This window comes from Ruegeria jejuensis (assembly GCF_041537905.1).
GTDB lineage: Bacteria > Pseudomonadota > Alphaproteobacteria > Rhodobacterales > Rhodobacteraceae > Ruegeria_C.
On record NZ_JBGRUO010000003.1, the window covers coordinates 112879 to 168999 of the forward strand.

The 56121-nt window shown below is 60.2% G+C and carries 59 protein-coding genes (2 of these 59 cut by a window edge); 32 read left to right on the forward strand and 27 right to left on the reverse strand.

Going from position 1 to position 56121, the window contains the following annotated elements:
- The 3 genes in view from AB1E34_RS04870 to AB1E34_RS04880 are tightly spaced (at most 46 nt apart) and all read left to right on the forward strand, a layout consistent with a single transcriptional unit that may run on beyond the window.
- A protein-coding gene (locus AB1E34_RS04870) for an acyl-CoA dehydrogenase family protein (protein ID WP_372571210.1) crosses the window boundary here: on the forward strand, positions 1-208 show its 3' portion. The gene continues 1028 nt to the left of window position 1, outside the view; only the last 208 of its 1236 coding nucleotides appear in the window; its start codon lies off the left edge, out of view; it ends in the stop codon at positions 206-208.
- A gap of 46 nt (positions 209-254) precedes the next feature.
- On the forward strand, positions 255-905 hold the full coding sequence (locus tag AB1E34_RS04875; protein WP_372571211.1) for a DUF1007 family protein: 651 nt from the start codon (positions 255-257) through the stop codon (positions 903-905).
- Complete coding sequence (locus tag AB1E34_RS04880; protein ID WP_372571212.1) at positions 890-1777, forward strand: nickel/cobalt transporter; 888 nt, start codon at positions 890-892, stop codon at positions 1775-1777. Before AB1E34_RS04875 ends, AB1E34_RS04880 begins: the two co-directional genes overlap by 16 nt.
- Before the next feature lie 6 nt (positions 1778-1783).
- Here AB1E34_RS04880 and truA read toward each other — a convergent pair whose 3' ends face one another.
- On the reverse strand, positions 1784-2551 hold the full coding sequence (gene truA / locus AB1E34_RS04885; RefSeq protein WP_372571213.1) for a tRNA pseudouridine(38-40) synthase TruA: 768 nt from the start codon (positions 2549-2551) through the stop codon (positions 1784-1786).
- A gap of 1051 nt (positions 2552-3602) precedes the next feature.
- On the reverse strand, positions 3603-4505 hold the full coding sequence (locus tag AB1E34_RS04890) for a LysR family transcriptional regulator (protein WP_372571214.1): 903 nt from the start codon (positions 4503-4505) through the stop codon (positions 3603-3605).
- Positions 4506-4604: 99 nt separating this feature from the next.
- Between AB1E34_RS04890 and AB1E34_RS04895 the strand changes: the two genes are divergently transcribed.
- From AB1E34_RS04895 to AB1E34_RS04915, 5 genes are all read left to right on the forward strand, one after another.
- On the forward strand, positions 4605-4991 hold the full coding sequence (locus AB1E34_RS04895) for a YybH family protein (RefSeq protein WP_372571215.1): 387 nt from the start codon (positions 4605-4607) through the stop codon (positions 4989-4991).
- 63 nt (positions 4992-5054) lie between these two features.
- Entirely contained in the window at positions 5055-5486 is a 432-nt protein-coding gene (locus tag AB1E34_RS04900) for a DUF4440 domain-containing protein (RefSeq protein WP_372571216.1), read from the forward strand.
- Between the two features lie 25 nt (positions 5487-5511).
- Entirely contained in the window at positions 5512-5898 is a 387-nt protein-coding gene (locus AB1E34_RS04905) for a YybH family protein (protein WP_372571217.1), read from the forward strand.
- Positions 5899-6220: 322 nt separating this feature from the next.
- Entirely contained in the window at positions 6221-7111 is an 891-nt protein-coding gene (gene dapA, locus AB1E34_RS04910) for a 4-hydroxy-tetrahydrodipicolinate synthase (RefSeq protein ID WP_372571218.1), read from the forward strand.
- A 206-nt stretch (positions 7112-7317) separates the two neighbouring features.
- Positions 7318-8700, forward strand: coding sequence for a transposase (locus AB1E34_RS04915; protein WP_372571219.1), 1383 nt, complete (start codon positions 7318-7320; stop codon positions 8698-8700).
- 159 nt (positions 8701-8859) lie between these two features.
- Here the strand turns inward: AB1E34_RS04915 and AB1E34_RS04920 are convergent, their stop codons facing one another.
- Complete coding sequence (locus tag AB1E34_RS04920; RefSeq protein WP_372571220.1) at positions 8860-9564, reverse strand: helix-turn-helix transcriptional regulator; 705 nt, start codon at positions 9562-9564, stop codon at positions 8860-8862.
- A gap of 65 nt (positions 9565-9629) precedes the next feature.
- Between AB1E34_RS04920 and AB1E34_RS04925 the strand changes: the two genes are divergently transcribed.
- A complete protein-coding gene (locus AB1E34_RS04925; protein WP_372571221.1) occupies positions 9630-10238 on the forward strand; it encodes a glutathione S-transferase family protein in 609 nt (202 codons plus the stop codon).
- Between the two features lie 405 nt (positions 10239-10643).
- On the opposite strand, the gene kce is transcribed toward AB1E34_RS04925, so the two are convergent.
- From kce to AB1E34_RS04975, 10 genes are all read right to left on the reverse strand, one after another.
- On the reverse strand, positions 10644-11582 hold the full coding sequence (gene kce / locus AB1E34_RS04930) for a 3,5-dioxohexanoate:acetyl-CoA acetone transferase (protein WP_372571222.1): 939 nt from the start codon (positions 11580-11582) through the stop codon (positions 10644-10646).
- Positions 11583-11586: 4 nt separating this feature from the next.
- Entirely contained in the window at positions 11587-12615 is a 1029-nt protein-coding gene (locus tag AB1E34_RS04935; protein ID WP_372571223.1) for a branched-chain amino acid ABC transporter permease, read from the reverse strand.
- Positions 12612-13475 (reverse strand): branched-chain amino acid ABC transporter permease, encoded by an 864-nt coding sequence (locus AB1E34_RS04940; RefSeq protein WP_372571224.1) that lies wholly within the window; start codon positions 13473-13475, stop codon positions 12612-12614. Before AB1E34_RS04940 ends, AB1E34_RS04935 begins: the two co-directional genes overlap by 4 nt.
- Before the next feature lies 1 nt (position 13476).
- Positions 13477-14184 carry an ABC transporter ATP-binding protein gene (locus AB1E34_RS04945; RefSeq protein ID WP_372571225.1) on the reverse strand — a complete coding sequence of 236 codons (708 nt, stop codon included), beginning with the start codon at positions 14182-14184 and terminating at the stop codon, positions 13477-13479.
- Positions 14177-14905 (reverse strand): ABC transporter ATP-binding protein, encoded by a 729-nt coding sequence (locus AB1E34_RS04950; RefSeq protein WP_372571436.1) that lies wholly within the window; start codon positions 14903-14905, stop codon positions 14177-14179. The genes AB1E34_RS04945 and AB1E34_RS04950 overlap by 8 nt, the downstream gene beginning before the upstream one ends.
- A gap of 37 nt (positions 14906-14942) precedes the next feature.
- On the reverse strand, positions 14943-16223 hold the full coding sequence (locus AB1E34_RS04955; RefSeq protein WP_372571226.1) for an ABC transporter substrate-binding protein: 1281 nt from the start codon (positions 16221-16223) through the stop codon (positions 14943-14945).
- 44 nt (positions 16224-16267) lie between these two features.
- A complete protein-coding gene (locus AB1E34_RS04960) occupies positions 16268-17191 on the reverse strand; it encodes a 3-hydroxyacyl-CoA dehydrogenase family protein (protein ID WP_372571227.1) in 924 nt (307 codons plus the stop codon).
- A gap of 3 nt (positions 17192-17194) precedes the next feature.
- Positions 17195-17989, reverse strand: a complete 795-nt coding sequence (locus AB1E34_RS04965; protein WP_372571228.1) for an SDR family NAD(P)-dependent oxidoreductase — start codon at positions 17987-17989, stop codon at positions 17195-17197.
- 2 nt (positions 17990-17991) lie between these two features.
- Positions 17992-18336: a cupin domain-containing protein gene (locus tag AB1E34_RS04970; protein WP_372571229.1), complete on the reverse strand. Its 345-nt coding sequence runs from the start codon at positions 18334-18336 to the stop codon at positions 17992-17994.
- 62 nt (positions 18337-18398) lie between these two features.
- Complete coding sequence (locus AB1E34_RS04975) at positions 18399-19235, reverse strand: cyclase family protein (RefSeq protein ID WP_372571230.1); 837 nt, start codon at positions 19233-19235, stop codon at positions 18399-18401.
- Positions 19236-19451: 216 nt separating this feature from the next.
- Between AB1E34_RS04975 and AB1E34_RS04980 the strand changes: the two genes are divergently transcribed.
- Positions 19452-20198 carry an IclR family transcriptional regulator gene (locus AB1E34_RS04980; protein WP_372571231.1) on the forward strand — a complete coding sequence of 249 codons (747 nt, stop codon included), beginning with the start codon at positions 19452-19454 and terminating at the stop codon, positions 20196-20198.
- Positions 20199-20473: 275 nt separating this feature from the next.
- On the opposite strand, the gene AB1E34_RS04985 is transcribed toward AB1E34_RS04980, so the two are convergent.
- The 3 genes from AB1E34_RS04985 to AB1E34_RS04995 all read right to left on the reverse strand — a co-directional run bounded on the left by AB1E34_RS04985 (position 20474) and on the right by AB1E34_RS04995 (position 23214).
- Entirely contained in the window at positions 20474-22087 is a 1614-nt protein-coding gene (locus AB1E34_RS04985; protein WP_372571232.1) for a long-chain fatty acid--CoA ligase, read from the reverse strand.
- 240 nt (positions 22088-22327) lie between these two features.
- Entirely contained in the window at positions 22328-22783 is a 456-nt protein-coding gene (locus AB1E34_RS04990) for a hypothetical protein (RefSeq protein WP_372571233.1), read from the reverse strand.
- Positions 22783-23214: a hypothetical protein gene (locus AB1E34_RS04995; protein ID WP_372571234.1), complete on the reverse strand. Its 432-nt coding sequence runs from the start codon at positions 23212-23214 to the stop codon at positions 22783-22785. Before AB1E34_RS04995 ends, AB1E34_RS04990 begins: the two co-directional genes overlap by 1 nt.
- A 587-nt stretch (positions 23215-23801) precedes the next feature.
- Here AB1E34_RS04995 and AB1E34_RS05000 point away from each other — a divergent pair.
- Positions 23802-24365, forward strand: coding sequence for a winged helix-turn-helix transcriptional regulator (locus AB1E34_RS05000; RefSeq protein WP_372571235.1), 564 nt, complete (start codon positions 23802-23804; stop codon positions 24363-24365).
- Between the two features lie 35 nt (positions 24366-24400).
- On the opposite strand, the gene AB1E34_RS05005 is transcribed toward AB1E34_RS05000, so the two are convergent.
- The 5 genes from AB1E34_RS05005 to AB1E34_RS05025 all read right to left on the reverse strand — a co-directional run bounded on the left by AB1E34_RS05005 (position 24401) and on the right by AB1E34_RS05025 (position 30681).
- Positions 24401-24922, reverse strand: a complete 522-nt coding sequence (locus tag AB1E34_RS05005; RefSeq protein ID WP_372571236.1) for a hypothetical protein — start codon at positions 24920-24922, stop codon at positions 24401-24403.
- Positions 24922-25860, reverse strand: coding sequence for an alpha/beta hydrolase (locus AB1E34_RS05010; RefSeq protein WP_372571237.1), 939 nt, complete (start codon positions 25858-25860; stop codon positions 24922-24924). The genes AB1E34_RS05005 and AB1E34_RS05010 overlap by 1 nt, the downstream gene beginning before the upstream one ends.
- A gap of 85 nt (positions 25861-25945) precedes the next feature.
- Complete coding sequence (locus tag AB1E34_RS05015) at positions 25946-27958, reverse strand: oxidoreductase (protein ID WP_372571238.1); 2013 nt, start codon at positions 27956-27958, stop codon at positions 25946-25948.
- A gap of 114 nt (positions 27959-28072) precedes the next feature.
- The gene (locus tag AB1E34_RS05020) at positions 28073-29851 is read right to left on the reverse strand and encodes an acyl-CoA dehydrogenase C-terminal domain-containing protein (protein WP_372571239.1); all 1779 of its coding nucleotides are present in this window, start codon (positions 29849-29851) and stop codon (positions 28073-28075) included.
- Between the two features lie 152 nt (positions 29852-30003).
- Positions 30004-30681 carry an IclR family transcriptional regulator gene (locus AB1E34_RS05025; RefSeq protein WP_372571240.1) on the reverse strand — a complete coding sequence of 226 codons (678 nt, stop codon included), beginning with the start codon at positions 30679-30681 and terminating at the stop codon, positions 30004-30006.
- 94 nt (positions 30682-30775) lie between these two features.
- Here AB1E34_RS05025 and AB1E34_RS05030 point away from each other — a divergent pair, with 94 nt between their 5' ends.
- The 11 genes from AB1E34_RS05030 (at position 30776) to AB1E34_RS05080 (ending at position 42443) form a co-directional block, all read left to right on the forward strand.
- Positions 30776-31966: a CaiB/BaiF CoA transferase family protein gene (locus AB1E34_RS05030; protein WP_372571241.1), complete on the forward strand. Its 1191-nt coding sequence runs from the start codon at positions 30776-30778 to the stop codon at positions 31964-31966.
- Complete coding sequence (locus tag AB1E34_RS05035) at positions 31963-32787, forward strand: citryl-CoA lyase (protein WP_372571242.1); 825 nt, start codon at positions 31963-31965, stop codon at positions 32785-32787. Before AB1E34_RS05030 ends, AB1E34_RS05035 begins: the two co-directional genes overlap by 4 nt.
- Before the next feature lie 134 nt (positions 32788-32921).
- Positions 32922-34337 carry a YcjX family GTP-binding protein gene (locus tag AB1E34_RS05040; RefSeq protein ID WP_372571243.1) on the forward strand — a complete coding sequence of 472 codons (1416 nt, stop codon included), beginning with the start codon at positions 32922-32924 and terminating at the stop codon, positions 34335-34337.
- A complete protein-coding gene (locus tag AB1E34_RS05045; protein ID WP_372571244.1) occupies positions 34334-34786 on the forward strand; it encodes a GNAT family N-acetyltransferase in 453 nt (150 codons plus the stop codon). The genes AB1E34_RS05040 and AB1E34_RS05045 overlap by 4 nt, the downstream gene beginning before the upstream one ends.
- Positions 34783-35769, forward strand: coding sequence for a YcjF family protein (locus AB1E34_RS05050; protein WP_372571245.1), 987 nt, complete (start codon positions 34783-34785; stop codon positions 35767-35769). Before AB1E34_RS05045 ends, AB1E34_RS05050 begins: the two co-directional genes overlap by 4 nt.
- A 99-nt stretch (positions 35770-35868) precedes the next feature.
- Entirely contained in the window at positions 35869-37164 is a 1296-nt protein-coding gene (locus AB1E34_RS05055; protein WP_372571246.1) for an SDR family oxidoreductase, read from the forward strand.
- Positions 37161-37646 carry a DUF2269 family protein gene (locus AB1E34_RS05060; RefSeq protein WP_372571247.1) on the forward strand — a complete coding sequence of 162 codons (486 nt, stop codon included), beginning with the start codon at positions 37161-37163 and terminating at the stop codon, positions 37644-37646. The genes AB1E34_RS05055 and AB1E34_RS05060 overlap by 4 nt, the downstream gene beginning before the upstream one ends.
- A 180-nt stretch (positions 37647-37826) precedes the next feature.
- Complete coding sequence (ileS, locus tag AB1E34_RS05065; RefSeq protein ID WP_372571248.1) at positions 37827-40742, forward strand: isoleucine--tRNA ligase; 2916 nt, start codon at positions 37827-37829, stop codon at positions 40740-40742.
- Positions 40743-40833: 91 nt separating this feature from the next.
- Complete coding sequence (locus AB1E34_RS05070; RefSeq protein WP_372571249.1) at positions 40834-41289, forward strand: methylated-DNA--[protein]-cysteine S-methyltransferase; 456 nt, start codon at positions 40834-40836, stop codon at positions 41287-41289.
- A gap of 69 nt (positions 41290-41358) precedes the next feature.
- Positions 41359-41817 (forward strand): hypothetical protein, encoded by a 459-nt coding sequence (locus tag AB1E34_RS05075; protein ID WP_372571250.1) that lies wholly within the window; start codon positions 41359-41361, stop codon positions 41815-41817.
- Positions 41814-42443, forward strand: coding sequence for a class I SAM-dependent methyltransferase (locus AB1E34_RS05080; protein ID WP_372571251.1), 630 nt, complete (start codon positions 41814-41816; stop codon positions 42441-42443). The genes AB1E34_RS05075 and AB1E34_RS05080 overlap by 4 nt, the downstream gene beginning before the upstream one ends.
- On the opposite strand, the gene AB1E34_RS05085 is transcribed toward AB1E34_RS05080, so the two are convergent.
- The 4 genes from AB1E34_RS05085 to fsa form a co-directional block, all read right to left on the reverse strand.
- Positions 42415-43116: a CDP-alcohol phosphatidyltransferase family protein gene (locus tag AB1E34_RS05085; protein ID WP_372571252.1), complete on the reverse strand. Its 702-nt coding sequence runs from the start codon at positions 43114-43116 to the stop codon at positions 42415-42417. The genes AB1E34_RS05080 and AB1E34_RS05085 overlap by 29 nt on opposite strands.
- Before the next feature lie 69 nt (positions 43117-43185).
- Positions 43186-44106 carry a tyrosine recombinase XerC gene (locus tag AB1E34_RS05090; RefSeq protein ID WP_372571253.1) on the reverse strand — a complete coding sequence of 307 codons (921 nt, stop codon included), beginning with the start codon at positions 44104-44106 and terminating at the stop codon, positions 43186-43188.
- On the reverse strand, positions 44103-44846 hold the full coding sequence (locus AB1E34_RS05095; protein WP_372571254.1) for a DUF484 family protein: 744 nt from the start codon (positions 44844-44846) through the stop codon (positions 44103-44105). The genes AB1E34_RS05090 and AB1E34_RS05095 overlap by 4 nt, the downstream gene beginning before the upstream one ends.
- 190 nt (positions 44847-45036) lie before the next feature.
- On the reverse strand, positions 45037-45690 hold the full coding sequence (gene fsa, locus AB1E34_RS05100) for a fructose-6-phosphate aldolase (RefSeq protein WP_372571255.1): 654 nt from the start codon (positions 45688-45690) through the stop codon (positions 45037-45039).
- Between the two features lie 128 nt (positions 45691-45818).
- On the opposite strand from fsa, the gene AB1E34_RS05105 reads away from it, so the two are divergent.
- Positions 45819-48014: a primosomal protein N' gene (locus AB1E34_RS05105; protein WP_372571256.1), complete on the forward strand. Its 2196-nt coding sequence runs from the start codon at positions 45819-45821 to the stop codon at positions 48012-48014.
- A gap of 36 nt (positions 48015-48050) precedes the next feature.
- On the opposite strand, the gene AB1E34_RS05110 is transcribed toward AB1E34_RS05105, so the two are convergent.
- Entirely contained in the window at positions 48051-48743 is a 693-nt protein-coding gene (locus AB1E34_RS05110; RefSeq protein ID WP_372571257.1) for a class I SAM-dependent methyltransferase, read from the reverse strand.
- A gap of 226 nt (positions 48744-48969) precedes the next feature.
- Between AB1E34_RS05110 and AB1E34_RS05115 the strand changes: the two genes are divergently transcribed.
- The 3 genes from AB1E34_RS05115 to AB1E34_RS05125 all read left to right on the forward strand — a co-directional run bounded on the left by AB1E34_RS05115 (position 48970) and on the right by AB1E34_RS05125 (position 51594).
- Positions 48970-50202 carry an MFS transporter gene (locus AB1E34_RS05115; protein ID WP_372571258.1) on the forward strand — a complete coding sequence of 411 codons (1233 nt, stop codon included), beginning with the start codon at positions 48970-48972 and terminating at the stop codon, positions 50200-50202.
- A gap of 70 nt (positions 50203-50272) precedes the next feature.
- Complete coding sequence (locus tag AB1E34_RS05120; protein ID WP_372571259.1) at positions 50273-51145, forward strand: 50S ribosomal protein L11 methyltransferase; 873 nt, start codon at positions 50273-50275, stop codon at positions 51143-51145.
- 119 nt (positions 51146-51264) lie between these two features.
- A complete protein-coding gene (locus tag AB1E34_RS05125; RefSeq protein WP_372571260.1) occupies positions 51265-51594 on the forward strand; it encodes a hypothetical protein in 330 nt (109 codons plus the stop codon).
- Positions 51595-51688: 94 nt separating this feature from the next.
- On the opposite strand, the gene AB1E34_RS05130 is transcribed toward AB1E34_RS05125, so the two are convergent.
- Positions 51689-51907 carry a DUF1127 domain-containing protein gene (locus AB1E34_RS05130; RefSeq protein WP_372571261.1) on the reverse strand — a complete coding sequence of 73 codons (219 nt, stop codon included), beginning with the start codon at positions 51905-51907 and terminating at the stop codon, positions 51689-51691.
- Between the two features lie 324 nt (positions 51908-52231).
- On the opposite strand from AB1E34_RS05130, the gene ruvC reads away from it, so the two are divergent.
- From ruvC to tolQ, 6 genes are all read left to right on the forward strand, one after another.
- A complete protein-coding gene (gene ruvC / locus AB1E34_RS05135) occupies positions 52232-52729 on the forward strand; it encodes a crossover junction endodeoxyribonuclease RuvC (protein WP_372571262.1) in 498 nt (165 codons plus the stop codon).
- Positions 52726-53400: a Holliday junction branch migration protein RuvA gene (gene ruvA, locus AB1E34_RS05140; protein ID WP_372571263.1), complete on the forward strand. Its 675-nt coding sequence runs from the start codon at positions 52726-52728 to the stop codon at positions 53398-53400. Before ruvC ends, ruvA begins: the two co-directional genes overlap by 4 nt.
- Positions 53401-53403: 3 nt before the next feature.
- On the forward strand, positions 53404-54423 hold the full coding sequence (gene ruvB / locus AB1E34_RS05145; RefSeq protein WP_372571264.1) for a Holliday junction branch migration DNA helicase RuvB: 1020 nt from the start codon (positions 53404-53406) through the stop codon (positions 54421-54423).
- Positions 54424-54486: 63 nt separating this feature from the next.
- The gene (locus AB1E34_RS05150) at positions 54487-55110 is read left to right on the forward strand and encodes a hypothetical protein (RefSeq protein WP_372571265.1); all 624 of its coding nucleotides are present in this window, start codon (positions 54487-54489) and stop codon (positions 55108-55110) included.
- A complete protein-coding gene (gene ybgC / locus AB1E34_RS05155) occupies positions 55107-55490 on the forward strand; it encodes a tol-pal system-associated acyl-CoA thioesterase (protein ID WP_372571266.1) in 384 nt (127 codons plus the stop codon). The genes AB1E34_RS05150 and ybgC overlap by 4 nt, the downstream gene beginning before the upstream one ends.
- Before the next feature lie 107 nt (positions 55491-55597).
- On the forward strand, positions 55598-56121 hold the 5' portion of the coding sequence (gene tolQ, locus AB1E34_RS05160; RefSeq protein ID WP_306199192.1) for a protein TolQ. The gene runs 172 nt beyond the window's last position; only the first 524 of its 696 coding nucleotides appear in the window; its start codon is at positions 55598-55600; its stop codon lies off the right edge, out of view.

The window sequence follows — 56121 nt, forward strand, 5'->3', positions numbered from 1 at the left end:
GATCAAGGTGATCGCGCCGCGCGTGGCGCTCAAGGTGATCGACGAGGCCGCCCAGATGTTCGGCGCGCAAGGTGTCAGTCAGGACACGCCGCTGGCCACCGCCTGGACCCATGTGCGAACGCTGCGACTGGCCGACGGTCCGGATGCGGTGCATCGGCGGCAAGTCGCCCGGACGGAGCTGCGGAAATACACGCAGGAGAAAGTCTGAACCACATTGCGTTGCGCCGCCGCACCCAGCGCCCTATCTTCTGCGCATGAAACGCGTTTTGCCTCTTGCCCTGTGCCTGATGCCGGTCGATCTGACCGCGCATCCCCATGTGTTTGTGGATACCGGGCTGGAGGTGATCTTTGACGACCAGAACCGGCTGACCCATGTGCGGGTCACCTGGTCTTATGACGATTTCTACTCGCTGCTGATCCTTGAGGATCTGGGTCTGGATTCGGACGCTGACAATGTTCTGGCACCGTGGGAACAGACGCGGCTGCAAGGCTTTGACATGAACTGGGTCGAGGGGTTCAACGGTGATCTTGAGGCGACGCTGGGCGGTAAACCGCTTCAATTGTCCAGGCCGGTGGACCCGACCGCAGAGCTGCGTGACGGGCGCATTGTCACCACCCATCTGCGAGAGGTGACGGGACAGCCTCCGATCAGCGGGGAAACCCTGTCCCTGAAACCCTATGACGAGACGTTTTACGTGAGCTATGATCTCACCCTGCCGGTGCGATTGACCGGCAAGCATACCTGCCTGACCGAACGGATCGACCCCGATATTGATCAGAAACTGGCAGAGATGCGGACGTTTTTGCTGACCCTGGATGCCAATGCCGACCTCGAAGAGAACGACATTCCCATGATCGGCGCGGAATTCGCAACTGAGATTCGGATCACATGTCCAAACTCCTGATCCTGCCAGTTGGCGCCGCCGCCGCTCTGCTGTTGTGGTTCTGGCTCGGGGGTGGCTTCGATCAACTCGCGTTTTGGGCGGCTGGCGAGCAACGCACGTTCCAGAACCAGATCGCGGGCGCGTTGCGGGGCTTGCGGGCCGGGCATGATGGCGCGCTGTGGCTGTTGATGGGCCTTTGTTTTGCCTACGGGTTCTTCCATGCGGTGGGGCCGGGTCATGGCAAGGTGCTGATCGGAGGCTACGGGCTGGGTCGCCGTGTGCCCTGGCTGCGGTTGAGCGTGATCTCGTTGCTGGCCAGTCTGGGGCAGGCGGTGACAGCGGTGGCTATCGTCTATGCCGGGGTTTTCCTGTTCGACATGACCCGCGAGCGGCTGATCAGCGTGACCGAGGATGTCATGGCGCCGGTAAGCTACGGCGCGATTGCGCTGGTCGGGCTCTGGCTGGTCTGGCGCGGAGTGCGGCGGCTGACGCACCGACCCCACACGCATGCGCATGATCATGGCACGTGCGAAAGCTGCGGCCACAAACACGGTCCCGACCTGAGTGAGGTCGATCAGGTCTCGACCCCGCGCGAGGCGCTTGCGCTGATTGCCAGCATCGCGATCCGGCCCTGCACCGGCGCGCTCTTTGTGTTGTTGATCACCTGGCAGATGGGGATCGCGGGCGCGGGCATCGCCGGGGCGTTTGCCATGGCGCTGGGTACTGCGACCGTCACGATCACCGTCGGCCTTGCCGCCGCCGGAATGCGCGGCGGGATCACCGGGTCCGCCGGTGCGTTCCAACAGGCGGCGCGGGTGTTGCCCGTGGTCGAACTGATGGCGGGGCTTCTTGTTGCGTTCGTGGCAGGCGGGCTGATGCTGCGCGCGCTCTGAGCCGATCTACCCGAAGACCGGATCGGGATAGCGGACCTGCGCAAGATACAGGCCCTGCGGCGGACAGACCGGACCGCAGGCGGCGCGATCGCGCGCCTTCAGCGCGTCTTGCACATCGTTGGGCGTCCAGGCACCGGCCCCCACACGCTCCAGCGTGCCAACAAAACTGCGCACCTGATTGTGCAGGAAACTGCGGGCGCGCACATGAATATGTATCTCGGGTCCGGAGAAGCCCGCGACCTCCTCGACACGCAACTCATCCAGCGTCTTAACCGGGCTCGCCGCCTGACAGATCGACGAACGGAAGGTGGTGAAATCATGCCGCCCCAGCAACCTGTCCGCGCCCTGCTGCATCGCCGCCACTTCGAGTTGGTGATTGACCCGCCAGACCTGGCCCGCCTCGTGGGTGGCAGGTGCACGGCGCATCAGGATACGAAACAGATATTGCCGCTCAACGGCGGAGAAACGCGCGTGCCAGTCGCCCTCTACCCGCGCCGCGGCAACAATCGCGACAGGTTGCGGTTTCAGGTGATGGTTCAATGCCTCCGACAGCCGAAACGGCTCCCAGTCCTTGTCCAGATCGCAATGCGCCACCTGGCCCAGCGCATGCACGCCGGCATCCGTCCGGCCCGCAGCGGCAATCGTATGCGCCCCCGGCTGCAACCGGGCCAAAGCCGTCTCGATCGCGCCCTGCACCGAGGGTTGGTCCTTCTGGCGCTGCCACCCGGCAAAGGGCGCACCCTGATATTCGACTTTCAAAGCATAACGTGGCATGGCCGCGCAGGTATCCAACCGGCACTCCGATGTCCAGCGGGCAGGGGGCGCTGCCCCCTCGTCAAAGGCGACTCCCGCGATATTTTTAGCCAGATGAAGTAACGGACCTTTAGGTGATGTGATTCATCTTTGCCTTCGCGGTACAGGCGTGGACGCCGATGCCCGCGCCGGGTGAAACACTCAGGTTTGGAGGGCGTCAGACAGCTCTGACCTTTGGGTCTGAAGCCGAATACGTTACGTGCCAAATCACTGGCCAGGTGATTATCCACCGACGGCGCACTGGTCAGGTCAGACAGCGCGCGCCACTGTCAGCTTACCCACCGCCGGTGCGCCATGTGACAGGATCAATCGCATGGTGCCCTCTTGCTTGAAATGGTTTTGCCGTCTTCGAAATATGCAGCATATCCGGCATGCAGGCCACCCGCAGGCCTGGGTCCGGGTCAAAAAGGGAGCCGATGGTGAAGAGGCGGCGGGCGTTCAACCTCTGGCGGGAGGCCAACGTCTTTCCTCAAGTAATCCGGCAACTCCGCGCGCTTGGGCGAAACCGGCGGCTCTTCGCTGGGGCGCCGGGCCAAAACGGCCACAAGCCGCAACAAGAGGCCGCGCGACCGGCCAAAGGGGATGTAAAGGGATAAGCTTGGCATTGTTCTCTCCATTGATGATGGAAAGCCGCCACATGAGGAAAACATGAAAAAGGCCGCTCATGGGGCGGCCTTCAGATCGGAAACCTGTCAGACCGCTTTAACGGGCTACTGCGCCTGCCGCGCGAAGCATTAGGGTCTGACAATTCAACATATCTGATCTCTCCTGAATCAGGGTCTCCAGTGTCATAAACTACCAGTCGGAAGGGCCAGGCTCAACAACTTAGAGGAGTATCGGTCGATTTCTGCCGGATCGCGAACTCAACATAGAACAGCCGCTGATGCTGCGCTCGCTCCGAGGTCAGCAACGAGCCTATATTGCTTGATATTGCGCATTCTACGAACGACAGCTTTGGAGGTTTGTCACTACGCCTCGTCAAATCAATCAGCGGTCGAAGGTTTCTAGACAGCTACCGCAAACGGTTTTGGGCTTTTGCCAGATCGATGAACGCACGCAAGCGGCGCGTCATATGCCTCTTGCTTTGATAGTTGATCGAGTAGCGTGGCAGCGACGCGAGATGCTCCCCTAGCACTTCGACCAATTCATGGTTTGCGATATAGGGCGCGGCAATCTCACGGTAGATATAGGCAAGCCCAAGACCATGAGAGGCATAGTGCAGAAGCGAGCGCATATCGTTCGCCACCAGCCTCGGTTGAGGCTCTATGACGAACGCCCCATCAGGCCCTTTGAACCCCCAAGGAGCAAGCCTGTTGCCATGGCCAAACGCGTAACAGATCGCATCATGGTCCAGCACATCGCGCGGATGCTTTGGCATGCCCCGGTTTTTGACATAACTGCGCGCCGCAATTATGGTCATGTTGAGTTCCGGCCCAACGGGAACAGCATGTGTGTCTGGGGCCATCATCGTCTGAGATCGGATCGCAGCATCAATGCCCGAAGTCAGAAGATCAATCTTGGTGTCATCATAGATGACTTCGACCTGAACGGCTGGATATGCTGCGGCAAACTTGGCCAACAGATCATCAAGAAAGAACGGACCCGCGCTGTACGGCGCTGACAGGCGCAGCGTGCCGCTCACCTGATCTTTCTCTTCATCCAAAGCGCTCAGAGCACCTTCGATATCCGTGACGGCTGGAAAACTCCGCGCGAAAAGCTGTTCACCGATTGGCGTCAGGGCGACAGAGCGGGTCGAGCGTTCGAACAATCTTACGCCCAGCCGGTCCTCAAAACGCTGGATGGCTTCGCTGACAGATGCTGGCGCCTGCTGCAAATGCTCTGCCGCCGCGCGGAAACCGCCGCGACGGGCGACTTCGACAAAGACGCGAATTTCTCCAAAGCTGTTCTGGCCCATTGTTCGGTGTGCCGATCACATTGTTAGGATAAGAGTCAGTTATCCTTACGGTATCAAGCTGCTAGGTTTGGTGCAAGCTGCAGAAAACGGAGTAATCTCATGAGCGTTCATGCCGAAATCGAAGCTGTCATAAATACCTGGAATGGTGGCCTGGACGGTGGCGACATCGAGCAGATGGTCAGCACCTGTCATCCCGACACCGTCACCGTGAACGAACGTCAGCCCGTCACGGTCGGCACAGAGGCCATTCGCGACAAGTACAACCCGCGCATTGCTGCTGCGGAAATCACGTCCGGTTTCGACATCGAAACCCTGACCGAGTTCGGCGATACCGTTGTCGTGGTGGGCCGCTTCTACGGGACGATGAGGATGCGGGATACCGGCGATGTGCGCAATCCCAAGGGTCGTCTGACACTTGTGTATCAGCGTGATGAATACGGCGCGTGGAAGATGATCCTCGACATGGACAATAACGGCCCTGAATAAACCACACCGGTCGCGCCAAACACGGGCGTGCCCTTTTTCCTTTGGCATTGAGCAGGAGTTTGCATGACCACTCTGGAAGCTATCACCAAAGAGATCATCGATCTGCATGATTTCTTCGTCAAATGGTTCAACGGCACCGTAGAGCGTGATCAGCTTGAGCCAGGGTTTTTGTCGCACCTGGATGAGAATGTCGTGTTCATCTCGCCGGAAGGTCACATCCTGACAGGAGAGATGCTGAAAGGCGGCTTTGACCGCAGCTATGGCTCGAACACCGAATTCCGCATCCAGATCCGTGACGTCACAGTCCATCAGGAAATCGGTGATCTGGTGATGGTGACCTATACCGAATGGCAGGTGGGGGCGACGCAATCAGCGCACAAAAATGCCCGCGTCACCAGTGTTCTGATGAAGATGACTGACCCCGTCACATGGCTGCACATCCAGGAGACGTGGTTACCCGACAGCGTGCGCGACGCCGGCTCTTTCGACTTCTGATCCAACCGTTAGAAAAAGGCATCCGATGACCCTGAGAGTTGCAAAGCGACCCCGCGACATTGCCGATTGCGTCAGCGCCTATCTCCAGGAGGGCGATCTTGACGGTATCACCACGTTGTTCCACCCCGATTGCCAGATATTCTTTCCGCCCGATCAGCCACCACTCATGGGTCTTGAAGGAGCGCGGAAGGCATTCGAGGGTTTCGTGGATCTGAAGCCGGAAATCAAAAGCGATGTCTTCTGCGAGGTGATAAACGGTGATGTCGCCCTGCTGCGCGCCAATTGGAGCGTGGTTGGGCCGGACGGCACGGTTATGGCAGAGGGCCAATCTATGGAAGTCGCCAAAAAGCTGGAAAACGGCGGTTGGGGCTATCTCATCGACTGCCCGAACGGCCCGCCCACCCTTTCCTGATCGCGATATTCCCCGAGAGGCCCAATCGCGGACAACCATTTCCATGAAGGAGAACGCCGCCTGTAATACCATTCGGCATGCGTGCGAAGATCAACGTGATGACGCAACAATCAGATCTGGCGCTGTTGACAGCTCAGCATAATGTTGTTTTCTAGCCCCATGCGAACTGTAGAAGTCCACTCCCAAAAGCTCAAGAAACTCTCCCTCTGGGGGGAGTGATGGACTACGGCCGCTAAAACCATTCGGAAGTATTCAAACTCAACCCCGCCGACGGCGACGGGGTTTCGGCGTTCGCCTTCGGCCTCAAAAGCTGGAGACAAACATGAACTCGCAAACCCTAAGCCTCAGTGGGCTTTGGCTTCCTATTGTGACACCTTTTCATAATGGTGCCGTCGATCAAGCTTCCCTTCGAAGACTCGTCCGCCACTATCGTGATCAACCAATTGATGGCCTTGTCCTTGCCGGGACCACGGGTGAGGCGCTTGCTCTAAGCGTTGCTGAAATCGCTGATATCGTGCATTCGGTTGCGGACGAGCAGCGAAAGGTCGGAACACCAATTCCTGTTCTGCTCGGCGTCGGCGGAAGCAATACCCGCAAAGTAATCGAACACATTTCAAATACAGCGGACTGGCCAATAGATGGCTATCTGGTCAGTTGCCCGGCCTATTCCCGCCCATCTCAGGTTGGCCTTCTATCGCACTTTGAAGCCATAGCCGACGCGACGGCGCGACCATTGGTCATTTACAATATCCCGTATCGAACTGGGGTGAACCTTTCGAATGACACGCTCCTTGGTCTCGCTAACAGGGAGAATTTGATCGGGCTGAAAGACTGTTGCGCTGATGCCGAACAAACACTGGATTTTTTGAAGCGACGACCTCAGAATTTCGCCGTGATGACGGGCGAGGATTTGGCTTACCATGCCGCTCTTTGTGCGGGGGCCGACGGCGCAATCCTTTCCGCGGCCCATATCAGGACGCAGGAATTTGCTCAGGTTCAAACCAATCTTGCCAACGGGCGTATCAGTGAGGCGAGAACCGGATGGTACGACCTCCACGATATAACCAAACTTCTGTTTGCAGAACCTAGCCCCGGTGCGGTGAAGCATTGGCTTTGGCGAAACGGCCTCATTGAAAGCCCAGAACTTCGACTGCCTATGACAAGGATCAGCGACGCGCTGGCTCAATTGATCGACAAAAAAATAGTAATTTAACAGAGGCTTAGTTGGCGGGGCAAGCTTCTGAGCATCTTGTCCCGCGCGCTAATCTGGCGCGAACCGGGTATTTGAGAACTCGTGCGAACGGTGCGAGCCGGGGTCACGTCATATCTTCCGGTTTGGGCTGATTTTGTTGAAAAACACATGCTTGATCGTCGATCGAGCGGCTGATTCAATTCTCTCAACGAACGGGAGGATTGGGGATGATGGGACCGAGGCAAGAAGCGCAGTCAGCTTTGTTCTACGAGTTCTCGCTAGAGGATCACGTTCCTCATAATCACTTGGTGCGGTCGATTGATCGGTTTGTTGATCTGACCAGCGTCCGCGCTCACCTGGCGGACTTCTACAGTCACACGGGTCGCCCCTCCATTGATCCAGAGCTCCTGATCCGGATGCTTTTGATCGGATATTGCTTCGGGATAAGATCGGAGCGGCGGCTCTGCGAGGAGGTGCATTTGAACCTCGCTTACCGCTGGTTTTGCCGCCTCGATCTGACGGACCGCATCCCGGATCACTCGAGCTTTTCTAAGAACCGTCATGGTCGCTTCCGCGAAAGCGATCTGCTGCGCCATGTGTTTGAGACGACTGTTGCGCGTTGCATGAAGGAAGGCTTGGTTGGTGGTCAGGGTTTCGCAGTCGACGCTAGTTTGATCAATGCCGATGTTCAGAAGCAGAACTCAAGCAACCCCGATGATTGGGCCGCTCGCGAGATTGATCCCGCTTATGCACCGCGTGCAGTACGCGAGTACCTCGACACTTTGGACGACGAAGCCTTCGGTGCGGCGACTACCGCAAAGCCCAAGTTCACAGCCCATGCCGATCCTGCCAGTCAATGGACAGCAGCGCGCAAAGGCCCCGCGTTCTTTGCCTATTCTGACAATTATCTGATCGATACGGACCACGGCATCATCGTTGATGTGGATGCCAGCCGTTCAAACAAGACCGCTGAGGTCGGCGCGATGCAGAAGATGCTCGACCGGACCGAAGAGCGCTTTGGCGTGAAGCCCGATTGGATCGCGGCAGATACGGCCTACGGGTCTTCCGACACTCTGGTCTGGTTGGCATTAAAGCGCCAAATCCTTCCCTTCATCCCGGTCTTCGACAAGGGTGAAAGGACCGACGGAACCTTCTCGCGCTCCGACTTCACATGGGATGATGAGAACGACCGGTACATCTGCCCGGGCGGCAAAGAGATGCGGCATACATGGCGGACCTATTCTGATCCAAAACGGAATGCGCCAGTTTGGAAATCCAGGAACTATCGGGCACTGAAATCAGACTGCACAGGATGCGAACTGAAGGCAAAGTGCTGCCCCAACGCTGAAACGCGTTCGGTCCATCGCGATAAATATGAGATCGTCAGAGACTTTGCTCGCCAATGCACAGCATCAGACTTCAATCCCAAGGCTCAGGCGCGACGAAAAAAGGTCGAGATGCTCTTTGCCCACCTCAAACGCATCCTCGGCCTGGGACGGCTCCGATTACGGGGCCCATGCGGCGTTCAAGACGAGTTTACCCTCGCAGCCACCGCCCAAAACCTCCGGAAACTCGCAAAGCTCAAACCGATGGAGCCCGCCGCAGGTTGAAGCGGCAGCTACGCCTTAGATATCTGAACGAAATCAAATTGATACCTCAAACAGACGCGCCGAAATCAGTGACTTTTTCAACGAAATCAGCCCGAAACGGCGGATGCTGCGGCGCCCACCAATATCGGCTAGGGCCGCGACTGCCCGGGCCAGTCGTTCTTACTCCTTCGCAGAAGAATGGCGGGCGTCGTACTGCGTGGCGTAGTCGCGCAGCAACGCCACACGACGGGGGCGGAAGCTGCGGCCATTGGGCGTTGCCTCTTCGATCCCCGAGACACGGAAGTGTCGCCAGTCCTTGCGCAGGCAGCACCAGACCAGCAGCATCAACGAGCCGTCTGCGTAACTGATCCCCAGGGGCCAGACTTCGCGATGCGTGACCTGCGCTGTCAGGTCGCGATACCGAACCTCAAGCGACAGTTCCTCCCAGCAGGCCCGACGCAACAACGCCATATCCGCTGTAAATTTCACCGGAGCGGGAGGTGGGTGGAACCTGCGCAGGATGGTGTGCAGGGCCTGCCGCGACTGCCCGTCGGCTAGCGTCGCGATAATCCGGGCAAGGGCCGACCGGCCTGCCGTCTCCAACTCAGTGTCACCGGTCTGGCGCAACTCTTCCACGGCGAGAACAAGCGCCTCGATCTCAAGCCGCGAGAAGCTCTGGGGCGGCAGGGCGGGATCCTCGGTCAGCCGGTAGCCCACCCCGGCCTCGCCATCGATCAGAGCACCACCCGCGCGCAGCGTGGCGATGTCGCGATAAAGCTGTCGCTTCGACACGCCTGTCTCTTCCGCCAGCCGCGCGGCCGTTACCGGTGCGGGCAGGCGGCGTAGCGCATCCATCAGGCGCATGAGGCGGTCAGGTCGGGCCATGCTGCCGGAATATGGCAGCATGGCGTGGCTATGGCTAGCCAAGACACAATCACAGGACCCCACTCATGCCGACCCTTTACCACGCCCCGAACTCCCGCTCGACCTCGATCCTCGTCCTGATCAAAGAGATGGGCATCGCTGATCGCATCGACGTGGTCGAGGTCACCGTGTCCCGACAGGATGGCAGCGGGGGCCCGGACCCGCGCAACCCACATCCCGAGAAGAAAGTGCCCTACCTGGTCGATGGCGATGACTGCGCCCGTGAACGTGGTGCGATCGTTGCATTTCTGACAGATATGTCCCCGGAATCAGGGCTGGGCCGTCCCGTCGGACATCCGCAGCGAGGGGCCTTCCTCAGCTGGTTGTTTTATTATCAGGGCGTAATGGAGCCCGTGCTGGTCCTTGACTGGGCAAAGATCGATCATCGCGCACTGCAAGCGACCTTCCGTGATCTCGATGTTATGCTCAATCACCTCGCCGACACGCTGGACGGCCAGCCCTATCTTCTTGGAGAGGGCTACTCGGCGGTCGATCTCCTGCTATCGAGCCCCTTCCACTGGCTACCAGAAGCAGCTCCGACGCAACCATTGGTCCGAGCCTGGATAAAGCGTTGCGCAGATCGGCCGATATTGAGAGCCATTACAGAACAAGAGCGAACTGCAGCGAGGGCTTAGCACGAGGTGGCGAACCTATCGCTGTTCCCTAGGTTTCGAGTGCCACAGGCAAACGAACCTTCGACGAGCGCCAGTGAAAGCGGGCTCCGTCCCGGAACGTACAAATTTCGCTGCTTCCAAATTTGCCGTAAACCACACTGGCTGCAGGGTCAGAATTGATTGACGTTCGGGTCAGAATCGAATGACGCAACTTGCCAGTTTCTTGAGGTTTTGGCTGCCAATTGAGACAAAGATGCGTGACGTTCCACATGATTGGCCCCATAGTTACGGTTATTCTCGTCACTCGTAAGTTTGGCATAACAAGCGGCACGAAGCTTCGGATCAAGCTCTACCGCCGGCTTCGGCTAAGAGCCGCGCCCGCCGAAGTTTTTCCGATATCTCGAACTCGCCCTCGATACCTGAGCATCAAAAACCAACCCTGTCGCCCCCTTTTAGCGCGAGGATCTCGCGAGCCTCGTCGGGTGTTGCCACCTGGCTGCCAAGGTCTTCGACAATGCGGCGGATTTTGTTGACCTGCTGGGCGTTGCTTTCTGCAAGCTTGCCGCGTGATACGAACAGGCTGTCTTCCAGACCCACGCGCAGGTTGCCGCCCATCTGGCTGGCGGTTGTGGCAAGTGACATTTGCGCGCCGCCTGCGCCCAGAACGGACCAACGATAGTCATCACCGAACAGGCGATCAGCGGTGCGTTTCATGAAGATCAAGTTATCGACCTCGGGGCCGATGCCGCCGAGAATGCCGAAAATGAACTGGATGAAGATCGGCGCTTTGAAGAGGCCAGTATCCATGCAGAATTTCAGGTTGTAGAGGTGGCCGACGTCGTAACACTCATGTTCGAATTTGATGTCATGCGGGGCTAGGGTTTCTGCCGCTTCGCGAATGTCGCGGAACGTGTTGCGAAAGATGTTCTGATCGGAATTGGCGACATAGTCCTTTTCCCAGTCGAACTTCCAGTCGTCGTCGCTGTAGCGTTTCGCCAACGGATGGAATGAGAAATTCATCGAGCCCATATTCATCGAACACATTTCGGGGCTGAACGTTTTGGCTGGCGTGATCCGGTCCTGAATCGACAGGGTCAGCGAGCCTCCGGTCGACAGGTTCACCACCGCGTCCGTCGCCTGTTTGATCCGCGGCAGAAAAGGCGCGAAATCGTTGGGGTCCACCGAGGGTGCGCCATTTTCTGGATTGCGCGCGTGTAGGTGCAGGATCGAGGCCCCGGCCTCTGCCGCCTCGACCGCCTGTTGTGCAATGTCGTCATAAGTGTAGGGCAGTGCGTTCGACATGGTGGGCGTGTGGATGGCGCCGGTGATGGCGCAGGTGATGATGGTTTTTTGCTGGCGTGTCATTGGATCAGGGTTCCTTCGAGTGTGGCCGGTGCTGAACGCGGTAGCCCAACGGGAAAAGTTGCAAATCATATCGGCTGCGGATCAGGCCCCAGATGCCTTTGGGTGCGCGTAGCATGACAACAATCGCGACAACGCCCAGCACGATCAGATAAGTCGTGCCTAGATCGGCCAGCGTTTCGCGCAAGGCAAAGAAGACCAGCGTACCGATGATGGGGCCCTCGATGGTGCCGATGCCGCCGATCACGACGATGAAGATTACAAAAGCGGTCCAGTCGTTCACACTGAACGCGGCATCCGGCGAGATACGCAGTTTTTGCAGAAAGATCAGCGCGCCGATCATCGCGGTGAAGGCCGAGGTGACCACGTAGACGATGAATTTGGTGCGCCAGATATCGATGCCAAGACTGCCCGCAGCCAGTTCATTGTCGCGGATCGCGGTCAGCGCCAGCCCCTGTCGTGAGCGCAGGAACAGATAGACGGCGGTGACCACCAGAACGGCCGCGCCAAGTGCCAGCCAGTAGCTGAGCGCTTCGCGCATGGCGCGCCCCGATGCCAGTGATCTGACAATTGCCACGGGCAGTGATGAGCCTGACCCTCCGCCTAGCGCAGAAACCTGAGCAAAACTCAGCCGGAATACTTCGGCGATGACCCAGGTGCCGATGGCGAAATAGGCGCCGCGCAGGCGAAAGATCAAAACGGCAACCGGCACGGATATCAACGCGCCAAGCACTCCGGCCAACACGATGGCCACCAGCGGGTGCAACCCGCCGAACATCGTCAGCGCAAACAGCATGTAGCCGCCAAAGCCCACATAGGCTTGTTGGCCAACGGACACGAGGCCCGCATAGCCTGCCATCAGGTTCCATAACGTGGCCAGAGAGAGGTAAAGAAACAGCTCTCCCATCAGCCGCATATCGGCGCGGCCCGCCCACCAGGGGGCGGTGACCAGCACGATCAGGGTCAGCGCGGCAAGAACCGCCGCGATGTGGGCCGCCCGGGACGAGCGGGAAACGGTGTAATCCTGCAGGTTCATCCGGACACCCTCGGGAACAGGCCGTTGGGACGTATGGCGAGAATTATGAGAAAGGCCAGATGACCGGCCAGCAATTGCCAGCCCGGATCGATCTTGGCTCCGACGGTCTGGGCGATGCCCAGAATGACCCCGCCGGCCAGCGTGCCCCAAAGGTTGCCCAACCCGCCGATGATCACCGCTTCGAAGCCAAAGATCAGACGACCACCGCCGATCGAGGGATCAAAGCTGGTGCGGATGCCTAGCAATATACCCGCGATTGCGGTCACGCCGAGCGCCAGCGCCATGGCCAGACCAAAGATATGGCGGCGGTTCAGGCCCATGAGCTGGGCAATGTCCTGGTTGTCGGACACCGCCCGGAACGCGCGGCCAAGTGCGGTGTGATAGAATGTCCATTGCAGGCCCCAGATCACCGCAATGGCTACCGCGAAGGTCATCAGAGGCAGAACACCCAGCGTCAGCCCGCCAAAGGACACACCGGCGGTTTCCAAAGTGCCTGCGTCCAGCTTTTGCGGGTCGGCGGTGTAAACCTCCAGCAGCGCGTTCTGCAGGATCACGCTCAGCCCGAAGGTCACCAGAAGCGGCGGCAAGATATCATCGCCCAGCGTCTGGTTCAGTAACCCGCGCTGCAGCGCATAGCCAATCAGCGCCATGACGGGTACGACGATCATCAAGGCGGCCAGCGGGTGCATGCCAGTGGCCGTGGTAACCGTCAGACCCAGATAGGCGGCCAGAACGATCAGGTCGCCATGGGCGATATTGACCAGCCGCATGACCCCGAAGATCAGGGAAAGGCCCGCCGCAAACAGGGCATAGAGCCCGCCCAACAAGGTTCCCTGTACGATTGCGTTCACCCAATCCATGTCATTCGATCCCGAAATAGGCGCGCGAAATATCTTCCCGCGACACCGAGGCGGACATCCCTTCAAGCGAGATGCGCCCCTCTTGCAGGCAATAGACCCGGCGCGAGACCGATAGGGCCTTGGTGATGTCTTGTTCGACGATGATGGCACTCATCCCTTCGCCGATGATGCCAGGGAGCGCGGTGTAGATGTCCTTGATGATGATCGGCGCAAGGCCCAGGCTGATCTCGTCAAAAAGGATCAGATCGGGATTGGCCATCAGAGCTCGTCCGATCGCAACCATCTGCTGCTGTCCGCCTGAGAGCGAGGTTGAGGCCTGATCCTTGCGTTCTTCAAGGATCGGAAACAGCTTGTAGACTGCCGCCAGGTCCCATGGCCCGCTGCGCGCCACCTGTGCCCCGATCATCAGGTTTTCCCTGACCGAGAGAGAGGGGAACAATTGCCGCCCTTCGGGCACCATCGCGAGTCCGCGCGCCGCCACTTCATCCGCGCGCAACCGGCTGATATCCTGCCCGTGATAGGCCACTTGGCCGGGGCCGTTGCGCAAAAGCCCGGTGATCGAGCGCATGAGCGTCGTTTTGCCTGCGCCGTTCGCGCCGATGATAGCCAGAACCTCACCTTCGCCGACCTCGATATCCACGCCATACAGCGCCTGAAAGTCGCCGTAATGGGCATCGAGACCGCGTGTCTGCAGTATGGGGTCAGGCATCGGCTTCGATCCCCAGATAGATTTCCTTGACTTCGGCGCTGTCCATGATGGCGTTGGGCTCGCCCTCCGCGATCTTCTTGCCGAAATCGATCACGATCAGGCGATCGACAACCGCCAACAGCGCATGCACGACATGCTCGATCCAAATGATGGTGACGCCCGAGTAATGGATGTCCTTGATCGTCTGTACCAGCGAGCGGCATTCACCTTCGGTCAGGCCTCCGGCAATCTCGTCCAGCAGAAGCAGCTTGGGCTTGGCACAAAGCGCGCGGGTCAGCTCCAGCCGCTTGCGTTCCAGCAAGGTCAGGCTGCCCGTCAGCACGTTGGCCTTGAGCAGCAATTCGGTCTGATGCAGAACCTGCAGGCAATACGCCTCGGCCTCTGCCCCGTGCAGGCCCGCGGATTGCGTGGCTGCGATCATTGCATTTTCGAACACCGTCATGCCGACAAATGGCTGCGGCACCTGAAAAGACCGTGCGATCCCGGCATGGCTGCGCCGGGCCGCGCTCCATCTGGTGACGTCTTTATCCTCAAACATCACCGTGCCGGAGTTCGCAGGCATGGTGCCGGTGATCAGGTTGAACATCGAGGTCTTACCCGCCCCGTTCGGGCCGATCACCCCCAGCGCCTCACCTTGACGGACCTCATAGCTCAGCGCGTCAGCCACCGTGACGGCGCCAAAGGCTTTGCAGAGGCCATCGAGTTTCAGGATTGTCGCCATAACGCTCACTTAATCTGGGATCTGCGCCGAGTTCGGGTCAGCCCAGCAGCTTCATATCTGCCGTCACTGGAACCTCGGGCGCGGTGTCATTTGCAACGATCTGCAATTCGAACCCGTCGCCCGATTTCTGCCACTGACCGCCGACCAGCGGCGTTTTGGTCACGTTGTTGATCGGACCATTGGCCCAGTTCACCGGCCCCACGATGGTGTTGAGATCGGTGCTGGTGATGGCCGAGACGATCGCGCTTGGGTCTTCCAGATCGTCGGCACGTTTGATCACGTCGGCCACGACTTCGAATAGCGCGTGTTTGAAGCCCAAGGGTTGTGTCCACGGACGGCCCGATGCGGCCATGTAACCATCGGCCAGTTCCTTGGAGGTCGCGCCGGTCAACGAAGACGAGAACGGGTGATGCGGGGACCACCAGACTTCGGTTGACAACCCGTCGCCCCGGCCCCCCAGCGAGTTGATCACCGATGGGAAGAGCAGAGCTTTACCGATAGTGACAACTTTGGGGTTGAAGCCCTGCTGTGCCGCCTGAGCCCAGAAAGTCGCAAAATCCGGTGGGATCATGTTGCCTGTCACAATCTCGCAGCCCGCGGCCTTGAACGCGGCGATCTGGTTTGAGAAATCGTCGCTCAGTGGCTGATACCGGCCCGGATCGGTGAGCGTGTAACCTGCTTCAGCCAATGGCTTGGGCAGGCCAAGCTCTGCATCGCCCCAGGCGTTGCCGTCCGCGTCGTTCGGAAACAGCCCGCCGACCGTGTTGGTGACGCCGGTTTTGTCCCACATGTCGAGGAAGGCCGCGATGACGTCTTCAAGCCCCCAGAAGAAGTGATAGGTGGTTTCAAACCCTTCGCCGGGAATGCCGTTGCGCCCAAAGAAATAGGGCTGCCACGGGCAATCTGTCGTGATGCAGGGTACCTCATTGATTTCCGCCTGATCTGCCACCGGGTTCACCGTATCCGGCGTCGATGCGGCGACGATGATGTCGACCTCTTCACCCAGTATCAGGTCCGCAGCCACTTCGGCGGCGCGGTTCGGGTTGGACTGGCTGTCTTTCGAGATGATCTCGACATTCCAGGTCTTGCCGTTATTTTCGAGCCCTGCGGAAAACGCCTGCTGGATAGCCTGGAGCACATATTCGTCGGCCTCGGCAAAACCGGCAAGCGGGCCGGTGCGGGGGCTGACATTGCCGACCCGCAAGGTTGGCGCGGCCGCATAGGCGCGGGTCGATTTTAGCAGCGCCGGTACCGCCAATGCCGCAGCGGTGCCGGCCAAAAAACCGCGCCGTGTCGGCGTCTTGAGTATCTTGGTCATTGCGTCCTCCCTTCACCGGCCTCCTCGCCGGTGTTTCGTTCACATTACAGAATGTCTTCCAGTTTCTTCAGATGGGTCGCCACGCGCTGACGGACCGCGTTGGCCTCGGCTTCGGTCCAGGTTCGAAAGCCCTGTCCCGATTTCATGCCCAGATCGCCTTGGTCGACCAGCGAGCGCAGATAGGGTGATGGGCCCTGTCTGGCCTCCAGATCGTGCAGCAGGTTTTCGTGAATATCGAGCGTCAGATCAGTGCCAACCAGATCGGCATTTTCGAGTGGGCCAAGCACCGCAAGACGCCGCCCAAAGCTTGACTTGATCACCGTATCCACGGCCTCGGCATCGCAGATCCCGTGTTCCACAAGACTGATCGCCTCGCGCCAGAGGGCGTGTTGCAACCGATTGCCGATAAAGCCGGGCACATCTTTTTCGACCATCACCGGCGTCTTGCCGACGGACTTCAGCAGACCAAACATGGTCTGCGCGACTTCGGGATCGGTCCATTCGGTCTTGATGACTTCTACCAGGGGGATCATGTGCGGCGGGTTCCACCAATGCGTACCCAGCGCACGGTTCTTCAGGTGCAGGCCTGACATGATCTGCGTGATCGGCATGACCGAGGTGTTGGAGGCCAAAATGCAGGTTTCTGGCGCGTGCGCTTCGATCTCGGCAAAGATATTCTGTTTTAGGTCAAGCTTTTCCGGAGCCGCTTCGAAAACCACATCAGCAAGCCGAACAGCCGCTGACATGCTGTCGCAAACCTCGATGCTCTGCAGTGTCCGCGCGATGGCGCGCGCATCCTCGCCCATCGCCTCCATGCTGGCACGGATGCGGTCGGGCAACGTATCGCGGGCGTCCTGGACCGGATCAGTGATCGCGACGGTCAAGCCCGCTTTGGCAAGGTTCAGGGCGATGCCATGCCCCATCAGCCCGGCACCGATCACGGCAATCTGTTGTAGCTCAGGACCCATTGCTCAACCTGCCGTATAGCCGCCATCGGCATGAAGGATGTGCCCGGTGTAAAAATCCGACGCTTTCGACGCCAGGAACAGAAGCGGTCCGGCCAGATCCTCTGGCTCGCCCAGCCTTCCCTTCGGCACGCGGGTCAGAAACCCGTTGCGTACGACCTCTGCCTCTTCGGTGTCTTCAAACATCCATGCGGTCAAAGGCGAACGAAACACTGTCGGTGCGATTGCGTTTACAGTGACGCCGGTCGGCCCCAATTCGCATCCCAGTGCTTTGGTGATCCCATTGACGGCAGCCTTTGACGCGCAATAGGCGGTGTAGCCTGCCGGATGGCCCAAGATGCTGCGCGCCGAGCTGACAAAGATGATCTTTCCGTATTCCTGCATCTTCATATGAGCGGCAGCCGCGCGGGCCAAGAGCCAGCTTTGACTGACGTTGGCATCCATCACAGCGTCGAAGGTCTCGGGCGCCATGTCATTGATCGGGGCCACCTTGTTCATGCCCGACGCGACCACAAGAATGTCAAGCCTACCGAAATTGCTGACCGCTTCATCCACCAGCGCGTTACAGGATGCTTCATCCGTCGGGCGTGTGTTGACTGCTACAACGCTCGCACCCAGTTCGGTACATTCTCTTGTGATCTCGTCGAGCGCGTCCTGATTGCCCGCCGCAAGAACAAGATTGCAGCCCGCACTGGCCAGCACGCGCGCTGCCACCATGCCGAAAGCGCCGGACGCGCCGGTTACAAGGGCGACGTTGTCATTGACATCGAACATCGAAAGGGCGTGAGACATCGCTGTCATATTCAGGCCTCCGGAGGGTAGGGAATGACCACAAGCATCTTGCAGGTCTGGTTTGAGCGGTTCTCGATCTTGCGGACCTCGCCGGGCGCGATGGTGCAACTGTCCATCGGACCCAGAACCGTTTCGCCGCCGTCGACCATGACGGTCATTTCGCCTTCTAAAACCACATAAACTTTCTCGAACGGGGTCGCGTCCGGTCCGGCGCCGCCACCGGGCAGGAACTGGCTGAATCCGACCCACTGATTGATCGGCCCGCCGTCTTCGAACCCTTGCAGACGCAGCCCGTGGCAGCCGAAATGGTTGGGCGCTTCGTAGGGTTGTGCATCTTTGAACCGTTTCAGGTGCATGCCAGCCTCTCAAGATTAGGTGATGGCGGTCGCCGGTTTCCCGACGACCCTTCCGTGAGTGTTCAGAACGCTTCACCTGCCTCAATGCGGTAGGACTGGCCTTTGTCGATCATGGCCACCAACCGGATGATGCAGCCATCGCCGCGGTCCCAGTTCCAGGGGAAGAACGCAAAAGTACAGCGCTTGCCGGTTACTGCATCCAAATCGCCGCCGACGTTTTCAATTCCCAGAATGCCCTTGGAGAACAACATGTTGTGCACCGGCTCCCATTCCGGGAAATCTTCCTCCCACGGGGTGCCGCCGGACCATTCAAGATACTCTTTCTCAAGATGCGGCAGGATCGGGCCGTTGCGTTGCGGACCGATGGCGGTGGCGAGCGGGTGGTCGTTGGCCTGCGTGTCGTGGCCCACAACCTTGACGCCTTTCTCAATCATCCACTCCGCTGCCGAGGGCACCAGACCGGGACAATAGGCAAAGTAATCCCCATCTTCATACTGCTTGTGCCAGCCGGTATTGATGATCAGCACATCGCCCTTCCGGATCGCATGACCGCAGGCCTTTTCAAGATCGTCGCCCGTAATCTGCTCCCATTTCTTCTTGGGAACAGACACCACCAGCCCCGACCCAAAGAAATGGGGCAGAGGCACTTCGTCAATAAACGGAGTGCCCTGCACCACATGGGCCGGGGCGTCGATGTGAGTGGTGACATGCATGGTGGTGGTGATGGTCTGCGACAGCACGCCGGACTTGGCCATATAGTGCTTGCGGTCGATCTGGACGTCTTTGAAATAGGGCCAGTTGGGGCATTGAAACCCGTAGCGATGGCTGAGGTTGTAGAACTCCAGACCCATGTCATTTTCGATGTTTCCCTGAAACTCGATGCCGCGGATTTCGACCATTTGGCACATCTCCTCTGTCCGCCGGAAAGCCGGCGTTATTGATCTCTGATTGTCTGGGTGGTTCCTCCCACCTGTCCCGTATGATGATGCATATGCACCGCAATGTGGTCAACGGAAAACTCACGATACGGTTGACGTGCATCGCATTACGATACACTATCCCCAAAACAGACTTCTCGCTGAAGCGTGAAGACCCAAGTCGCAGGAACATCCCAAATGACTGAAAAGAATGAAAAAAACGGAATTCAGGTCATTTCCAGGGCCGCGACGATTCTGCGAGCATTGAAGGAAACACAATCGGGTATGAGTCTGGGGAAAATCGCCGAACGGGTCGATCTGCCCCGCTCAACGGTACAGAGAATCACCAGCGCGTTGGCGGAAGAAAGGTTCGTAATCTCCGATGCTGGCGGCGGCGGACTTCGGTTGGGGCCGGAACTCAGCGCTCTGGCCGGCGCTGCGCAATACAATATCGTAGAGCATTGTCGCCTGTTGCTGACCGAGCTGACCCAGAAAACCGGCGAAACCACTGACCTTGCCGTCATGCGTGGCATCGGCATGGTGTTTCTCGATCAGGTGCCCGGCGTTTACCGGCTTACAACGGTATCGCAAGTGGGTGAGGTCTTCCCTCTGACGACCACCGCCAACGGCAAAGCCTGTCTGGCGCAACTTGAGGAAAGCGCAGCCGTCAAACTCATCCGAAACGAATGGGACCGAAACGGTGTCAAACGTGATCTTGAGGTTCTGCTGCAAGAACTCGCAGAGGTCCGCCATACTGGGCTCGCCTATGATCTGGACGAACACTCAGCCGGTGTTTCCGCCATCGGGTTCTCTTTTAGAGATTGGGGCGGCGACCTCCACGCTATCTCGATCCCGGTTCCCTCAACACGTTTCGGGCGGCAAAGAGCTTTGATTGAGCATGCCCTGCTTGAAACGGCAGCCAGCATTCACCAGACATTTGAGTGAGCTTTCGGCGAACGCGAAATCTGGACAGAAGTGGCACAGAAGAATTGCTATTTTTGGTGCCCGAGTTCGCAGGATACCCAAGCGAGGCCATACTGGCCTCGCCCTTGCTCCGGATGTGGCGTCCGCCTGTGGCTGGGGAAACTTGAAGCCGGCGCGCCGCTTCCCCACCTCTCAAACCATGGTTGATCAGTCGCGCAAAACGCTGACGGAGTTCCTTTAGCATCACAGGCCTCCCTTCGACCGAAGCTTTTGTCGAAGTGCTTTTGGCCAAGGATTTACGGCATCAGCATGTCGCCAAACTCTTCACGTAGCTTGTTCTTGAGAACCTTGCCGGTGGCCCCCAACGGCAGTTCTTCTACGAAGACGACCGCGTCGGGCATTTGCCATTTCGCGATTTTGCCGTCGTAGAACGCGATCAATTCATCGTCGGTGATCTGGCCGGTCTTTTGCGCGACGATCACAGGGCGTTCGTCCCATTTCGGATGCCGCGCGGCGATTGCGGCGGCATTGGCGATCGCGGGATGGCCGATGGCGATGTTCTCAAGCTCAACGGTGGAAATCCACTCGCCGCCCGACTTGATGATATCCTTGGACCGGTCGCGGATTACCATGTAACCATCAGGGTCGATCGTTGCGACATCGCCAGTGTCGAACCAGCCATCCTCGGACAGTGTGTTGCCGTCATGCCCGAAATAGGTGTCGACGATCCAATGACCTTTGATCTGCAGCATACCCTGCGTTTCGCCATCATTGGCCAGCGTGTTGCCTTCGTCATCGACGACGCGCAGGTCAACACCAAAGGGCGGACGGCCCTGACCCATGCGCAGCGCGTTCATGGCATCATCGTCAAGCTCTGCGTGCTTGGCCTTGGGCTGGTTCGCGGTTCCAAGCGGTGACGTCTCGGTCATGCCCCAGGCGTGGATCATCTCGATCCCATGCTTTTCGCGGAACTCGTTGAACATGCTGGGTGGCATGGCGGACCCGCCCACCACGGTACGGCGCATCGTCGGCAGGTTGGTGCCGCGCGCGCTCATCTCGGCCAGCAGACCCAGCCAGATGGTTGGCACGCCCAGCGAGATGGTGACCTCTTCCGCTTCGATCAGGTTGACGAGGCTGGCCCCGTCCATGCCCGGCCCGGGCAGTACCAGCTTGGCGCCAACCACGGCGGCAACATAGGGAATGCCCCAGGCCGAGACGTGGAACATCGGAACCACGGGCAGAACCGAATCCCGGCCCGACAGGTTCAGCGCGTCCGGCAGGGCGATGGCAAGCGCATGCAGCGAGATCGACCGGTGCGTATACTGGACACCCTTCGGGTTTCCGGTGGTGCCAGAGGTATAGCACAGGCTGGCGGGCGCGGTTTCCTCGATATCGGGCCAGACGTAATCCGGATCGCCGGTTTCCAGCAGCTCGTCGTAAAACAGCAGCCCATCCACCATCGCGGCGGCTTCCTCGTCGCGCGGACCCATGAGCACAACTGCTTTGACCGTCTTCAGCATCTGGCCCAGCTTAGCGGCTACCGGCAGAAAGGTCTTATCCAGGAACAGAACCTGATCCTCGGCGTGGTTGATGATGTAAACCAGTTGCTCGGGGAAGAGGCGAGGGTTGATCGTATGACAGACCATACCGCCGCTGGCGACGCCGAAGTAAATCTCAAGGTGGCGCACATTGTTCCACGCAATGGTGGCAACCCGCTCACCTTGCTGAACACCCAACTTGTTCAGGGCCGAGGCGAGTCTGCGCGCGTTCCTGGCAACTTCAGACCAGTTGGACCGGCGCACGCCCCCCGTCGTTTCAACAGAAACAACCTCTGTATCGCCGTGGAATTTGCTTGCGTGGTCGATTATCGCGCCCACGTTGAGTTGTTGGTACATCATCGTACCTGTCATATGCAGTCTCCTCTTCTGCAATTTCCGGGTCGTCGCCCGTTGGTGGTCAGTTGACGTTTGTTGCCGCTTAGATTTCTGCGGGGGTGTTTCACGTCAGGATTGCCGCATCCCGTGCAGCCCTGACGCAGTGATCCGGGGACGAGAGACACAGCCCGGGCCTCAGCGAAACTGAGATGCTACGTCCGGGGGATTTCATGATGGTCTCATTGCCCACAAATTCAGATGAACCAAACGGCTCGGCTAGAGTCTTATTGCACGGCAGGCAATCGTTGCCCCAATGAGTGCGCCTGCGGTTGTCTGGGGAATAGATGGTGCGAAACTGAGCGGCGACAGCGTTCCGGTTCCAATGCACAATCCGATCACGTCGTAATTGTGAATGACGTTTGCCCCCCAAAGAGACGTCAACGCTCCGATCACGGCAAATGCCAGAACCCGCGCAAAACCTTTGCTGGTCAGGACAAACAGCATCGCCAACACAAAAACCGCCCCCTGGCCCAACCCCGCAACCAGCAGATACCAGGCATGATTTGCAATTGCGGCTTTTGTACTCATCGCGGCGTACAACAGGTCATCGCCCCAAAGAGAAACCTCAATCACAGCCTTTGCGAGGAACGCTGCGACCGCGCAGACCAGCAACATGCGCAGGCTGAGCGGGCTGAACCACAACCGGCTCTGGTGTTGCAGGACAGCCGACATCACAGGCGCAGTGCTTCGCAGACGGCTCTGCCGCGCTCTGTAAACAGCAGGAGCGAAATCAGCAGAGCTCCGACGAAGGACAGGATCATGTTCTTGTAGACAAAGATCATGCCCATCTCGCGTGCGCCGTAGTAATTGACGTTCAGGGCGATCTCGTAACAAAAATACCCACATGCCGCGTAGGGTACAAACGCAACGGTCGTCCCCCAGAGTATGGAGGATTTACCCTCGAAGCGGTCCACGACAAAGACATCCAGGAAAACACCTGCCAAGGCTCCCATGCCGACGCCGCAGAAAAAGCCCCAGAACGCCATGACCCATATGGGCTGGCCCGGATACAGGATGACGCCCTGGACAAGGATGAACATGATTTCTGCAAAAATGCCTCCGATCACACCCAAGACGATTGGGCGCAGGTACTTCTTGCGCATTGCAATGACGTCACTTGGTGACGCAGTCGGAGCATAGACCCCCATGTATCGTTCCTCCCTTGGAACTCCAAAAAATCAGACGTAACTACAGAACCGATCTGAGCCGATCAGGTCTTTTCGTCCCTGCCTAGAAAAGTTGACGACTCGGCGATATCCGTGCTGCTGATAGGGGCGGTTTTGAAACACCCCGCGGATCTTTCACACACTCACTGGTATTCAACAGCCCCAGGCTGCCCGCATCAGCTTTGGAAACTGACAGGCCGGACAATGCAGAAGCTTTGCCGTGCGTGGAACAGTTGTATCGTGCAGTTGTCATTGCGTCCTCCCAGCGCGATAGACATAACAGGGGCAAAAAGGTTCATAAAAGCAACTAAAACGTGACGTCATTTTTTGTGCTCTGCTGTTGAGCGGCTGAGAAGCCGACATTACCTTAACGTCAACCATAGGTCGGATTTACCGACATGATATTGGCGAAGGATCTGGGAAGCGTTCTGGTGTTAACCCGGGTTTTATCTTGAAATCTGAGCGTTTTGCCGCGAACCAAACACCCAGAGCCGTTCATCCGGAGCAGCTCGACACGGGAAAACGTGAAATGCACAACCGGTGGTCCATTAGAAAATGACTTCAGTAGAAAATCCATGACCGTTCCACTTTCTGATAGAAACTGCAGCTGGGCGCGGTCTCTCGATGTTCTGGGGGACAAATGGAGCCTTCTGATCGTGCGGGAAGCACTGGTCGGGGCCACGCGGTTCTCTGACTTTCAGCGTAGCCTCGACATGGCCAGGAACGTATTGACCAACCGTCTCGAAGCATTGTGCGAGGCAGGAATTCTGAGCAAGCATCCGCAAAAGGAAGGCAGTTCCAGGAGCTTTTACGTTTTGACGCCAAAGGGAAGCGCGCTTTTTCCCGTTGTTGTCGCGTTGGGCCAGTGGGGCGACAAATGGATATTCGGCTCGGAAGGCGAGCCGGTGCGCCTTGTCGAGCGCATGACAGAGATACCTTTGCAGGAAATCACTGTTGCGACTGAAACCGGCCAAACCGTGACTCCGGCCGATCTGAAGCTTATGCCGGGCCCGGGCGCAGAACCAAGCACGCGGAAACACCTCAAGAAAATGCAGAATGCCTGCCACAATGGCACCGGCTCGAAATAGGGTCTCCCTGCGATAGCAAACCCCCTTCACTAAGTTCAGGGTGTTTTGAGCCTGGCCAGACGACGCGCGGCGGCATTCAATAGACAAATGCTATATAGTTTGTGCGCTGGCAACGCGATGCGGAACACAAGACCAAGCCGAGGTCGTTCGCCGTCTTCAGCTTGGGCAGGCTCCAAAACAGATCCGAAATAAAGCCTCGTACAGCCCTGACTTTCGTGATCCAACAGGAACCAGGATCGGGTCCGGTTGCTTCCGCTGACGGCTTTGGCAATCATTTGATTGTCCTGCCGCTGCTCAAGTCGCCACACTGCGAAGGCGTTGGTATCGCCGGTAATGTAGGCCGACAAATCCCGGTCGCTTGTTGGCACCTTCAACAGCGATCTCAGGATCAGACGTTCCAGGCGAAACAGCCAGCTGCCATAGAACGCTGACAGATAGTCCTCAAACGTCACGTGGCCGGAAATCTCTGTTGAGAAACAATCGGTATAGAAACCCGGTTTGGATGCATAGCTGTCGATCAGCGAACCAGATGGCGGTTCGGTCGCCCGCGCGCGCATTACGCCACCTTGGCAGTCTCGCCAGAGGCAAGATGCCTCTTCAAGAAGGCACGCGTCCTCTCAAGAAAGAGCCCCGACGTCTTCCATTCCGGCGCCATGATTTCAAACACATGCGGCGCGCCATCAACATACATAGTCTCGCAGGGCACTCCGGCGTCGATTAGACGGTCCGCATATGTGCGGGTTTCTTCAGAGAACAGATCATATGTGCCAACGCCGATCCAAGTCGGAGGCAGGCCGCTCAACTCCTCCCGCCGCGCCGGTGCCGCATATTCCGACACATAAGCATCTCCGGCCTTGGCCGGATGCAGATAGGCGTTCCACGCCACCTTGTTGCAGCGGTTGTTCCAGATCTCAAACGTTTCCTTGTCCAGCGATCGGTCCGCTGCGGTGCGGTCGTCCAGCATTGGATAATGCAGAACCTGCGCCACCGGCTGCTGTCCACCCTCGTCGTGAATGCGGTTCACCAGAGCTGCCGCTAGCCCGCCGCCGCCGCTTTGACCCAGAATGGCCATACGCGTCGAGTCGATGTCTTCCGCGTCCAGCATCCATTGCCACGCCGCGTGCACGTCGTCCAAGGCCGCAGGGTAGGGGTTTTCCGGTGCCCAACGGTATTCAACGGTCACAATTGGAACGCGGAGCCAGCGTGCAAAACGCGAAGCGACCTCGTTCACCTGCTCGGTCGTTCCAGCAATAAAACCGCCACCATGTATCCACAGCACGCCCCCTTCAAGCGCTGGTGCGATGGGACGAAACACACGCAAGAGCAGCGGTCCGATATTGTATTCGTCTACCGTCGCACCAAATTCCGCTTTGGTCTTCGAGCCCATGTTGTAAAGGAAGCGCCCCAGCGGGATGGTCGCGCGGTTGAAATACGGGAAAACCGGCAGCCAGCGGTACGCATCGGCAAGCTCGGGGTTCAGCCTGTCATTTGCCATTTCATTCTCCTTCTTTATTCGCACCGCAGGTGCAGGATATGAAGGCCCGCACCATATCCTGCACCTGCGACCGAATGCGCGTGGATCAGACCACTGCTGCCAGTCTGACGGCCTGGTCGATAGCGCGTCTTGCGTCGAGTTCTGCGGCGACGTCGGCACCGCCGATGAGGGTGGGGGTGCCGCCCATTTCGGTGGCCAGATCACGGTTTGATTCCTGCCCTGCGCAGAGGATGACGTTGTCCACCTTCAGCACCTGCGGTTCACCGTCGACGGTGATGTGCAGGCCCTCATCGTCGATCTTCACATACTGGCAGCCGCCGATCATGTTCACCCTGGCGCGCTGCAGCTGTGCGCGGTGGATCCAGCCGGTGGTCGGCCCCAGGTTCTCGCCAAGTTTCGACGTCTTACGCTGCAGCAGATAGACGTCGCGTGCGGGGGCGGGGATCTCCGGCGCGCCGGTCAAGCCGCCCCGGGTCTTGCCGCTCAGGTCGATGCCCCATTCGCGGGCAAACTGATCGGGGTCCAGGCTGGCGGAGGGGCCGGAATGGACAAGAAACTCGCTGACGTCAAAGCCGATGCCGCCCGCGCCGATCACCGCCACGCGTTTGCCAACGGGCTTCTTGTCACGCAGCACATCGACATAGGTCATGACCTTGGGGTGATCGATGCCAACAATCTGCGGCTCGCGCGGATGCACACCGGTTGCGGTGATCACTTCGTCAAACCCGTCCAGATCCTCGGGTTTGACGAAGGTGTTCAGGCGCAGATCGACACCAGACAGTTCGATTTCCTTGCCGAAATAGCGCATGGTTTCGTGAAATTCTTCCTTGCCGGGCACTTGCACCGCGATGTTGAGCTGCCCGCCAATCTTGTCAGCCGCGTCAAACAAGGTCACGTTGTGGCCGCGCCGCGCCGCCGTCGTGGCATATGCCAGCCCAGCCGGGCCCGCGCCGACAACCGCGATCTTCTTTGGCGCGTCGGTCGGCACAATCTCGATCTCGGTTTCATGGGCCGCGCGCGGGTTCACCAGACACGACGTGACCTGTTGCATGAACACCTGATCCAGACAGGCCTGGTTGCAGCCGATGCAGGTGTTGATCTCGTCCGAGCGGCCGTCGGCAGCTTTTACCACAAACTCGGCATCAGCCAAGAAGGGGCGCGCCATCGACACCATGTCCGCGTCGCCGCGTTCCAGGATCTCTTCGGCCACTTCCGGCGTGTTGATCCGGTTCGAGGTGATGACCGGCACCGAAACCGCGCCCTTGAACGCGGCGGTGATGCGGGTGAAGGCGGCGCGCGGCACCAGCGTGGCGATGGTGGGCACCCGCGCCTCGTGCCAGCCGATGCCGGTATTGATGATCGAAATCCCGGCCTTCTCCAATTCCTGCCCCAGCTCGATCACCTCTTCCATGGTCGAGCCGCCCTCGACCAGGTCCAGCATCGACAGGCGGAAGATCAGCAGGAAGTTCTCGCCCACGGCCTCGCGCGTGCGGCGCACGATCTCAACCGCCAGACGGGTCCGATTCTGGTAAGAGCCGCCCCAGCCATCGGTCCGGTGGTTCACGCGCTCGGCGATGAACTGGTTGATGAAATAGCCCTCGGACCCCATGATCTCGACCCCGTCATAGCCGGCTTTCTGGGCACAGACGGCGCAGTTGACGAAATCGTCGATCTGCTTCTCGATCTCGTCCGAGGTCAGTTCGCGCGGGACAAACGGGTTGATCGGGGCCTTGATGGGTGAGGCGCTGATGTTGTCGGGGTTATAGGCGTAGCGACCGGTGTGCAGGATCTGCATGCAGATGACCCCGCCCGCCTCATGCACCGCCTCGGCGATCGGGCGATGCTCTTCGATATCATGCTCGTTCATCATGGTGCCGCCGCCCTTGATCACGGCACTTTCCGGGTTGGGGCCGACGCCACCGGTTACGATCAGGCCAACGCCCCCGCGTGCGCGATCCGCATAAAACCGCGCCATGCGTTCGACACCCCCCTCGATATCCTCAAGACCAAGGTGCATCGACCCCATCAAAACGCGGTTCGGCAAGGTCACATGACCAACTTCGAGCGGTGCAAAAAGGTTGGGATACTGTTCAGTCATTGGCTTGATATCCTCCTGTCGGCTACGGGGAGTTTAGCTTATCTGACCCGGTAGCTGGTGTTTCATAGCTGTGCCGGTCACTTTGAATGTCCGGCGGGGTTTATCTCGGAAGTCTCAGAATTCCTCGGCAGTCATGTCCATGACCGGTTCGGCACCGGCGCAGCTGCGGATCAGCAGTGATTTCGTCTTCGGCAACTGCCGCATCATGTAAAACCGCGCGGTCTTCAGCTTCGCCTTGTAGAAGGCGGGATTGCCCTGGCCAACCGCCAGCGCCTGTGTCGCGGCGACGGCCTGGCGCGCCCACATGTAGCCCAAGCATACATGCCCAAAAAGGTGCATGTAGTCATAGGAACCGGACAGAACGGAATTGATATCGCCCATTCCGCATTTGGCAAAATAAGCAGCCCCGGATTGCAGGTCGTTCAGCGCATCCGCCAGCGGCGCGATGAACGCTTCTCCGACTTCGGGTGCGTTCTTGTGTTCGGCAATGAAGGCCCCGACGATCGAGAAGAATTCACGCATCGCCTGCCCGCCATTGGCGGGCATCTTGCGCGCGACCAGATCCAGCGCGTGAATGCCGTTGGCCCCTTCATAGATCTGCGCGATCCGGGCATCGCGGGCAAACTGGCTCATTCCCCATTCTTCGATATATCCGTGGCCGCCAAGAATCTGCTGCGCCTGGATCGTCATGTCGAAGCCGACATCAGATAAAAAACCCTTCATGACCGGGGTCAGGAGAGAGACCAACGCATCCGCCTCGGCATCGTTGTTGCGATGCGCCCGGTCGATCAGTGTCGCAGCCCAATAGGCCAGAGCGCGGCCACCCTCGGCAAAGCTCTTTTGTTCCAGAAGGTTGCGACGCACGTCGGGGTGCACAATCAGCGGGTCCGCCGGACCTTCGGGGTTCTTCGCACCGGTTACGTCGCGCCCCTGCAGCCGGTCCAACGCGTAGTCGCGCGCCGCCTGATAGGCAGCTTCGCCCAGTGATACACCTTGCAACGCCGTGCTGACCCGCGCTTCGTTCATCATGGTGAACATGGCGCGCATGCCTTTATGCGCATCCCCCAACAGGTAACCCGTTGCACCATCATAGTTCATCACACAGGTTGCATTGCCGTGCAGGCCCATCTTTTCTTCGATGCTGCCGACCGACACGCCATTGCGTTCACCGGGATTGCCGTTTTCATCGACCACATATTTGGGCACGATGAACAGCGAAATGCCCTTCACCCCTGTGGGGGCGTCGGGCAGGCGGGCCAGCACCAGATGTATGATGTTGTCGGACAGGTCATGCTCACCAGCAGAAATGAAGATCTTCTGGCCCGAGATTTTGTAAGTCCCGTCCGCCTGCGGTTCCGCCCTGGTACGCAACAGCCCGAGATCGGTACCGCAATGAGGCTCGGTCAGGTTCATCGTGCCGGTCCATTCGGCAGAGATCATCTTGGGCAGATAGGTCTGCTTTTGCTGCTCGGTCCCATGCGCCAGAATCGCCTGGGCCGCGCCATGCGTCAGCACCTGATAGATGATGAGCGACACGTTAGAGGCGCTGAGGAAATCGTTCACCGCAATCAGCATAAGAAACGGCAGATTCTGCCCACCGTATTCTTCGGGCATATCAAGACCGGTCCAGCCCCCGTCTCGCAAGGCATCAAAGCCTTCGCGAAAGCCCGGAGCGGTAAAAACCTGGCCATTTTCGAGCTTGCACCCGATCTGATCGCCATCCTGGTTTATTGGCGCAAAAACATCGGAGGCCAACTTGCCTGCTTCATTCAGAACCGCAGTCGTAAAATCGCTTTCAAGATCCTCGTAACCAGGAATGTCGGACTCCGTGACCCGAAAGATATCGTGAAGCAGGAACTCAGCGTCATCAACCGGTGCTGTGAAATGCGGCATTATGATCTCCTCCGAACTTTAGGAAGTCCTAACATTTAAGTTGCAAGTAGCAACTCTTTGATTTGGCTACGTTGCGTAACAGAGGCTGTGCCAGCCCTCGGCGTGCAGAATAGGACTTCTTGTCAGTTTCTGGTTCCGTAGTCGGGAAATCGTCAAGCAAGGCCCTGGCTCAATGCCCGCGCAGAGGCCACGACAACGATACGTGCTTTGGCAAGAGCATCGCGGTTCAGTCTTTCGTGCGGCCCGGACACTGCAAGCGCGCCGTGAAACTGCCCGGTCGCGTCTATGATCGGTGCGGCGACGGCCGAAATATGGGGATTGCGTTCTCCCTGCGAAACGCAACTTCCGTCGGCGTCCAGGCGTGTTCTGGCCGTTTCATCGCCGAGATGAAAGGCCGCCAGAACATGCCCTGCCGCGCCCGATTGCATCGTCAGGCGCGCGCCTTCATCGAGATGATGGCGAACAGGATCGGGCGAATTCTCGCGGTAAAGGCATAGCCGTTCATCCTGATCGGGAACGTAGAACGAGGCGGTCTCGCCGGTCTCTCTGACCAATTGGCGCAGCACCGGGCGGACGGATTCGCCTAGTTCGAAGTTGCGGCGGTAAAGCGCGCCAAGCCGCCATAGGGCCGGTCCGAGACGGAAACGCCGGTTCGGATCGCGTTTCAGATAGCCATAATGTTCAAGCGACGCTGCGAGCCGGCTTACGTTGCTTTTGTAAAGGCCTGTTTCCACTGAAATTTCCGTCAGGGTCAGCGCCGGTCGATCTTTCGAGAATGCCTCAAGAATTGACAGCGCCTTCTCGACGGCTTCAACACGTGGCTGTTTCATCTGTTCTACTCTGCGCAACAAAACTCAGAAAAAGTTGCGATGGATGTGCTCGGATGTCTACGTGAAAAGGCAGTGAATAGACCGATGGAACCACATGGGACCGCTCTCCAATATCCGAGTTCTCGATTTGACAAACGTGCTTGCGGGCCCGTTTGCCTGCCATCATCTGGCGCATCTTGGGGCTGAGGTGATCAAGGTCGAGGCCGCCGGGCGCGGCGATCTGGCCCGGCAATTGGGGGCTGATCCCGAACTGAACAAGAAGGGCATGGGCGTCTCGTTTCTGGCCCAGAACGCGGGCAAGAAATCCGTCACGGTCAATCTCAAGCACCCGGACGGCAAGGCGCTGTTTCTAAAGCTAGTGAAAACCGCCGATGTGGTGGTCGAGAATTTTCGCCCCGGTGTGATGAACCGTCTCGGGGTTGGTTATGAGGCCCTGAGAGAGGTCAATCCGCGCCTGATTTACTGTGCGATTTCGGGCTTTGGTCAAGAGGGGCCATGGGTCCATCGCCCGGCCTATGATCAGATTATTCAAGGCGCGTCCGGCGTCATGTCGATCACCGGGGATAGCGACACTGCGCCCCTGCGGGTGGGTTATCCGGTTGCCGATACGGTGGGTGGCATGACCGCCGCCTTCGCAATTACCGCAGCGCTGAGCGGCAACCCGCGCGGGTCCTTCATCGACGTTTCGATGCTTGAATCGGTGCTCGCCACCATGGGCTGGGTGGTGTCAAACTACCTGATTGCCGGGGTCGTACCTGCTGCGAATGGCAATGAAAATGTGACCTCTGCGCCTTCGGGCACCTTCGAGGCGGGTGATGGCCTGATCAACATCGCCGCAAACAAGGACGAGCAATGGGTGTTGCTGACCGATCATCTGGGATTGGCCGAGCTCCGCGCGCGACCGGACTATGCCACCCGCGAAGATCGCAAAAAAAACCGGCTGGCGTTGAAGGCAGAGCTGGAAACCGTACTGAAAACCCGGCCCGCGCGGGATTGGGCAAAGGACCTGAACCGGATCGGCGTGCCGTCAGGTGCGGTTCTGACGGTGCCGGAGGTGCTGGAGATGCCGCAGATCGCAGATCGCGGTTTTCTGCACGGGTTCGAAAACGTGCCGGGTGTGGAGCGCGACATTCAGGTCGCTACCACCGGCATCAAGATCGATGGCAGCGCGCCGGTGGTCGACACTCCACCGCCCCTTTTGGGTGAACACAATGCTCAGATTTGGGGTGAGCTGGGCGTAAGTGGCGAGGCTCTGGACGCACTGAAGAAGGATGGCGCGATATGAACGGGACACAGAACGATGTCTCTGATTGGTGGAAAACGGACATTATCGATATGGTACCGGGCGAGATCCGGCTTCGCGGACATCCGATTGAGGAACTGATCGGCAATGTGACCTTTCCACAGATGATCTGGCTCATGACCCGCGGCGATATCCCGTCGAAGGCGCAGGCGGAGCTTTTGGAATGCGCACTGGTCGCGGCGGTGGATCATGGGCCACAAGCACCATCGATCGCGGCCTCACGCATGGCGGTCACCTGTGGGTTGGGGCTGAACGGGGCGATGGCCTCGGCGATCAACATGCTGGATGACATCCACGGCGGCGCGGGCGAACAGGCGGTTGAGCTCTATAGCTGGATCGACAATGCGGTTCAGGCCGGTCAAACGCTTGAAACGGCGGTGCCCGAAATGATTGATCGCTGGCAGACGGAGTGCACAAAATTTGTACCGGGTTTCGGTCACCGTTTTCACAAACCCGTGGACCCACGCGCGCCGCGTCTGCTGGGCCTGGTTGATGAGGCCGCGCTGGCAGGTACGGTCAGTGGCCGCTATGCCGAGATTGGCCGCGCCATCCAGCACATGCTCAACACGCGCAAAGGCAAGCCGGTGCCAATGAATATCGATGGTGCCACAGCAGTGATTTATGCGGAACTGGGCTTTGCCGGGCCATTGGCGCGCGGGCTCTTTTGCCTCTCGCGTTCAGTCGGGATCATCGCTCATGCCTGGGAGCAGATGAACCAGGGCGGGCGCAACAAAGGACCGACCCCGCCGTCTTACCGGTGGACCTATAGCGGCCCGAGTCCGATAGACCCGAAAGGTGATTGAGGGCCATCAGGGCTTTGGGTCGCGATGGAGCGGGTGCCTTGTTCATTCGGCAAAACATCCCGGAACGCGAAGCAGAGCCTCGCAAATTCCGTGATGGCCGCCTATCTTGGCCTCGAATAGTCAGAGGCAGCGGTTTGGTTTTATCTTCAATTGCCGACACTTTGGTGCGCGGTGTGGAAAATGCCGGGGATGTGGTCTCCGAGGCGCTGTTTGAACCGGTGATCCGGCTGGGCGTGACCGGATTGGCACGGTCCGGCAAGACGGTGTTCATCACTTCACTGGTATCCAATCTGCTGGACCGGGCACGAATGACCGGCCTTGCGGCTGCACAGGAAGGGCGGATCGAGGCTGCCTATCTGCAGCCGCAGCCGGACGATACCGTGCCGCGCTTTGACTATGAGACCCACCTGGCGGCGCTGACCTCGGATGCGCCACGCTGGCCAGACAGCACGCGCGCGGTATCGGAACTGCGCCTGTCGCTCAGGGTGCGGCCATCGGGCCTGCTCTCTGGGTTGTCGGGGCCGCGCACGGTTCATGTCGATATTGTCGACTATCCCGGCGAGTGGCTGTTGGATCTGGCGCTGCTGGAAAAATCTTATGCCGAGTGGTCGCAGGAAGTTCTGACCCGTATCTCGTCGCGGGCATGCGCGGCGGGTTTCCTTGCGCATTTGCAGGATGTCGTGCCCGAGGCAGAGCATGCTGAGCCGGTCGCGCAGGCTCTGGCACGCAACTTTGCCGACTATCTTGTCGCGGCGCGCGATGAGGGCCATTACGACTGCACGCCCGGTCGCTTCCTGCTGCCCGGTGATCTTGAGGGCTCGCCGGTTCTGACCTTCGCACCGCTGCCGGTCGATGGGCCTGCGCCGCGCAAGTCGCTGCATCGCGAGATGGAGCGGCGGTTCGAGGCCTACAAATCACAGGTGGTAAAGCCGTTTTTCCGGGACCACTTCGCTCGTATCGACCGGCAGGTGGTGCTGGTCGATGCGCTGGGTGCGATCCATCGTGGCCCGCGCGCTGTCGAGGATCTGCGGCGTGGAATGGGGGATATCCTCGCGGCCTTTCGGCCCGGTCGCAACGCCTGGTTGTCGCGTCTGCTGCTGGGCAAACGGGTTGAAAAGATCCTGTTTGCGGCCACCAAGGCGGATCACCTGCATCACAGCCAGCATCCCCGCCTGACCGCAATCATCGAGGCGATGACGCGCGAGGCGCGCGACCGTGCCCGCTTTGCCGGTAGTGAGACAGCGGCGCTGTCCTTGGCCTCGCTGCGGGCCACGACCGAAGAGATGCGCGCGCATGAGGGCCGTGAATTGCCCTGCGTGCGGGGCCGCTTGCTGGAAAGCGGCAAACAGGCGGCCTTCTATCCCGGTGATTTGCCCGAAGACCCATCGCATCTGCTGGGTCCGGCGCGAGACGGTGCCAGCGAATGGCTCTCGGGCGATTATGAGGTGATGAGCTTTGCCCCGGCGCGCCTGACGCTCAAGCCGGGCGAGGGGCCGCCCCATATCCGGCTGGACCGGGCCGCGCAATTCCTGATCGGTGACCGGCTATGAGCGTGTTGCTGCGACCGGCGCAACCGACCGATGCCGGGCGGTGCGGGGACATTCTGCACGGTTTCACACGCGACAATGATTGGATGCCCGACCTGCACAGCGCGGCGGAAACCATTGCCTTTTGCGGCACGATGATCGCGCGGCGCTGGGTGACCGTGGCCGAACTGGAGGGCAGGGTCGAAGGGTTTCTGGCTCGCGATGGCGCATTGATCCACTCGCTCTACCTGTCGCAACAGAGGCGCGGACAGGGCATCGGCGCGCGCTTGCTGGACACAGCCAAGGCGCAAAGCGACCGGCTGGAGCTGTTTGCGTTTCAGGCCAATCCCGGTGCGGCGCGCTTCTATCTGCGCGAAGGGTTCAGCGAAGCGGCCCGCAGCGATGGCCGTGACAATGACGAGAACCTGCCCGATATCAAGTTCATCTGGTCCAGAGAGGCAACAACGACATGACCAAAGGCCCGGTCCTGATCGATCTTGAAGACGAAGACACCCCCGCGCCCAGCGTCACCGACGCGCCGCCCGTTCCCGACGCCGGGGCCGGGCGCGCCATGCAACTGGCCGCCCAGGTCGCCGCACGACGGCCGTCGCGTCTGGCGCGCTGGTTCTGGGGGCTGCTGCTGACGGTTGTCGGCGCGATGGTTTCCATCGCGGCCTGGGATTTCGTCAACAACCTGTTGGCGCGCATGCCTCTGCTGGGCTGGGCGGTCTCGGGCCTGCTCGCGGCGCTGGTTCTGGCCTGCGTGATCCTGGTGATCCGCGAATTGGCGGCGCTGGGCCGGTTGCGCCGTGTCGACGGGCTGCGGCAGGCCGCCGTGCAGGCTTTGGCCGAACATGACCTGAACCAGGCGCGCGCGGTCAGCGACCGGATCAACAAGCTCTATCAAGGGCGCGAGGATACCCGTTGGGGCCTGCAAAGCCTGGCCGAGCGCAAGGCGGACCAGTTCGATGCCGATGCCATGATGCAGCTGATGGAGGATGAGGTGCTGGCCCCGCTTGATGCCGCTGCCAGCCGCGAGGTCGAAAACGCCGCCCGTCAGGTTGCAACGGTCACGGCCCTGGTTCCGCTGGCGCTTGCCGATGTGCTGACGGCGCTGACCGCCTCATTGCGAATGATCCGCCGTATTGCCGAGATCTATGGCGGGCGCGCCGGGCTATTGGGCAGCTGGCGCCTGACCCGTGCGGTCTTTACGCATCTGGTGGCCACCGGCGCAGTGGCCGTGGGCGATGACCTGCTGGAGCCGCTTCTGGGTGGCTCACTGCTCAGCAAACTCTCGCGCCGCTTCGGCGAAGGTCTGGTCAATGGCGCGCTCAGCGCCCGCGTCGGCGTCGCCGCAATGGAGGTCTGCCGACCGCTGCCCTTCTCCGACCGTCATAAACCCTCGGTCCGCGGTATTGTGAAGCGCGCGCTCAGCAGCGTCTTTTCCCGAAACTGATCTTTTGTGCTCCGATGTCGCGGTGGGCGTTATATGGGTTTCCGGCGGTTCGCCGGGCTGTAGGATGACAAGACGATCTGCCTGATCCGAGGTGACGCATTGACCACACATATTCTGGTTCTGGGGGCCTATGGGTTCATTGGCAGCGCTGTCGTCAGAGCGCTGAAAGAGCGAGGTTATCGTGTCACCGGGCTGGTGCGCAATCGGCGTGTCGCGGCCCGGGTCCTGCCCAATACTCCGGTCAGGGTCGCTGATCTCAGAGCGCTGACGGACCCCTCCTGCTGGTCCGATCTGCTGACTGATATCGATGTCGTGGTGAATTGCGCAGGTGCGTTGCAGGATGGCGGCGGCGATGATCTGGAGGCTGTGCACCACCTTGCCATCGCAGCATTGGGTGCGGCCTGCGTCGGGCGCAACATTGCCGTGGTTCAGGTCTCTGCCGTTGGTGCCGACCCTCAAGCGCCCACCGTGTTTATGCAAAGCAAGGCGCGCGGAGATGCTGCGTTGCGCCGCTCCGGTGTTTCGCTGCACCTGCTGCGGCCCGGCCTCGTGGTCGGACAGAGCGCCTATGGCGGAACGGCGCTGTTGCGAATGCTGGCGGCTGTGCCTTTCCTTCAACCTCTCGCGCTGGGCCGGGTTCCGATCCAATGCGTCGGATTGTCGGATCTGTGCTGCGTGATCGGAGAGACGATCGATGGGCAGCTCGCGCCGGGGTGTTACGATCTGGTCGAAACACATCCGCGCGATTTGGCCGGGGTTGTGGCGTCAACACGCGCGTGGTTGGGGTTTGAACCCGCCAGACACTTAGTCGAGATGCCAGGCTGTTTAATCAAAGGGTCGTCGCATGCCGCCGATCTGCTGGGCCATCTGGGATGGCGCTCGCCCCTGCGCAGCACGGCATTGACGGTGTTGCGCGACGGGATCACCGGTGATCCGAGCGCTTATGCGGCGACCGGAGGGCGTATCCGGCCGCTGCCCGAAATCTATGCAAGCCAAAACTGCACCCGGGCCGAGCGTCAGGAGGCCCGGCTTTCCTTGCTGATGCCGCTGATTCTGGCCGTGCTCTGCATATTCTGGTGCATCTCGGGGGTGATTGGCCTGTTACGGATGGATACCGCTGCCGAAGTTTTGCGTCAGGCCGGTTGGGGACCATCGCTTGCGGCTGCGTCGGTTCTGTTCTGGTCCATTGCTGATCTGGCTTTGGGGGCGGGGCTTTTGCTGCGACGCTGGGCAGCACGGGCCTGCGTCGGGCAGGTCGCGGTCTCGATCGCCTATCTCCTGGCTGCAACCTTTGTCGTACCGCAACTTTGGGCAGATCCGCTGGGCCCACTGGTCAAGATCCTGCCTGCCGCGATGCTGTCGGTTGTTCTCTACACCCTGCTGGAGGACCGATGATCGAGCTCGATTTGCTCCTGCGCTGGCTGCATGTGATCGGGGCCTGTGTCTTGTTTGGAACCGGGGCGGGGATCGCCTTTTTCATGCTGATGGCGGTGCGCAGCCGTATCCCTGCCGTGATCGCTCAGGTGGCGGCGTGGGTGGTGATCGCGGATCTGATTTTCACCACGACCGCCGTGATCGCACAGCCGGTAACAGGCATATTGCTGGCCCATGAGCTGGGCTGGGACCTGACCGAAGGGTGGCTTCTGCTTTCGATCGCGCTTTATGCCTTTACCGGAGCGTTCTGGTTGCCCGTTGTCTGGATCCAGCTACGCCTGCGCGACCTCGCGCGTGCCGCCGCCGCGCAGGACGCGCCCCTGCCACAGGCGTTCGACCGGCTCTATCGCATCTGGGTTCTCTGCGGCGCTCCGGCATTCTTCGCGGTGCTTGCAATCATCTGGCTGATGCTGGCCCGGCCCGATATCCCGCTCTTGAAGTGAACGTGACCGCTTTACCCCGGTTGGAAGCCGCCATATAAGGCGGCCATGTCCTGTCTGAAGGCCATCATTATTCGAATTACGACCCCGGCGCTCTGATCTGACGAGACGCCGGGCAAAGGTGTTTGAGACCTCGCACCGACCCAACATCCGACCCATATGCCATCGACAAGGACGCCACCCATGTGCGCCGACACGACCCAAACGCCCGACTACAAAGACACGCTGAACCTGCCCAAGACCGATTTCCCGATGCGCGCCGGCCTGCCCAAGCGCGAGCCCGCATGGCTGGAGCGTTGGGAAGAGATCGGTGTCTATGACCGCCTGCGCGACAAAGAGGGGCGTCAGCCCTTTACCTTGCATGACGGCCCTCCCTACGCCAACGGCCATCTGCATATCGGCCACGCGCTGAACAAGACTATCAAGGACATGATCGTGCGGTCGCATCAGATGATGGGCTTTGACGCGCGTTATGTGCCCGGCTGGGACTGCCACGGCCTGCCGATCGAGTGGAAGATCGAGGAACAGTACCGCAAGAAGGGCAAGAACAAGGACGAGGTGAACATCGTCGACTTCCGTCAGGAATGTCGCAAGTTCGCAGAAGGCTGGATCGACATCCAGCGCGAGGAGTTCAAGCGTCTGGGCATCACCGGCAACTGGTCCGATCCCTATATCACGATGGACTACCACGCCGAGGCGGTGATCGCCGACGAGTTCATGAAGTTCCTGATGAACGGCACGCTCTATCAGGGTTCGAAACCAGTGATGTGGTCGCCTATTGAAAAGACAGCGCTGGCCGAGGCCGAGGTCGAGTATCACGACAAGGACAGCTTCACCATCTGGGTGAAGTTCAAGGTCGTGAATGCCGGTGATCTGGATGACGTATTTGTTGTTATCTGGACAACGACTCCGTGGACGATGCCGTCAAACAAGGCGGTCGTGTATGGCAAGGACATCTCTTACGGCTTGTACGAAGTCACTGGCGCGCCGGATGAATGCTGGGCCAGCGTTGGAGACAAGTTCCTGCTGGCCGACAATCTGGCTGGCGATGTTCTTGGCCGCGCCCGTCTGAACGATGACCAGTGGACTCGTGTAAGGGATGTCACCGCCGATGAACTGGCAGGTGTTCAACTGACCCACCCGTTGGCCGGGGCCGAAGGTGGCAATGGCGAATGGGACGATATTCGCGACTTCCGCGCAGCCGACTTCGTGACCGATACAGAAGGCACCGGCTTCGTCCACTGCGCGCCCTCGCATGGTATGGAAGAATTCGAACTGTATCGCGATCTGGGCATGCTGGAGCAGGTCATCACCTATAACGTGATGGATGACGGTAGCTTCCGCGCCGATCTACCGTTCTTTGGTGGCACATACATCCTGTCCCGCAAGGGCGGTGAAGGCGACGCGAACAAGGCCGTGATCGACAAGCTGGCCGAGGTCGGTGGACTGCTGGCGCGTGGCAAGATCAAGCACAGCTATCCGCATTCCTGGCGCTCGAAGGCTCCGATCATCTATCGCAACACGCCGCAGTGGTTTGCCTCGGTCGACCGCAAGCTGGATGACGGCATGGGCGAGATGGGCGATACCATCCGCACCCGCGCCCTGCGGTCCATTGACGAGCTAGTGAAGTGGACGCCGCAGACCGGTCGAAACCGCCTCTATTCGATGATTGAAGCGCGCCCGGACTGGGTTCTGTCCCGCCAGCGTGCCTGGGGCGTGCCGCTGACCTGCTTCACCAAAAAGGGCGCTCTGCCCACCGATGCGGATTACCTGCTGCGCAACGACGAGCTCAATGCCCGGATCAAGACGGCGTTCGAGAAAGACGGCGCGGATATCTGGTACACCGATGGCTTCAAAGCGCAGGTTCTGGACGGCATCGTCAACCCCGACGACTATGATCAGGTGTTCGACGTGCTGGACGTGTGGTTCGACTCGGGCTCGACCCATGCCTTCGTTCTGCGCGACCGCGAGGATGGCACCGAGGACGGCATCGCTGACGTCTATATGGAGGGCACCGACCAGCACCGCGGGTGGTTCCATTCGTCCATGTTGCAAGCCTGTGGCACCAAGGGCCGTGCGCCCTATCGCAACGTGGTAACGCACGGCTTCACGCTGGATGCCAAGGGCAACAAGATGTCCAAATCGCTGGGCAACACCATCGTGCCGGAAGAGGTCATCAAGCAATATGGCGCCGATATCCTGCGTCTGTGGGTGGCCCAGACCGACTACACCGCCGATCAGCGGATCGGGCCGGAAATCCTGAAAGGCACCGCTGACAGCTATCGCCGTTTGCGCAACACGATGCGCTTCATGCTGGGCTCGCTGGCGGATTTCTCGGAAAGCGACCGCGTTGATCCCGCCGATATGCCGCGTCTGGAACGCTGGGTGCTCAGCCGTCTGGCCGAGTTGGATGAGCAGGTGCGCAAGGGCTATGCCGCGTTTGACTTCCAGGGCGTGTTCAGCGCGGTCTTTACCTTTGCCACCGTCGATCTGTCGTCCTTCTATTTCGACGTCCGGAAAGACGCGCTCTATTGCGACGGCGACAGCCTGCGCCGCCGTGCGGCGCGCACCGTGCTGGACATTCTGTTCCACCGCCTGACCGCCTGGCTGGCCCCGGTTCTGGTCTTCACCATGGAAGAGGTCTGGCTGGAACGCTTTCCGGGCGATGACAGCTCGGTGCATCTGGTCGATTTCCCGGATACACCCGCCGATTGGCGCAATGCTGAGCTTGAGGCGGGCATGGCCAAGATCCGTCGCGTGCGTCGCGCGGTGACCGCAGCGCTGGAGGTGCAGCGTCAGGACAAGGTGATTGGTTCCAGCCTGGAAGCCGCGCCGATCGTGCATGTCGAGGATGGCGAAACGCGCGATCTTCTGGCTACGTTCGACGTGGATGATATGTGCATCACCTCGGGCCTGACCGTGACGGCTGACCCAGCCCCGGCCGAGGCGTTCCGTGTTCCGGAAATAGAGGGTGTTGGCGTGGTGTTCGAAAAGGCCGAAGGTGCCAAGTGCCAGCGCTGCTGGAAGATTCTGCCGGATGTGGGTCGCCATGCGCATTCGGGGGTCTGTGGACGCTGCGACGAAGCGCTTTCGGGCTGAGATTGGCTGCAAGCCGCTTGCAAGCGGCTTTCACCGCCCTGCGACAGGAATAGGCTTGCGGCCAACCGCCAGCGTCTGTCAGGCTGCGATCATGAATATGATCGCAGTCCAGACACAGTTCGGCACATTGGGCATCGCTGAGGAAGCCGGGGAGATCACCTCGGTTGTCTGGGACGGTGTTGCCAGTGGCGAGGAAACGCCCGTCCTGCAAGAGGCTGCGTCGCAGATGCGCGCCTATGACCGGGGCGCGTTGGAGGATTTCGACCTTCCGTTGCGCGTCGCGGGCTCAGACCTGCAGCAATCGGTTTGCGCCGCCATGCGGGAGATTCCTTTCGGCTATACCCGCACCTATGGCGAGATCGCCCGCGATCTGGGCGTGCCTGCGCAGGCGATCGGGCAGGCGTGTGGCGGCAACCCGATCCCGGTGATCATCCCCTGCCACCGTGTGATGGGAGCCAAGGGGCTGACCGGGTTTTCCGGCAAGGGCGGGGTCGAGACCAAGGTTGCACTGCTGCGCCACGAAGGGGCTGCCGGACTTCTTATTTGAGGCAGATCAAGGCGTTGATCACACGCCATCAGGCATCGTGTGCCGCAGACTTGAAAAGGGAAGACGACAATGACGGATCGCGCCGCGTTGAAACAGGCCGTTGTAGCAAAGCTGATGTCTCTGGAAGAGGCCGAGCTGGCTGACGCCATCGCCCATTACGAGGCATTCATTGCGGATTCGCGGCTGGATGAACGTGAGACCCATGACAAGGACGATCTGGCGGCCTCGCGTGAAAACGCCGATCTGGCCGCGGCCTTCGATACGCCGGTGCAAGCCCACCATGCCAAGATCGACGTCATCGAGAACACCGATTTCAGCCTGACCGACGCCGTCGGCCCCGGTGCCATCGTCTCGTTCAAGGACCGCAGTTTCATCATCTGCGTCTCGACCACCCGTTTCGAGGTGGAGGGCACGACCTATATGGGCGTTTCGACCGCCAGCCCGATCTACAAGGCGATGGCGGGGCTCGAGGCGGGCGAGAGCTTTGGCTTCAACGGGACCGAGTTCGAGATACAGGACGTTCTGTGAAACCCGAGGACACCACCTCGGTCGACAGTATTCTTGCAGCCTATGACGAGGCAGCGGATACGCTGACTGAACGGCTTGAGGCGTTGAGCACAGCGACCGTCTTACAGCCAGTTGCGGGTTTTCTGCCGCGCGATCCGGCACGGATACTTGATGTGGGCGCGGGAACCGGGCGCGATGCGGCGTGGTTCGCCGGGCAGGGACATCAGGTCTGGGCTACGGAACCGGTTGACAGTTTGCGGCAAGCGGCGCGTGGCTTACATGAGAGCGCGGCCATCACATGGCTTGATGATGGCCTGCCGGATCTGCGACAATCCACTGCGCTGGGCATCAAGTTCGATCTGGTTCTGCTCAATGCGGTGTGGCATCACGTTCCGCCCGCGTTGCGGGGGGCCTCAATCGCCTCACTTGCGGGGCTGACCGGAGCGGGCGGACGAATGATCATGTCCCTGCGCGAAGGCCCCTCGGACCCGACACGCCCGGCCTTTCCAGCAGCTGTGGACAAGACCATTGCACAGGCCGAGGCGCAGGGGCTCAGGCTGTTGCGGCGCAGTTGGGTGGAGGCGGTGCAGCCCGAGAACAGACGCAGCGGTGTGATCTTTACCTGGCTGGTTTTCCAGCGGGAATGATTTGCTGCGCGATGCCTGCGAAAACCAGGTAGAGGCTGGTCAGCACAAGCCCCCAATGCGCCCAGCTTTCAGGGTGGAAATCGACCCAGGCGGCCCAGCCGGCAAAGAATGTCCAGGCCAGCGCCATCGACAGGCTGAGCGGGCGCCAGCGTTCGGTCCGCACCGGATGAATGAACTTGAGCGGCAGGAACATCGCCACCGCCAAGGCGCTGACCAGGCACAGGCTGACCCAGAAATTTGGTTCAAGCGCGAAAATCACCAGGATCACCATGTTCCAGCAACCGGGGAAGCCGGAAAATGAATTGTCCTTTGTCTTCATGCGTGTGTCGGCAAAATATAAAGCGCTGGTGAAGGTTATGATGATGATTGCAAACCAGCCGGTCCAGCCATCCATCAACCCGGATTTGAACAGCGCAAAGGCCGGGATGAATACGTAAGTCAGATAGTCGATGATCAGATCCAGCAGTACGCCGTCAAACTCAGGGGCGTTCTTCTTGACGTGATAGTGCCGCGCCAGCGGGCCGTCGATGCCGTCAACGATAAAGGCGACGACCAGCCAGAGAAACATCAGGTCCCATTTCGCATCAACAGCGGCCAGCATGGACAGCATCGCGAAAACAGCTCCGGTGGCTGTAAAAAGGTGAACGCCAATCGCGCGTTTTCTCGGTGTCATTCCGATTTCATGACCGAATTTGTTGCGAACTGCAAACCCTTGATCGGGGGTTTTTGCTATGATCCGACGTCACGCCTTGGGGTGGGTGCGCTCATAGACTTCCATCAGCCGGGCCGTGTCGACCGCCGTATAGGCCTGCGTTGTCGAGAGCGAGGCGTGGCCGAGCAATTCCTGGATCGAACGCAGATCGCCGCCCGCCGCCAATAGATGCGTGGCAAAGCTGTGTCGCATCGCGTGGGGCGTGGCCGAGGCGGGCAGGCCAAGCTGGGCGCGGGCGCGGGCCATCGCACCCTGGATCGCGCCGGGATTGAGGCGACCACCACGCACACCGCGAAACAGCGGGGCGTCTGCCTCCAATGGGTAGGGGGACAGGCGCAGATAGGTTTCGACCGCATCACGGGCGGCGTCGATCACCGGCACCACTCGTTCCTTGCCACCCTTGCCGATGATGCGCAACGTGGCGGGCAGGGGGGCATCTGACCCTTTCAGGCCCAACGCCTCGGAGATGCGCAAGCCGCAGCCGTAAAGCAGCGTGACCACCGCGACATCGCGCGCGGCGACCCAATCGGTGGTCGACTGTAGTTCGACCGTGTCGATCATGGCGCGGGCGGCATCCTCGGCCAGCGGGCGCGGCAGTTTCTTCTGGAACTTGGGCGCGCGGGCGGCCAGCACGGCGGTGGGTTCGAACCCCTCACGTTCGGCCAGCCAGCGATAGAAGGTCTTGACCGCAGAGAGCTTGCGCGCCAGTGAGCGCGCCGCGATGCCGTCATTGCGCGCCTTGGCCATCCAGGCGCGCATATCCGAAACGGTGATCCGTTCGAGCGCGCCGAGGCCCTGTGGTTCGCCCTTGTGCAAGGTCATGAAGGACAGGAACTCGGTAACATCGCCGCCATAGGCGGTGATGGTGTTTTCCGCGTTGCCCGCCAGCGCCTTTTGCGCGTCCAGCCAGTGCTGCAGCGCGTCCCGACAGGCGGGCGAGATCAGGCTCATGATAGCCAGTGGCGCATCGCCCTTTCGAATACGCCTGCAAAAAATGCCAGCAAGTCAGTGCCTTGCTGTGGGGTGAACTGATGCGGGTCTTCGGCCCCCATGGCCAGCATGCCCGGCAAACGGCCAGAGCCGAAATCCAGCCGCAGGCAGGCCTCGGACCTGATCTGCTGGGCGGTCTGGCCGTAGACCTGCGCCGAGCCCTGCTGCAACTGGCGCAGCGTCACCTGACGAGGGCTGCCGTCGCGGGCGCTGGGCAGATAGCGGTCTATGAAGCCGGGCTCCGCAACCATCAGAACCTCACCCAGCCGCTTGACAGCGGGGTCGTCCTTGTTTTGCGCGGTTTCCAGCACCAGCGTGACCTTGTCGACCCGCAGGATATCGGCCACCTCACCGCCCAGATCGGCCAGAAAGGTCTCAAACGTGGTCGGGTCCAGCATCCGCAGGATGGCCCGGTGGACCTGATTGGTGCCTGCGAGATTCTCGTAAGCCGCCGCGATGACAGAGCGATGGGTGTCTTCCAGCCGGTCCAGCCGGGTTTCCAGCCGCTCCATCGCGATGCCGCGCAGATCGACGATATTGCCGCCCATCGACCGCTCATTCGCTGCGACAAGCGCCCGCATCACGTCCTGATCGTCCAGCACGGCGTCCGGCTTGGCAAGAATCGCATCACGCAGGGATTCATCCAGCTCGGGGCTGACACGTGTCTTGGGGTCTTCGTTTACTTTCGGGCTACTGCTCATCTGTGCCTCGTTTTTATCTTGGACAAATCTATAACACAGGAATTTCGATTTGCGCGCCTTAAATCCGCTCAACACCACTAAATCTGGTAGCGGGGCAAATTGATCGACGCTTTTGTGCCACAGCCCCGCAGAGGCGGCACAAAAAAGGAGCGCGCGGGCGCTCCTTTCCTGCTCTGTTCGCGAACGGCGCTCAGAGGATTTTCTGACCGGTCTTTGCCCAATCCGCCAGAAACGCTTCCAACCCTTTGTCCGTCAGCGGGTGATCGGCCAGTTTCTTGATCACGCCCGGAGGGGCGGTGATCACGTCCGCGCCGATGCGGGCGCTTTCGGTGACGTGGTTCACGGTCCGGATCGAGGCTGCGAGGATCTGGGTTTCGAACCCGTAATTGTCATAGATCTCGCGGATATCGGCGATCAGGTCCATGCCGTCCATGTTGATATCGTCCAGCCGCCCGATGAAGGGCGAGATGAAGGTCGCCCCCGCCTTGGCCGCGATCAGCGCCTGATTGGCCGAGAAGCAGAGCGTCACGTTGACCATGTGGCCTTCGTCAGTGAGCGTCTTGCAGGTTTTCAGGCCGGCCCAGGTCAGCGGTACCTTCACGGCGATGTTTGGCGCGATCTTGGCCAGCTTGCGGCCTTCGGCGATCATGTCGTCGGCTTCTGTGGCGACAACCTCAGCCGAAACGGGCCCGCCGATCAGGTCGCAGATTTCCTTGGTCACTTCCAGAATGTCGCGGCCCGATTTCAGGATCAGCGAGGGGTTGGTGGTCACTCCATCGACCATGCCCAGATCGTTCAGCTCGGCAATCGCTTCGATTTCGGCGGTGTCTACAAAGAATTTCATGGCGGCGGTCCTTTGATGGGTTGGCGCGGGATCGGCTTGGCTTTACCTCATAGGGACCCGTGCGGAAACCCCCTGAATCAGAGGTTTCGTTAGCGCAAACATGATTTCTGCCCGAAAGAGGCCATTTCTTGGACGATCCCGGCTTTTTTGACGAAGGTGCTCTGGTTGCGGTTCTGACCGCGCAGCCGCTGGACCGGCTGCTGGATTACAAGGCCCCCGAAGGCGGGTGTTTTCAGGGTGCCTTTGTGGAGGTGCCGCTGGGGCCGCGCAAGGTTCTTGGCGTGGTCTGGGGGCCGGGCCGCGGTGATTATGATCGCTCAAAAATCCGCTCGGTGATCCGGGTGCTGGATGTGGCGCCGATGCGAGCCGAGATGCAGAGCTTTCTGGGCCGCGCCGCCGATTACACGCTGACACCCATGTCCGCCATGCTGCGCCTTGCCACCCGCGCGCCCGGTCTGGGCGATCCGCCCTCGATGCGCAAGATCTACCGTTTGGGCGACACCACCCCGGATCGTATGACCGACGCCCGCACACGGGTGCTGGAGGTGTTGCGCGACTATGGTGGGCTGGCCTTTACACTCAAGGAACTGGCCGAGATGGCGGGCGTGACCTCCTCGGTGGTCAAGGGGCTGGCCAAGCTGGGCGCGGTGCGCGAAGAAGACAGCCCCCGCGATCTGCCCTTTCCCCATCTCGACCCCGATCTGCCCGGCAAGGCCCTGACCGAGGATCAGCAGGACGGGGCCGACGCCTTGCGCGCCGCCATCCGGTCCGAGCGCTACGGGACCACACTGCTGAAAGGCGTGACCGGCTCGGGTAAGACCGAAGTGTATCTGGAGGCGGTGGTCGAAGCGCTGCGCATGGGCAAACAGGCGCTGGTGCTGTTGCCCGAGATCGCCTTGACTGCTGAGTTCCTCACAAGGGTCGAGGCCCGATTCGGCGCGCGCCCGGCCGAATGGCACTCGGGTGCGACCATGACCGAGCGCCGCCGTATCTGGCGGATGGTCGGGCAGGGCGATGCGCAGCTTGTGGTTGGCGCGCGCTCGGCGCTCTTCCTGCCGTTCCAGAATCTCGGCCTGATCATCGTCGATGAGGAACACGACACCTCCTACAAACAGGAAGACGGAGTACTCTATAACGCGCGCGACATGGCGGTGCTGCGCGCCGCGATCTGTGGGGCGCGGGTGGTGCTGGCCAGCGCCACACCCTCGCTGGAAAGCTGGGCCAATGCCGAAGCGGGCAAATATGACCGCTTGGAACTGACCGCACGCTTCGGGGCGGCGGTGCTGCCCGAGATGCGCGCCATCGACATGCGGGCCGAGCAGATGCCGGCGGCAAGCTGGATTTCACCCTCGTTGCGGCGCGCGGTGACAGACCGGTTGGAGAAGGGCGAACAGTCGCTTCTGTTCATCAACCGGCGTGGCTATGCGCCGGTGACGCTCTGCCGGGCTTGCGGTCAGCAGATCGGTTGCGATCACTGCGATGCGCGTATGGTCGAGCACCGGTTCCTGAAACGGCTGATGTGCCACCAATGCGGCGAGACCAAGCCGATCCCCGATACCTGCCCTTCGTGTCAGGCCGAAGATCGGCTTGCCCCGGTCGGCCCCGGTATCGAGCGGCTGGCCGAAGAGGCCGAGACCGTGTTCCCGGAGGCAAAGATCGCGGTGCTGAGCTCGGACATGTTCGGCTCGGCCCGCGCCCTGAAGGCCAAGATCGAAGAGATTGCCGAAGGGGACGCCGATATCATCATCGGGACGCAGCTGGTCGCCAAGGGGCACAATTTTCCCAACCTGACGCTGGTGGGCGTGATCGACGCCGATCTGGGGTTGCAAGGCTCGGACCTGCGCGCGGCCGAGCGGACCTTTCAGCTGATGCGGCAGGTGGCCGGGCGGGCAGGGCGCGCCGAACGGCCCGGAACCGCACTATTGCAGAGTTTCCAGCCCGAACATCCCGTGATCCGCGCGATCCTGTCCGGTGATGAGACCGGGTTCTGGAAGGCCGAAGCCGCCGAGCGGCAGGCGGCGGGCGTACCGCCTTTCGGGCGCATGGCGGGGATCATCCTGTCGGGCAGCGATGCCGGGCAGGTCTTTGATACTGGCAACATCCTGGCGCGAAACGACATGGCCATCCGCCAGATCGGCGCTCAGGTCTTTGGCCCGGCCCCGGCGCCGATCGCGCGCATCCGGGGGCGGCACCGGGTTCGGCTGCTGGTCAAGGCCCCAAAAGGCGCCGCGCTGCAGGAGGCAATCTCGCGCTGGATCGCACCGTTGCGCCTGAAGGGCGACCTGCGCCTGAGTGTCGATATCGACCCGCAGAGTTTTTACTGACCGCTGCCCCGCCATCCACCGTGTCGATGAGGGCCGTTAAGGATCGGCTTTTGTCAGCAGGCAGGTGAACCTGCGTCGCGCGCGATAGTCATCACAGCCCGGTGCCGCGCCAACATCCGACCAATCGCACCATTTCACGCTATAGTCGAAACAGTCGGCTATGGATTCTATCGCCCCCCGGCTAGGGGTTCCGACCGCCGAATACCGCTGGCCTTCGACCTCGGCGATGGCGTTGTTCGGCTCCCAGGTTTTTTCCTTACGCACCCTGATGATCGGCTCGTCCAGATCGTCAATCGTGCTGTCGATCACGATGACCTTGGGTGAGAGCGCATCCATCAGCTTCAGCATCCCGTAGTGATCGTAGATGTGATAGAAAAAGCCCAGGTTCAGAATGACGTCGAAAGACTGTTTCTCGGCAATAAGCTGCGGCATCACGTCGAAGGCGTTGCCGATGATGTAGCGGTGGTTCTTTCCCGCCAAAAGCTTGCCGCCCCGCGCCGCGCTTTCCTGGCGCCCTTCGATCCCCAAAGTTTCAGCAGCACCCAATTGCTGCGCGGCCCAGGACCAGAACCCAAATCGTGCGCCCAGATCCAATACCCGGCCGCCTTTCAGGGCTTCGTGATCAAATGAGAATATCCGCTTTGCGCGGTTGTTCATCCGGGAAAGGTATTTCTCTTTCCAGAAGAAGCCGTATTTGTTTATCTCAGCGGAAAAGACGTCATTTTTCATACTGCTAATTTCCTGACCTATATGCCTGAGATGGAAACGCGAATCTGGTACTGAAGCAAGTTAGAATTGGAGTGGTTTGGCATCCTATGATCGCTCGATAGGTAATGAGCGCACCTCCTAGCGCGGATCAGGTCCAGGTGCTTCGGGCATGTGCATCAGCGCAGATGCTCTGCGCATGGCCATCTTGCATCTCGCCAAATCCGCATTATGGGCGTAAGCACGCCTTATGTTCAGACCCTTGCCCCTCGACCAAGCAGGCGATCTGCCGTTCTGGCGGCGCCCTGTTGCGCTGTTGTTCCTGATGGCGCTGACCATGCCGATTGCCTTCAACGGCTGGAGCGCGCTGTTGAACAATTTCGTCATCGAGGTGGCCAATTTCGACGGGGCGGATATCGGCCTGCTGCATACGGTGCGCGAGATTCCGGGGTTTCTGGCCGTTGGCGTGATCGCTGTGATCATTTTCGTGCGAGAACAAGTTCTGGCGATGATTTCGCTGGTCATGCTGGGCGTGGCCACAGCGGTAACCGCCTGGTTTCCATCGCTGGGCGGACTGCTCTTCGTCACGCTCATCAGCTCGATCGGTTTTCACTATTACGAAACCGTCAACCAGTCGCTGCAACTGCAATGGCTGCCCAAGGACCGCGCGCCGCAGATCCTGGGCTGGCTGGTGGCGGCCGGATCTGCCTCAACGCTGGTGGTTTATGGGTTGATCGTGCTGACCTGGGAGCGGTTCGACCTGTCTTATGATCTGGTCTTCATGCTGACCGGCGGGGCAACCGCAGTGCTGGCAATTTTTGCGATGCTGGCCTATCCGCAATTCGACGCCCCCACACCGCAGACCAAAAAGATCGTTCTGCGCCGTCGCTATTGGCTCTATTACGCATTGCAGTTCATGGCCGGTGCCCGGCGGCAGATTTTCATCGTGTTTGCCGGTTTCATGATGGTCGAACGGTTTGGTTTCGACGTCCATGAACTGACCGGCCTCTACCTGATCAACTTGCTCATCAACATGAGCGTTGCGCCCTTGCTGGGCCGCGCTGTTGCAAGGTTCGGTGAGCGCCGCACGCTGATCTTCGAATATGCAGGGCTGGCCATCGTGTTTGCCGCTTATGGCGGGATCTACTGGTTCGGCTGGGGCGTGGTGCTGGCGGCGACGCTTTACGTGATCGACCATATTCTCTTTGCGCTGGCCTTCGCGCTCAAGACCTATTTCCAGAAGATCGCTGATCCGGCCGATATCGCACCCACCGCTGCGGTGGCCTTCACCATCAACCATATCGCGGCAGTGTTCCTGCCCGCGGCTTTGGGGTTGCTCTGGGTGGTGTCGCCGGGCGCGGTCTTTGTGCTGGCTGCGATGATGGCGATGGTGTCGCTGCTGCTGTCACTGCTGATCCCGCGCAATCCCGAGCCCGGCCATGAAACCGTGTTCTCGCGCCCGCTGCCCGCCGCCGCCGAGTGACGGTGCCCAAGACCGCTTGACCTTGCGCCTGCGCGGGCCTAGGCGCTGGGGCGCAGATCAGGAGAGCCCCATGCCCACATTCACCGCCCTGACAACCCTCGAAGGGAAATCCGCCGCCGATGCGCTGGGCGAGGCGCTGGAACGGCTTCAGCCCGAACCCACCGGTGTTGGTGTTTTCGAAGTCGAGGATGGGTCCGGCCTGTGGGAGGTCGGCGGCTATTTCATCGAAACACCGGACGAGGCCGGGCTGGCCCTGCTGGCGACGGCCTTCGGCGCGAAACCCTTTGTCGTTTCGGAACTGCCCGAAACCGACTGGGTCGCTCATGTGCGCCGCGAGCTGGCCCCGGTTGAGGCGGGCCGCTTCTTTGTCTACGGCTCACATGATGCCGACAAGGTGCCCGCCGATGCGATCCCGCTGCTGATTGAGGCGGCGATGGCTTTCGGCACCGGCCATCACGGCACCACGCTGGGCTGTCTGCGCGCGCTTGATGGGCTGATCGGAGAGGGGTTCGAGGCGAGTAAGGTCGCTGATATCGGCTGCGGCACCGCCGTGCTGGCGATGGCAGCGGCGCGGGTCTGGGACGGCACGATACTGGCCAGCGATATCGATCAGGTCGCGGTCGATGTGGCCGAGGCCAATCTGAGCGCCAACGGCATGGCAGGCACGGTCCGCTGCGTCGAGGCTGCTGGGTTCGACCATGCCGAACTGACCGCCAATGCGCCTTATGACCTGATTTTCGCCAATATCCTGAAAGGCCCGCTGATCGCGCTTGCACCGGAGATTTCGGCCCATCTGCGCCCCGCAGGCTATGCGATTCTGTCAGGGATTCTCAACGAACAGGCCTCTGACGTGGTCCAGGTTTATTCCCAGAACGGAACCAATCTGGTGCGTAGCGAGGAGATTGGTGAATGGACAACGCTCGTTGTCCAGAAAAAGCCATAGTTTATCCCGCTTTATAAGGCATTTGAGCGATTTGCCCTTGTTTCGTCGTAATTGAGCCGTAGCCTGATCATCACTTTCGTGGGGGAAGAGGGATGGAGGCTTCGATGGTCGATTGCCACATGGATTTTGATAGGCGCGTTGCACGCCTGAACAAGAAGCATCAGGCGATGGCGCGCGGATATACTGCGCGCATGCGCCCGGACGGTCTGGTTGTTGTGAAACCTAAGCGCATGCGGCTGGCGATTTCGCCGCGCAGCCTGTTTCTGTTTATCGGGGCGTTTTTCCTGTTCAAGGGGTTCATCCTCGCCAATCTCGGGACGGCGACCTATGACGAGCGCCTTGATCGGCTGTGGAACGGAACCGGCGTTGAAATTGCCGGGGCTTTCGTGATGCAGATCGACCCGATCAGCCAGTTGATCGCCAATCAGATCGGTCCGGTTCTGCGCTGATCACTGACAGAGTTCTGAACAGAAAACGCCGCGTGATCAGCATCACGCGGCGTTTTCTGTGTCCATCCCAACCGGGGAGAAGGGATGAGTTTGCTCAGTAGTCGCGCCCGCTCAGTGCAACATCGTCGATGTCGCCGCGGCACATGCCGATATCGTCCAGCTCGCGGTCGCTCAGACCAGCCAGAGCGTTGCGGGTGATACGCGCGTCATTCCAATCGATGATCGCGGTTGCCCAAGCGGCGATTGTTGCGCCGATACGGCCAACGAGGCCGAACGAGCCAAAGGTGGTGCGGGTGGTGTCCAGTGCAGCCATATCCTGATCCTTCTGTGCGTGTTATAAGTTCGTCGTAAAGCGCATCTAGGGTGCTCAATTTTTCGCCACAAGAGACAATTTTTGCATGTGTCATATGCAAAAAGTGCATATCTCTAACACGTTGAAATCTATCTGTAACATTCGTGAATTCTGCTTCAGAAACACGTCGTTTTAGGCTCTTTGATGGGTCGTTTTCAGGCCGGGTGTCGCGGGCTGAACAGGCGGTGTCGTTTTTGTTTACCGGTCCAATTCTCTTGGAAAATGTTCGCGTTTCGTGCTACTGCGTCAAAAAAGTCATAAGAGCAGGGCGGGCCGGGACAAAATATGCGGATATTGGGCATTGATCCGGGGTTGAGAACCATGGGGTGGGGCGTCATCGAATCGCATGGCAGCCGGTTGAGCCATATCGCAAATGGCTTGTGCAAGTCCTCGGGTGATGATCTGGGCGCGCGGCTGCTGTCACTGCATGAGCAACTGGTGGACGTGATCGCCCGCTACACGCCGGATCATGCCGCCATCGAGCAGACCTTCGTGAACAAGGACGGGGCCGGGACGCTGAAACTGGGACAGGCCCGCGGCGTTGCTTTGCTGTCCCTGGCGCAGGCGGGGCTGTCGATCGGGGAATACGCGCCGAACCGGGTGAAGAAGACGGTGGTGGGGGCGGGGCATGCCGAAAAGGAACAGGTCCTTTATATGGTCAAGCTGCAATTGCCGGGATGCGAACCCGCCGGGCCGGATGCCGCGGATGCGCTGGCCATTGCCATGTGCCACGCCCATTACGGCGGCAGGCCCGCGCTGCAACTGCGCGAGGTGGGGACATGATTGGCAAGCTCACCGGACGGCTGGATTACCGCGCCCCTGACCACATTCTGATCGACGTGCGCGGGGTTGGCTATATCGTCTATTGCTCCGATCGTACCCTGGCCGCGCTGCCCGGCGTGGGTGAGGCGGTCTCGCTCTATACCGACATGGTCGTGCGCGAAGACCTGATGCAGCTCTACGGCTTTCTCTCGCTGGTGGAAAAGGAATGGCACCGGCTGCTGTGTTCGGTGCAGGGGGTTGGGGCAAAGGTCTCATTGGCGATTCTGGGCACGCTGGGTCCCGATGGCGTCAGCCGGGCGATCGCGCTGGGCGACTGGGCCTCGGTCAAGGCAGCCAAAGGCGTTGGCCCCAAAACCGCGCAGCGCGTGGTGCTGGACCTGAAGGACAAGGCACCGGGCGTCATGGCGATGGGCGGCACCATTGCCGAGGCCACGGACGGCCCGGCGCTGGAGGTGGTTGACCCCGCTGAACCCGCGCTCAAGCCGGCGGCCCCAAAACCGCCCAGGCGCAATGCAACCGCGCAGGCGGATGCGCTCTCGGCGTTGGCCAATCTGGGCTATGGTCCGGGCGACGCAGCGGCAGCCGTGGCCGAAGCGGCGGGCGCCAGCCCAGAGGCCGGAACCTCGGACCTGACCCGGGCGGCGTTGCAGCTTCTGGCACCGAAAGGCTAAGCGATGATCGACGCCGATCCCACCATCCGACCCGAGCCCTTGCCCGAAGACAATGACCGCGCCCTGCGCCCGCAGGGCCTGAGCGAGTTCATCGGTCAGGCCGAGGCACGCGCCAATCTGCGGGTCTTCATCCAGTCGGCCCGCCAGCGCGGCGAGGCGATGGATCACACCCTGTTTCATGGGCCCCCTGGCTTGGGCAAAACCACGCTGGCGCAGATCATGGCGCGCGAATTGGGCGTCAGTTTCCGCATGACCTCGGGGCCCGTTCTGGCCAAGGCGGGCGATCTGGCGGCGATCCTGACCAATCTGGAAGCGCGCGATGTGCTGTTCATCGACGAAATCCATCGCCTGAACCCTGCGGTGGAAGAGGTGCTGTATCCGGCGATGGAGGATTTCGAGCTTGATCTGGTGATCGGCGAAGGCCCCGCCGCGCGCACCGTGCGGATCGAACTGCAACCCTTCACACTGGTGGGGGCTACGACGCGGATGGGGCTGCTGACAACGCCGCTGCGCGACCGCTTTGGCATTCCCACGCGGCTGCAATTCTACACAGTCGATGAGTTGCACGAGATCGTCACCCGCAACGCCCGCAAACTGGGTGCACCTGCCGATGATGCAGGCGCGCGCGAGATTGCGCGGCGCTCACGCGGCACCCCCCGGATCGCGGGCCGCCTGCTGCGCCGGGTGGTTGATTTTGCTGTGGTCGAGGGCGACGGGTACATCACCCGCGAATTGGCCGACAGTTCCCTGACCCGGCTCGGCGTCGACAATCTGGGCCTGGACGGGGCTGACCGGCGCTATCTGAAACTGATCGCGGAGAACTATGCAGGCGGTCCCGTCGGCATCGAGACCTTGTCAGCGGCGCTCAGCGAAAGCAGGGATTCGCTGGAAGAGGTGATCGAGCCCTACTTGCTGCAGCAAGGTCTGATCCAGCGGACACCGCGCGGACGGATGCTGGCACAGAAAGCCTGGGCGCATCTGGGCCTGCCCATGCCCAAACGGCAAAGCGATCTCTTTGGTTGAAGCCATGCGCCGGACCTTCTATGCCATCGGCGGCAATTGTTTCGCAATCAGAAGGGGCCGGGCGTGACACCGGACGAGATCGAAGCGCTTTTTACCCGCAGCAGCGGTGATTTCGCATTCGCCCGCTGGGGCCGCCCCATCGTGCCGATCGTCTTCGGGGTCGAGGATCACACGCTGTCGGTGGTCAAAGGCGCGTTCGAGGCGGTTGTGACCCTGGCCGATCACAAGATGGCCGAGACTGATCCGGAACTTGGCGCAAATTGCATGGTCTTCTTCTTCCGCGACTGGGCCGAGCTGCTTGAGGTGCCTGATCTGGATCGGCTGGTGCCCGATCTCGGCCCTCTGGTCGCGCGCCTGCAAGACGCCGACGCCAATCAGTACCGCATTTTCCGTTTCGAGGAAGACGGGGCGATCCGCGCCGCCTTTGTGCTCCTGCGCATGGACAAGGAACTCTCGAAGGTGCCTGCCGAGACCCTGGCGCTGAGCCAGGTGGTGCAGACGGTGCTGCTCTGGTCGGATACCGCCTTTCGCACGCAATCGCCTCTGGCCGTTGCCGCAGATACCACCATCCTGCGGCCTGAAATCGCCAGCCTGATCCGTGCTGCCTATGATCCGGTCCTGCCGGGGTCGACGCAGGACGCCGCGCATGCGCTCAGGCTTTTTGCCCGAATGGAGCCGCAGCAGTGACCCACATCTTCCCGATCCGCGTCTATTACGAAGACACCGATATGGGTGGGATCGTCTATCACGCCAATTACCTGCGCTATATCGAGCGTGCCCGTTCCGACTGGGTGCGCAATCTGGGCAATGATCAGAACGCCATGCGCGAAGCGGGCATCGTCTGGGTCGTGCGCAAGATCGAAGCGGAGTATCTGGCTGCCGCCCGCTTCGATGAGGAGCTGGTCGTCGAAACCGAGATGAGCAAGCTTTCGGGCGTACGGCTCACCATGACGCAGCTGGTCAAGCGCGGCGAGACCGAGATTTTCCGTGCAACGGTCACGGCCGTCTGCATGAATTCTGACGGGAAACCCGTGCGCCTTCCGGCAGAGATTCGCGCATTGCTGTAACAATACTGCGCTCTGGGCTGGTTCTGTTGGCAATCAGGCCCAATCTGCGTTAGCGTTCGGCAAAACAAAGGCCGAAAAACCGGCAAGCAGGCAAAAAGAGCAGGTCCATGGAAACAGAAACGCTGGTTCTGGCGCAGGAGATTGATTTCTCGCTGTGGGGGCTATTTGCCCGTGCCACCTTTACCGTCAAACTGGTCATGCTGATGCTGATCGTGGCCTCGTTCTGGTCTTGGTCGATCATCTTTCAGAAGCTCATCACCTATCGTATGGCGCGCCGCGAGGCGGGTGCATTCGACCGGTCCTTCTGGTCTGGCGAACCGCTGGACGGGCTGTTCGAAAAGATCGGGCCGCAACCGGATGGCAGTTCGGAGAAGATATTCGCCGCCGGTATGATCGAATGGCGGCGCTCGCATCGCAATGATGGCGGCATGATTGCGGGGGCGCAGGCACGGATTGACCGGTCGATGGATGTGGCCATCGCCAAAGAGGCCGAAGGGCTGCAAAAAGGCCTGTCGATTCTGGCCACCGTGGGCTCGACCGCGCCCTTCATCGGGTTGTTCGGCACGGTCTGGGGCATCATGAACGCCTTTATCGAGATCGCCGAACAGCAGAACACCAACCTCGCTGTTGT

Bases quoted from the DNA above. Each gene is read 5' to 3' on its own strand.
- AB1E34_RS04995 (WP_372571234.1), bottom strand. From the start codon at position 23,214: ATGCGCAAGAAGTACCTGCGCCCAATCGTCTTGGGTGTGATCGGAGGC.
- AB1E34_RS04980 (WP_372571231.1), top strand. From the start codon at position 19,452: ATGACTGAAAAGAATGAAAAAAACGGAATTCAGGTCATTTCCAGGGCC.
- ruvA (WP_372571263.1), top strand. From the start codon at position 52,726: ATGATTGGCAAGCTCACCGGACGGCTGGATTACCGCGCCCCTGACCAC.
- AB1E34_RS04935 (WP_372571223.1), bottom strand. From the start codon at position 12,615: ATGAACCTGCAGGATTACACCGTTTCCCGCTCGTCCCGGGCGGCCCAC.
- AB1E34_RS05085 (WP_372571252.1), bottom strand. From the start codon at position 43,116: ATGACACCGAGAAAACGCGCGATTGGCGTTCACCTTTTTACAGCCACC.
- AB1E34_RS05010 (WP_372571237.1), bottom strand. From the start codon at position 25,860: ATGGCAAATGACAGGCTGAACCCCGAGCTTGCCGATGCGTACCGCTGG.
- AB1E34_RS04920 (WP_372571220.1), bottom strand. From the start codon at position 9,564: ATGGCCCGACCTGACCGCCTCATGCGCCTGATGGATGCGCTACGCCGC.
- ruvB (WP_372571264.1), top strand. From the start codon at position 53,404: ATGATCGACGCCGATCCCACCATCCGACCCGAGCCCTTGCCCGAAGAC.
- AB1E34_RS04950 (WP_372571436.1), bottom strand. From the start codon at position 14,905: ATGGCGACAATCCTGAAACTCGATGGCCTCTGCAAAGCCTTTGGCGCC.
- AB1E34_RS05115 (WP_372571258.1), top strand. From the start codon at position 48,970: ATGTTCAGACCCTTGCCCCTCGACCAAGCAGGCGATCTGCCGTTCTGG.
- AB1E34_RS05005 (WP_372571236.1), bottom strand. From the start codon at position 24,922: ATGCGCGCGCGGGCGACCGAACCGCCATCTGGTTCGCTGATCGACAGC.
- AB1E34_RS05075 (WP_372571250.1), top strand. From the start codon at position 41,359: ATGACGGATCGCGCCGCGTTGAAACAGGCCGTTGTAGCAAAGCTGATG.
- AB1E34_RS05120 (WP_372571259.1), top strand. From the start codon at position 50,273: ATGCCCACATTCACCGCCCTGACAACCCTCGAAGGGAAATCCGCCGCC.
- AB1E34_RS04890 (WP_372571214.1), bottom strand. From the start codon at position 4,505: ATGGGCCAGAACAGCTTTGGAGAAATTCGCGTCTTTGTCGAAGTCGCC.
- AB1E34_RS05095 (WP_372571254.1), bottom strand. From the start codon at position 44,846: ATGAGCAGTAGCCCGAAAGTAAACGAAGACCCCAAGACACGTGTCAGC.
- AB1E34_RS04955 (WP_372571226.1), bottom strand. From the start codon at position 16,223: ATGACCAAGATACTCAAGACGCCGACACGGCGCGGTTTTTTGGCCGGC.
- AB1E34_RS04925 (WP_372571221.1), top strand. From the start codon at position 9,630: ATGCCGACCCTTTACCACGCCCCGAACTCCCGCTCGACCTCGATCCTC.
- AB1E34_RS04960 (WP_372571227.1), bottom strand. From the start codon at position 17,191: ATGGGTCCTGAGCTACAACAGATTGCCGTGATCGGTGCCGGGCTGATG.
- truA (WP_372571213.1), bottom strand. From the start codon at position 2,551: ATGCCACGTTATGCTTTGAAAGTCGAATATCAGGGTGCGCCCTTTGCC.
- AB1E34_RS05025 (WP_372571240.1), bottom strand. From the start codon at position 30,681: ATGAAACAGCCACGTGTTGAAGCCGTCGAGAAGGCGCTGTCAATTCTT.
- AB1E34_RS04905 (WP_372571217.1), top strand. From the start codon at position 5,512: ATGACCCTGAGAGTTGCAAAGCGACCCCGCGACATTGCCGATTGCGTC.
- AB1E34_RS04985 (WP_372571232.1), bottom strand. From the start codon at position 22,087: ATGACAGGTACGATGATGTACCAACAACTCAACGTGGGCGCGATAATC.
- AB1E34_RS05125 (WP_372571260.1), top strand. From the start codon at position 51,265: ATGGATTTTGATAGGCGCGTTGCACGCCTGAACAAGAAGCATCAGGCG.
- AB1E34_RS05035 (WP_372571242.1), top strand. From the start codon at position 31,963: ATGAACGGGACACAGAACGATGTCTCTGATTGGTGGAAAACGGACATT.
- AB1E34_RS04975 (WP_372571230.1), bottom strand. From the start codon at position 19,235: ATGGTCGAAATCCGCGGCATCGAGTTTCAGGGAAACATCGAAAATGAC.
- AB1E34_RS04915 (WP_372571219.1), top strand. From the start codon at position 7,318: ATGATGGGACCGAGGCAAGAAGCGCAGTCAGCTTTGTTCTACGAGTTC.
- AB1E34_RS04965 (WP_372571228.1), bottom strand. From the start codon at position 17,989: ATGACAGCGATGTCTCACGCCCTTTCGATGTTCGATGTCAATGACAAC.
- AB1E34_RS04880 (WP_372571212.1), top strand. From the start codon at position 890: ATGTCCAAACTCCTGATCCTGCCAGTTGGCGCCGCCGCCGCTCTGCTG.
- AB1E34_RS05015 (WP_372571238.1), bottom strand. From the start codon at position 27,958: ATGACTGAACAGTATCCCAACCTTTTTGCACCGCTCGAAGTTGGTCAT.
- AB1E34_RS04875 (WP_372571211.1), top strand. From the start codon at position 255: ATGAAACGCGTTTTGCCTCTTGCCCTGTGCCTGATGCCGGTCGATCTG.
- AB1E34_RS05090 (WP_372571253.1), bottom strand. From the start codon at position 44,106: ATGAGCCTGATCTCGCCCGCCTGTCGGGACGCGCTGCAGCACTGGCTG.
- AB1E34_RS05050 (WP_372571245.1), top strand. From the start codon at position 34,783: ATGACCAAAGGCCCGGTCCTGATCGATCTTGAAGACGAAGACACCCCC.
- AB1E34_RS05130 (WP_372571261.1), bottom strand. From the start codon at position 51,907: ATGGCTGCACTGGACACCACCCGCACCACCTTTGGCTCGTTCGGCCTC.
- AB1E34_RS04945 (WP_372571225.1), bottom strand. From the start codon at position 14,184: ATGCCTGACCCCATACTGCAGACACGCGGTCTCGATGCCCATTACGGC.
- AB1E34_RS05110 (WP_372571257.1), bottom strand. From the start codon at position 48,743: ATGAAAAATGACGTCTTTTCCGCTGAGATAAACAAATACGGCTTCTTC.
- dapA (WP_372571218.1), top strand. From the start codon at position 6,221: ATGAACTCGCAAACCCTAAGCCTCAGTGGGCTTTGGCTTCCTATTGTG.
- AB1E34_RS04990 (WP_372571233.1), bottom strand. From the start codon at position 22,783: ATGTCGGCTGTCCTGCAACACCAGAGCCGGTTGTGGTTCAGCCCGCTC.
- AB1E34_RS05030 (WP_372571241.1), top strand. From the start codon at position 30,776: ATGGGACCGCTCTCCAATATCCGAGTTCTCGATTTGACAAACGTGCTT.
- AB1E34_RS05060 (WP_372571247.1), top strand. From the start codon at position 37,161: ATGATCGAGCTCGATTTGCTCCTGCGCTGGCTGCATGTGATCGGGGCC.
- AB1E34_RS04900 (WP_372571216.1), top strand. From the start codon at position 5,055: ATGACCACTCTGGAAGCTATCACCAAAGAGATCATCGATCTGCATGAT.
- AB1E34_RS05045 (WP_372571244.1), top strand. From the start codon at position 34,334: ATGAGCGTGTTGCTGCGACCGGCGCAACCGACCGATGCCGGGCGGTGC.
- AB1E34_RS04940 (WP_372571224.1), bottom strand. From the start codon at position 13,475: ATGGATTGGGTGAACGCAATCGTACAGGGAACCTTGTTGGGCGGGCTC.
- fsa (WP_372571255.1), bottom strand. From the start codon at position 45,690: ATGAAATTCTTTGTAGACACCGCCGAAATCGAAGCGATTGCCGAGCTG.
- ruvC (WP_372571262.1), top strand. From the start codon at position 52,232: ATGCGGATATTGGGCATTGATCCGGGGTTGAGAACCATGGGGTGGGGC.
- kce (WP_372571222.1), bottom strand. From the start codon at position 11,582: ATGACACGCCAGCAAAAAACCATCATCACCTGCGCCATCACCGGCGCC.
- AB1E34_RS04970 (WP_372571229.1), bottom strand. From the start codon at position 18,336: ATGCACCTGAAACGGTTCAAAGATGCACAACCCTACGAAGCGCCCAAC.
- AB1E34_RS05070 (WP_372571249.1), top strand. From the start codon at position 40,834: ATGAATATGATCGCAGTCCAGACACAGTTCGGCACATTGGGCATCGCT.
- AB1E34_RS04895 (WP_372571215.1), top strand. From the start codon at position 4,605: ATGAGCGTTCATGCCGAAATCGAAGCTGTCATAAATACCTGGAATGGT.
- ileS (WP_372571248.1), top strand. From the start codon at position 37,827: ATGTGCGCCGACACGACCCAAACGCCCGACTACAAAGACACGCTGAAC.
- AB1E34_RS05020 (WP_372571239.1), bottom strand. From the start codon at position 29,851: ATGCCGCATTTCACAGCACCGGTTGATGACGCTGAGTTCCTGCTTCAC.